Genomic DNA, 46401 nt, shown 5'->3' with positions numbered 1-46401 from the left:
CGCTGGTGCGCATGTCGGCGCAGATGATCGAGAACCACATGTTCGCCGACATCTTTCCCAAGGCGATCCGCATCCACTTCCACACCCGTTCGGAGTTTCTGGGCACGCTGGTCGAGGGCATCGCGGTGTTCTCGCCCGAGGGCCGCTTTCTCTCGGCCAACCGCAGCGCGCAGTTCCAGATCGGCCTGCCGTTCAGTGCGCTCAAGGCCCACACCTTCTCCTCGCTGTTCGGCCTGCCGGTCTCGGCCCTGTTCGAGCTCTTCGGCGGCGCCACGCCCAACCCCAAACAGCTGTGCATGCACAACGGCGTGTCGGTGTGGTGCCGGGTCAAGCTCAAAGCCTCCAACATGTGGGCCGCCAAACCCGGCACCCACACGGGCGAGGCACCTGCCCAGCCCCAGGCACCGCAGGCACCGGCCTCACCCGCCGCGGCCCAACCCGGGCCCGAACCCCTCAGACAGACGGGCAAAAAGATGCAGTTCTCCTCGCTGCACTACCTGGACACCGGCGACGCGCAGGTGACCTCGGTGATCCACAAGCTGCGCATGGTCAGCGGGCGCGACATCCCCATCATGATCCTGGGCGAAACCGGCACCGGCAAGGACCTGCTCGCGCAAGCCATCCACGGTGATTCGACCCGCGCGGCCCAACCCTTCGTGTCGGTCAACTGCGCCTCCATCCCGGACACGCTGATCGAGTCCGAGCTCTTCGGCTATGAAGAAGGCGCCTTCACCGGCGCGCGCAAGAAGGGCTCCATCGGCAAGATCCTGCAGGCCCACGGCGGCACGCTCTTCCTCGACGAGATCGGCGACATGCCCAAGCACCTGCAGGCGCGGTTGCTGCGGGTGTTGCAGGAGCGCAAGGTCAGCCCGCTGGGCGCTGGCAAGGAGGTCGAGGTCGATGTGGCGGTGGTGAGCGCCACGCACAAGAACCTCAAGGACATGATCGCGCGGGGTGACTTCCGCGAAGACCTGTACTACCGCCTCAACGGCCTGGTGGTGCGCCTGCCCGCGCTGCGCGAACGCAGTGACTTCGAGCTCGTGGTGCAGAAGATCCTGCTGGCGCTGAGCGAGGGCAGCCAGCCGGTGGGCGTGTCGGCGCCGGTGATGGACCTGTTCAAGCGCTACGCCTGGCCTGGCAACTTCCGCCAGCTGCACAACCTGCTGCGCACGGCGGTGGTGATGGTCGGTCAGGGGGGCGTGATCGACATGAGCCACCTGCCCGACGACTTTCTGGAAGAGCTGGACCACGAAGCGGTGATGGCTCCCTCGGTGGCACCAGCGGCGCCGATCGTGGTGCCGGTGGACGCTGCACCGGCCGGCCACACGCCGGAACCGGTGGCGGAGGTCGGCACCGAAGGGCAGAGGCTGCAGGACGTGGCGCTCGGCGCCATGGCGCAGATGCTGCGCCTGCACAAGGGCAATGTGTCGGCAGCGGCCAAGGCGCTGGGCGTCTCGCGCAACACCATCTACCGCAAGAAAGACCAGCTACCGCCGGACCTGCTCAACTGAGCCTCACCGCGTGGTGGGGCTGCGCTCCATCCACACCGGCTCCATCTCCCGCCATGCACGCTGCAGGTTGAAGCCCTGCCGCTGCGCGTAGCCGGCCCAGTCTTGGTAGGCCGACATGTCGATCGCGCCGGTCTCGCCCGCGTAGCGGCCTTCGTCCATGGCGTTGAGCACCGCTGCGCGCAAATCGGCCAGGTAGGCGCGGGTGGCCACCATGGCCGGCGGCAACGAGTGCGGGTCCTGTGCGCTGGACACGGCATTGCCGATCACATGGCGCGGCTGGAGCGCGGCCAGGCGGTCCAGCGCCGCCAACCACACGTCCACCCCGCCCTGCGCGAGCTCGGGCAGGCGCCGCTCGTACACCAGCCCGCCGGCCCAGACCACGCGGCTGGTCTCGTCCCACAGCACCAGATCGCTTTCGGTGTGCCCCGGAGCGGGAGGCAAGACGCGCAGCCGGTGTGCGCCGATGCGCAAGACTTCACCAGCCTGCAGCACGCGGCTGGGCCACACGATGCGCGTGCCCACCATGGCGTCCCCGCCCGCGCGTTCGCTCAGGCTGGCCAGGCAGGCCGGGCAGCGCTGCTGCATGGCGCTGCGCGTGCCATCGCTGGACAGGATCTCGAGCTGCCCCGCCGAAAGCGCATCGGCAAACGCCGAGTTCGCCAGCACATTCTCGGCGTGGGCGTGGGTGTTGACCACGGCGCGCACCTGCGCACCGAAGCGGCAGGCCAGCGAATCGCGCACGCGCAAGCCGTGACGGTGGCTCGGGCCGGGGTCGATCACCAGGGCCTGATTGCCCGAGACCACCACCGAGGTGGGCACCACATGGCCCGCATTGGCGGTCGAAATCTCGCCCGTGGACTCGGGCAGCCACACCCACACGCCGGGTGAGACCACCCGCCAAGGCACCGCGTTCGCCATGCTGCAGTCGGGCTGCCGGGCGCTCGAAGCGCAGCCCGCCAGCAGTGCGACCACCAGCGCAACCCACACGCCGCGAAGGCCCGTCATGCCAGCGTCCTGCGCACGCTGCGGCGCAAGGCCGGCAACATGTCGGGCTCGTGACCCAGGTGGCCGCTGTGGGGCTCCACGTGCGACACCGCACCACCCGCGGCGCGGCCGAGCGCGGCCCAGCGCCGGCTGTTGGCCGGAGGACAGATGGCGTCGAAGCGGCCATGCACCCAGTCCATCGGAAGGCCTTGACGGGCGGCCTGCAACACACCCCGATCGAGCTGGCCCGCGCGCACGAAACCCCGGTGGCGCAGGTAGTGCGCCTGGACGCGGAATTTGGCGAAGGCTTGGCGGTCACCGCGGGTTTTCCCGGGCTTCTTCAACCGGGCGACGGCGCGCTTTTCGGCCTTGCGCAGCGACGCCCATTCGCGCCGGATGGAGGCCGCCAGACCCGGCGTGTCGAGGGCTGCGTGGCGCAGGCTGCGCCGCTGGCTGCGGGCAGCCGACGCGGTTTCCAGCAGACCCCAGCCGCGCGCAGCGCGCAGCGATGCAACACCGGGTGTTCCACTTTGAATCAGTTGTGTCAGCCGCTGCAACGCCACGGGCAAAACAGCGCCCCGTGAAACAGGCCACAAAGCGCCCCAGCCGAGCGACTGTCGCACGCGCGACGAGGGCAACAGCAGGCCGCCCACCTCGCGCCGGCTCAGTGCAAACGCACCGCGCAACACCAGGCGCTGCACGCGCTGCGGATGCGCCAGCGTGTAAGCCAAAGCCACCACCGTGCCCCAGGAGCCGGCCAGCACCGACCAGCGCTCCAGCCCCAGGTGTTCGCGCAGCGCTTCCATGTCGGCCACCAGCGCCGCCGTGTGGTTGCCGGCGGTGCGCCCCCGGGGACATGAGGCGCCGCAACCGCGCTGATCGGGCGCCACCACCCATTGTCTTGACAGGTCGAAGGGCCTCAGCATGCCGGGCTGGCAACTGCTGCCGGGCCCCCCGTGCAGCAGCAGCCAGGGCTCGCCCTGCGGTGTGCCCACGGTGCGCCAGGCCATGCGATGCAGGCTCGGCCAGGGCCGAACCGGCAGGTGTTGCGGGCGTGGCCACGCGGTGCTGGTCACCATCGGGGGTGACACAGTTTTTGTGGCATCGATATTGCTTTTCATCGGGGCGGCTTGTGGCAATGGTGCTGGCGAGCTTGCAGACATGTTTCGTGCCAACCCATTATTGGAGACCTTCTATGCAATGGACGACCCCCGCCTTCACCGACCTGCGTTTTGGTTTTGAAATCACGATGTACATCGCCAACCGCTGATCTTCAGCGTTCGGTTCGAGGCGCACGGGTGAACAACGCGTGCGCCTTTTTCTTGGTCTTTCAGGTGTCCTGACATGCGCATCCGGGTTCTGGGTTCTTCGGCCGGTGGTGGTTTCCCGCAGTGGAACTGCAACTGCGCCAACTGCGACGGCCTGCGCCATGGCCGCATCAACGCCAGGGCACGCACGCAGTCGTCGATCGCCGTCACCGCCAACGGACTGGACTGGTTGCTGGTCAACGCCTCTCCCGACATCCTCACGCAGATCCGCGACACCCCCGACCTGCAACCCGCGCGCGCCGTGCGCGACAGCGGCATTGCGGCGGTGCTGCTCATGGACGCGCAGATCGACCACGTGACCGGTCTCATCATGCTGCGCGAGCGCGGCTCGAAACTGCCTTTGCTGGCCACGCCCGAAGTGCTGTCCGACATCTCCGGCGGCTTCCCCATCACCGGCATCCTGTCCCACTACTGCGGCGTGGCCACCACCGAGCTCCCGTCCGATGGCCGCACCATCACCGTCGAAGGCCTGCCCGGCATCGAGGTGCAGACCGTGGCCATCGCCTCCAAGCCGCCGCCTTACTCGCCGTTTCGCGGCAACCCGCGCGCCGGTGACAACCTCGGCCTGGTGATCCAGAACCCGCTGAACGGTGCGCGCGTGTTCTACGCGCCGGGCCTGGGCGCGGTGACACCCGAGCTGCTGGCGCTCATGGCCAGTTGCGCCGTGCTGCTGGTGGACGGCACCTTCTGGACCGAAGACGAAATGATCACGCAAGGCCTGTCAAAGAAGAAGGCCGCCGAGATGGGTCACCTGCCGCAAAGCGGCCCGGGCGGCATGATCGAACAGCTGGGCAAGTTGCCCCGCTCCATCCGCAAGATCCTCATCCACATCAACAACACGAATCCGATGCTGATCGAGGATTCTGCCGAACGCGCCGAGCTCACCCGCCACGGCATCGAGGTGGCGCACGACGGCATGGACATCGTGTTCTGACCCCCACAGCCCATTTCCTCACCATGGACATCGCCACCACCCCGCGCCCCCTCGAAGGCCTCCCCGCCTGGACACGCGACGAGTTTGAAGCCCAGCTGCGCGACAAGGGCCGCTCGTACCACATCCACCACCCGTTCAATGTGCGCATGAACGCCGGTGGCTGCACGCCCGACGAGCTCCGCTGCTGGGTGGCGAACCGCTTTTATTACCAGGTCTGCATTCCGCGCAAGGACGCCGCGATTCTGGCCAACATGCCCGACCGGGCGCACCGCCGGCTGTGGGTCGAACGCATCCTCGACCACGATGGTTACGGCGACTTTGAGGGTTCGGCCAGCGGCGGCCTGGAGGCCTGGATCCGCCTGGGCGAAGCGGTGGGCATCGCGCGCGACGACCTGCTCTCGCTACAGGGTGTGGCCCCCGCCGTGCGCTTCGCCTGCGACGCCTACGTGAACTTCGCGGCCAAGGCACCGTGGCAGGAAGCCGTGTGCTCCTCGCTCACCGAGATGTTTGCGCCCCAGATCCACAAGGACCGCCTGGCCAGCTGGCCCACGCACTACCCCTGGATCAACGCCGACGGTCTGGGCTATTTCCGCAAGCGCATTCCGCTGGCCGGACGCGATGTGGAACACGGCCTGCGCGTCACGCTCGACCACTTCACCACGCGCGCCGAACAGCACCGCGCGCTCGACATCCTGCAGTTCAAGCTCGATGTGCTCTGGACCATGCTGGACGCGATAGAAAAGGCTTGCCAGTGATCCCCACCCACCCCAAGCTCTCGCGCCGTTTCCGCCTGCAATACGAAGAAGCGCAGACGCGCTGGGTGCTGCTGTACCCCGAGGGCATGGTGCAGCTCAACGACAGCGCCGCCGAGATCCTCAAGCGCTGCGATGGAGAGCGCACCGTGGCCGAGATCGTGACCGAACTCGAGACTGCGTTTTCGGTGCAGGGGCTGACCACCCAGGTCGAGTCCCTCATCGAAGAAGGAGGCCGCCGTGGCTGGATCGACTGAGTTCGCACCGGTCTCCGAAGCGCTGTCGATGCTGGCCGCCAAAACGCACCCGGCCGGCCCGCCGCTGTGGCTGCTGGCCGAGCTCACCTACCAGTGCCCGCTGCACTGCGTGTTTTGCTACAACCCCACGCAGCACGCGCGCATCAAGGACGAACTCACCACCGCGCAGTGGGTGGACGTGATGCGCCAGGCGCGCAAGCTCGGCGCCGCGCAGCTGGGCTTCTCGGGCGGTGAACCCCTGGTGCGCGACGACCTGGAGGAGCTGGTGCAGGAAGCGCACGCGCTGGGCTACTACACCAACCTCATCACCTCCGGCGTGGGCCTGAACGAGGCACGCGCGCAGCGCCTCAAAGACGCGGGCCTGGACCACATCCAGCTCTCGTTCCAGGACAGCACGCGCGAGCTCAACGATTTTCTGAGCCACACCAAGACCTTCGAGCTCAAGCAGAAGGTGGCGCGTCTGATCAAGGCGCACGACTGGCCCATGGTGATGAACTGCGTGCTGCACCGGCACAACCTGCCGCACGTGGACCAGATCATCGAGATGGCGCTCGCGCTCGATGCCGAGTACCTGGAGCTGGCCAACACGCAGTACTACGGCTGGGCGTGGGTCAACCGCGACCACCTGATGCCCACCCACGAGCAACTGATCGAGGCCGAGGCGGTGGTCAACCGCTACCGCGACAAGATCGGCAAACGCTGCAAGCTGCTGTTCGTGGTGCCCGACTATTTTGAAGAGCGGCCCAAGGCCTGCATGAACGGCTGGGGATCGGTGTTTCTCTCGGTCGCGCCCGACGGCGTGGCCATGCCCTGCCACAACGCGCGCGACCTGCCGGGCTTGAAGCTGCCCAACGTGCGCGACATGGCACTGGCCGACATCTGGCAGAAGAGCCAGGCCTTCAACGCCTTCCGTGGCGAGGACTGGATGCAGCCGCCCTGCCGCACTTGCGACGAGCGCCACAAGGACTTTGGCGGCTGCCACTGCCAGGCCTTCCTGATCACCGGCGACGCCACCCAGGCCGACCCGGTGTGCAGCAAATCGCCGCACCACGACAAGGTGGTGCAGCTGGTGAAACGGGCGCCTGCGCAGCGGCACATTCCCATCGTGTTCCGCAGCGACGCGGAATCGCGCGTGTTGCACCCCGAAGCCTGAGCATGGCCAACACCGCACCCGCCACGCCGAACCACGCGCGCATGCTCGGCGCTGCGCTGGTGAGCCACCTGCCCGGCGCGCGGCGCAGCCCGCTGGCACTGGAGCAGGCGCCCAACGGCCTCTTTTTGCTGTGGCTGGCCTACATGGGGCTGTTGGGCTTTGGTGCTCTGCTGCTCTGGCAGGCCGGCGCGTGGCACCGGCTGGTGGCGGCCGACCCCACGGGCCTCACCGTGATCATCGTGCTGCTGTTCATCGGCTGTTCGCTGTGGGCCGGACGGCGCGCCTGGGCACTGGGTCTGCAGCGCCAGCGGCTGGACGCCCTGCTGGCGCGCGCAGGTTCCACCCCCCACAGCGAAGCAGACTGGAGCGCCGAGTACCTGCGCGGCTGCGCCCAGCCCGGCGCCGACCAGAACACCTGGATGCAGATCCTGGGCGAGCGCGCCCACGGCCCGCACGAAATGGCCTGGTGGCTCAACGGCATCCAGCTCAAACTCGGCCTGCTCGGCAAGGTGATCGGTTTTTCCATCCTCGCACTGCAGCTCGGGCAGATGGACAGCTTCGATGCCAGCCAGTCGGCGCAGCTGCTCAAGAACCTCACCGGCGGCCTGGGCATCGCGCTGCTGACCACCGTGACCGGTCTGACCGGCAACATCCTGCTCGGCCTGCAGCTCATGCGGCTGGACCGCTTTGCCGACGCACTGGTGGCCGACACGCTGGCCGCCACACCACCGGCCACCCAAGCCCTTGCAGGAGCGCCGCATGGCGATCGGCCGATCGGTCCGTGACACGGAGACCGATCCGTTCTACGACATGTTGTTCAACATGTTGATCGCCTTCGTCTTCTGTTTCGTCATCGCCCTGCTCTCGTTCAACCCCAAGTCGCGCAAGGCCGGCGACATCCCGGCCAAGGCCGAGTTCATCGTCACCATCTCCTGGCCCGACAACAACCCCAACGACATCGACGCCTGGGTCAACGAACCGGGCGGCAAGACCTTGTGGTTTCGTTCGCGCGACGCGGGCATGCTGCACCTGGACCGCGACGACCGCGGTGCCAAGAACAACACCGTGATCGTCAACGGTCGCGAGATCACCAGCCCGGTGCGCCAGGAAATCGTCACGCTGCGCGGGCTGGTGCCGGGTGAATACGTGGTGAACGCCCACTACTACGACACGCGCGACCAGCAGCCGGTGGACGTGTCGGTGGCGGTGGTCAAGGTCAACCCGCAGGCCGAGATCGTGTTCACCGGCACGCAGCAGATCCCGCGCAAGGGCGACGAACGCACGCTGGTGCGCTTCAGCATCAACGACACCGGCGCCGTGACCGACATCAACACCCGACCCCTGACCATCGTTCAAAGAACCGGTCTCTGACGCCACCACCATGATCCCCACCGTTTCTTCGCAGTTGTTGTTGCTGGTGCTCGTGTACGCCCTGCTGGCGTTTCTGCTCTTGTGCCTGCTGCTGGCCACGCGCTGGCACTGGGGCGTGAAAGCGGCTGCCGTGCTGCTGGTCACCGGCTTTTATGCGCTGAGCCACAACACGCTGCAAGGCATCGCCGGCTGGCCCAGCGACGACGCCCTGCCCCAGCGCTTCGTGCTGCTGTCGGCCGTGTTCGACGAACCCAGCCCCGGGCGCAACCACCCCGGCGCCATCTTCATCTGGGTCAACCCCATGAAAGACAACAAGCCGCTGGAGATGCCGCGTGTGCACCGCCTGCCGTACGAGAAAGACCTGGCGCGCATCCTGGGCGACGGCATCAAGAAGGCCCGCGACGGCAACACCCAGATGGGCAGCACCGAACCGGTCCGGGGACAAGGCGGCTTTGCCTGGTTGCGCCCCACCAGCAACGACAAGCTGCAACTCAAGCTGAGCGACCTGCCCCGCGCGCAGCTGCCCGAAAAATGAAGCACGTCATCACCCTGGGCCTGACCACGTTGCTCGCCGCCTGCCAGGGCACGCAGGGCGACAGCTGGTTCCCGCTCGTGGAAGGCAGCGCTCAGGTGTACGAGGTGAGGGTCACCAGCGAAGAAGCGCCGCCGGTGGACGAGTGGACGCTGCGCGTCGAAGGCCCGCGCAGCCTCAACGACCAACCCGTGATGGTGCGCCACCACTCGGCCGGCGTGGGCTACTTCCTCCAGACCGACGACACCGGTGTGAAGCGGGTGGCCACCCAGATGGACATCGACAGCGAGCCCACACCCGACAAGGAGCCGATGTGGGTGCTGAAGGCGCCTTACGTGGTGGGCACCGAATGGACCACCCCCACCGTGCCCTACCTGATCCTGCGGCGCAACGAACACCCGCGCGAGCTGCGCTACAGCCACAAGGCCCTGATGTACTGGCGCATCGAAGCGGTGGACGACAGCGTCACCACACCCACCGGCACGCACCAGCCCTGCCTGCGCGTGGTCGGCCGCGCCAACCTCAACCTCTTCACCGACCCGGTCAACGGCTTCACCGACGTGCCGCTGACCAGCCGCGAGTGGTACTGCCAGGGCAAGGGGCTGGTGAAGTTCGAGCGGGACGAGCCGGTGCCCAACGGGTTTCTGGTGGGCGGCAGCCTCAAGGCCGAATGGGTGCGGTGAGCCTTGTCGGCCGCGCGCGCCACGGCGCCCGCGGAAGCGCTTACTGCTTCGGGCCTTCACCCAGGCGGCGACCCATCGACACCGCATAGGGTGCTGCCCGCGCAGCGAGCATCGGATCGGTGGACGGCTCCACGCCCTTGGGCAAGACCATCGGATTGAAGTTGATGGTCACACAGGGGCCGGTGGAATCCGCGGCCACCGACTTGATGGTGAGGCGCCCCAGCGTGACCTTCTTGCGCTCCGCGGGCAGCGGGGTCACGGCGCTGTCGAGCTTGTCGCCCGGCTGTGCCAGTTGCAGATTGAAGTCAAAGGCCACGCCACCCGCGGCCACTCGCTGGCGCAGGTCGGCGTGCAGGAAATCGGGACCCTTGGCCTGGGCTTCCTCGTCGGTCAGGCTCTGGGTGCCGCCCACCGGCTCGAAGATCCATTTGCCGTACTGCTTCTTGCCGCTGGCGTCGACAAACGCGAACGCATGCACGCCCCAGTAGTTCACCTTGCCAAAGCTCGCCGGCACCGGCTGGCTGGCGAAATACTTGCCCTGCAGCAAGGTGTCGGGGTTGGCGTCGTTGAAGGCCTTGACCTTCTCGGGGTTGGGCTTCTTGGTCTCAGGGTCGGGCGCGACCGCCTCCAGGCGGGCCAGCATCTGTTCGGGCGAGGACGCGCCGAACACCGGCGCCGAGATGTTGCCCATCAGCCAGGTCTCGTTGCCGGGCAAGTCGAACTGCAAGGCCATGTTGCGCTGGCTGCGGCCGTTGTCCGGCGCCTTGGGGTTGCCCCCGCCGATCGAGAAGCGCGCCACCACCGGCACGGGCTGGCCACTGAAGGCCGACGACACCGACAGCTCGCGGCCCTGGGCACTGCCGACGAACTCGGCGGTGGCGCAAACGCCCTTGGCACCCGAGCGGCGAAAGCCCTCGAACTTGCCGCCGGCGCGCTCGAAGGCATCGACCATGCGGGTGGGATCGACCTGGGCGAACGCGGGCGTGCACAGCGCGGCGGCGGCACACCCCACGATCGTCAACAAGGAAGGCAGGGAGACAGCAGTGTTCATGGGGGGCTCTCGGGATGGTTGGGGTGGGGTCTGGAAAACGGACGTTCACGAAAAAACCGTCATGGATTCTGTGTGAAGTCGGACCCGACGGACCCCGGGGGTATCAAAGCCCCACGCCCGCACTCTGGCTCGACGCCAGTGCCGCCACCGCGGGCGGATAGCTCTGCCCGGCGGCCTGGCGCAACCACACCAGGCTCTGCGCCACGTCGCGTTCGCGGCCCTTGCCGGTGCGGTACATCACCGCCAGTGCGTACTGCGCCTCGGCTTCGCCCGCCACCGCCGCGCTCTCGAAGCGCCGCGCCGCCTCGGGCAGGTTCCGCTCCACCCCCCGACCGGCTTCAAACATCCAGGCCAGGCGCGTCTGCGCGCGGCGGTCGCCGCCCTCGGCGAGCTCCCGATACAACGCTGCCGCCTGAGTGTGCTCACCGGTGGCGCTCATGAACTCGGCGCGCTGGTACGGCGTGAGGCTGGCCGCTGGCTGGCCGAGCGTGGCCAGGGTGGCGGTGGCGTCCTTGTCGCCACCCTGTGCGGCCAGCGTGAGGAAGATGCGCGCCTTCTCCACATCGCGCGGCAGCAGCTGGCCCGCGCTGTAGAGCATGCCCAGTCGGTACTGGGCCTTGAAGTTGCCGGCCTGCGCGGCGCTGGTGTAGAGCGTCTCGGCCTTCTTCATGTTTTTGGGCTCACCCAGACCGTCTTCGGACAGGATGCCCAGGTTGAACAGGGCGTCGCCATTGCCCACCTCGGCCAGCGTTTCCCACACCTCGCGCGCCTCGGCGTAGTGGGCCATCTTGAACTCGGCATAGGCCTTGTAGTTGCCCATGGCGGGGTTGCGCAGCCAGTCGCCGCGGTGGCTGTCCTGGGCCTGTGAGACGCTGGCGAGCGCCACCAGCGCAGCGCCGAACCAGGTGCGCAGATGGATCATGTCGTGGTCTCCATGGAGGGTCAGGGGGATTCGATGCGCAGCTCGCTGAGCCACCGTGCGCCGGGTGTGAAGGGATCGCGGTCCGTCGGACCGTATGGGGGCACGCCCAGGTCATCGGGGGGCACGCCGATGCGGTTGAGGTCCACCGCCAGCGGCACGCCCACCAGCGCAGTGGGTGTGGCGGTGAACTGGAAGACGATGCCGTTCCACAGCTTGGCGCCGAAGTCCTTGGGCTGCTTGTAGAAAAAGAGCAGGCTGTGCTCCAGCCACGCGAGCTGGGTGCCCGATGCGATGCCCGGCTGCGCATACGGGTACGGCACAAAGCACGAAATCTCCTGCTCGGCCGGCAGGCACTTGAACTCGCGCATGGAGAGAAAGTGGTCGCGCATCACGGCGTGGTCCATCTGCACCTGGAAGGCGCTGGCGCCACCGGCAGCGGGGGTGAACACGACGCGGCCGATCTTCGTGCGGACACCGTCCTTGGTGACGGCGACCAGCGCCTTCTCGCCGTTGAAATCGAACGCGTGCGCGCCGCTGCAGCTCAGCAACAGGGCCAGGGCAGCCGCGCGCCAGGACGTCATGGCTTGACGGTCAGCACCCAGGTCGAGAGGGTCTTGAGCTCGGCCGTGCTCAGGCTCGGGTGGGCTGGCATGGGAATGCGGCCCCACTTGCCCTTGGAGCCGTTTTGAATCGATTGCGCGAGCGACGCTGCAGCGTCTTTCTCGGTCGCGTATTTTTCGGCGATGGCGGCAAACGCCGGGCCCACCACTTTTTCGCCATTGGCATGGCACGAGTAACAGCCGCTGGCTTTGGCCAGATCGGGCGCACCGGCCAGATCGGCTTGCGCAAAGGCGCTGGCGCTGGTGATCAGGGTTGCGATGAAGAGGGTCGAGCGCATGGCAGGTCCGCTTGAAAACTGAATGGGTCAAAGAAAAAGGTGCCGGCCCGGTGCGTGCAACACACCCGGCCGGCACCTCGGGTCATCACTTCATCAACTTGAAGGTCCAGACGGAGCCGCCCTGCTCAAGGAAGTTGACCTTCTTGGCCACTTCACCACCCCACAGCGGCACCGCACCGCCCCAACCGGAGACGACGCTCACGTACTGCTCGCCGTTCTCGGTCCAGGTGATGGGAGGCGCCACCACGCCGGAGCCGGTCTGGAACTGCCACACGACCTTGCCGGTCTTGGCATCGGCGGCCTTGAGGTAACCCTCAGGCGTGCCCCAGAACACCAGGTCGCCTGCGGTCAGCACACCACCCCACAACGGCGCGTTGTTCTTGACTTCCCAGGCCACTTTGCCGGTCTTGGGATCGATCGCGCGCAGCGAACCGATGTGGTCGTCGAACAGCGGCTTGATGGTGAAGCCCGCACCCAGGAAGGCAGCGCCTTTCTTGTAGGTGATCGGCTCGTTCCAGATCTCCATGCCCCATTCGTTGGTGGGCACGTAGAACAGGCCGGTGCGTGGGCTGTAGGCCATGGGCATCTGGTTCTTGCCACCCAGGAAGCCCGGTGCCGAGAACACCGACTTGCCCTTGGCGCCGTCGCCGCCGGCGGCGGTCGGGTCGCCAGGACGGTTGGTGTCGTCAAAGTTCGGACGACCGGTCTTCAGGTCGATGCCGGTGGCCCAGGTCACTTTCTTCACGAACGGGAAGGCGTTGACCAGCTTGCCGGTGGTGGCGTCGTTCACGTAGAAGAAGCCGTTGCGGTCCGCCTTGGCGCCCATGCGCTTGCCGTCCATGTCGAAGGTGATGAACTCGTTCACACCGTCGTAGTCCCAGCCGTCGTTCGGGGTGTTCTGGTAGTGCCACACGATCTTGCCGGTCTTGGGGTCGATCGCCACGGTGGAAGCCGAGTAGAGGTTGTCGCCCTTGCGCACGTGGCTGTTCCATGGGCCGGGGTTGCCGGTGCCAAAGTACGCCAGGCCGGTCTGGGGATCGTAGGTGCCGCCCAGCCAGGGGGTGGCACCGCCGGTTTTCCAGGTCTCGCCGGGCCACGATGCGTTGGTGGTGCCGGAGATGCCGTTTTCCTTGCCGTCCTTGTAGCCCATGTGGCCTTCAACGACCGGACGCGACCAGACCATCTTGCCGGTCTTGGGGTCGCGCGCTTCCACGCGACCGACCACGCCGAACTCGCCGCCGGAGACACCGGTCATGAGCAGGCCTTGTGCGATCAGCGGCGCAGCGGTGTAGCTGTAGCCGGCGGAGTAGTCGTCGATCTTCTCGCGCCACACCACCTTGCCGGTGTCCTGGTCCAGGGCCACCAGCTGGGCGTCCAGCGTGCCGAAGATCACCAGGTTGTCGTAGAGCGCGGCGCCGCGGTTGATCACGTCGCAGCAGGGCATGATGCCTTCGGGCAGGCGGTGCTCGTACTTCCAGAGCTTCTCGCCGGTCTTGGTGTCCACCGCGTAGATGCGCGAGTAGGACGCCGTGACGAACATCTTGCCCTTGTTGACCAGCGGTTGCGACTGCTGGCCGCGCTGCTTTTCACCACCGAACGACATGGACCACACGGGCACCAGCTTGCTGATGTTCTTGGCGGTGATGCCATTGAGATCCGAGTGGCGCTGACCCTGGGTACCGAGACCCCAGCTCAACACGTTCTCGGGCGACTTGGCGTCGTTGGCGATCATGGCGTCGGTGACGCCCTGGGCGCCAACGTGGGCCGTGGCGGCCATGATCATGAGGCTCAGTAGGGTGCGTTTCACAGTGTGTCTCCTGCTCGTCTGTGGGTTGGTTGGCTGCGTCCAGGCAACATGCCCGGCTGCTTGTGATGCCCGACGCGACAGGTCAGTCAACGGGGCTGCACGCGTCATGAATGGCAACATCTGTGCCAGGGTCCGGCGGGTCGCGCACGGCGGTTTTTCCGAGGGTTTTCGAGCACACCGGTGGCGACAGGCGGTTGCAACTGCGCCATGTCGCACGCGACGTTTGTCACGCCGGGGTGACAGTGTTCAAAAATGAATCACCGACCCGCAGACTTGCAACAGTTCGCGCTCAGCGCCGGGCGGCGGCACCGCCCAGCACCTGCTGCTCGTAACGGGGGTACCACTGGGTGATGCTGCGGTGCAACTCGGCGGGCTGGGCGGCCCAGCCCTGGAAACGCTCGGGCACCGGCAGGCGCAACACCTCGCTCAGGTCCAGGCCACGCTCGGCACTCGCGCGCATGTGGTCGTCGAGCCAGCGCAGCCAGTCGCGGGTCTGGTCCAGTCCACCCTGGCCGCTGTGCAGCGGACCGTGGCTGGGCACCACCTGCCGTAGGCGGTGCTCGGCCATCCACTGCGAGAGCTTCACGAGGCTGGCCTGCCAGGCATCGAAGTCGGCGTGTGGTGTGGTGGGCACCCGGTTGGCAAACACCAGCCCGCCTGCGTACAGCACGCCGGTGGTGTGGTCGATCAGCACCAGGTCGTCGCTGGTGTGGCCATGGAGGCGGCGCAGCTCCAGCCGGTGGCCGCCGATCTGCATCACACCCGGCTCGACGGATTCACGCGAGGGCGTGGACTCGGTGCCCTTCATCCAGTCACCGCACAGGCGGTACAGGTTGTCGGCGTAAGCGCGGCCTTCGGCCTGCATGCCGTTGACGCTGCCCTGCAGCGCCTGCGTGGGCCGGTCGGCCCAGGCCTGGTTGCCGAAGAAGTAGTCCGGGTGCAGGTTGAGGCTGAGCACGCGCACCACCGGCTCGCGTGTGGTGCGCTCGATCGCCCGGCGCTGCTGCTCGCCGTAGAGGCGCGAAGGACCGGTGTTGACGACCACCACGCCCGCACCGGTGGCGATGAAGGCGGTGTTGATGATGTTGCAGCCGTTGGCGCGCGAGAAATCTTCCACCGCACCCTCCAGGACCCAGGTGCGCTCGGCGATCTGGCGCGGGCGCAGGTCGTAGTCGAGGCGGGCCATGTCGGGCCTGGACTGCGCCATGGCGGCGCTGGCCAGCGCGGCGGCCAGGCAAAGCAGCAGGTGTCTCAAGCGCTCACCTCGGCGTCGATCCGGTTGCCGTTGTTGTCGCGACCCAGCAGGCGGAAGCCGCCCCCGTTTTGCGGCGGCAGCTCCAGGGTGATGAGCGGGTTCTCCGACACCGGCTCGTGCAACGCCAGGCGCCACCAGGGGGCACCCGCGCCGTCCACCAGCTGGAGTTGCTCGATGTAGAAGGCGGGCACACCCGCCACCAGCCCGGTGTCCATGGGGTGCATCACGCGCACGCGCAGGCGCCGGCTGCCTTCCAGCACGTTGTTGAAAAACCGCGCCTGCACCTGGTTGAGCGTGCGGCTCCAGGACCCGTCGGCGCGCGTGGCGCCGGGCACCGTGCAACCACCCCCGGCGGCCTGCACCCAGGTGCTGCCGACGTGCCAGGCGCCATCGCGCGTCTGCACCAGGGCACGCACCGGCGAGGCCTGCTCCATGCGGATGCGGAACGCCAGCATGGGCAAAGCCTTGAGCGGCTCGAACTCCAGCACCTCGCGCACCGGGTTGCGGTCCACCACGACCTGGATGCGCGCCACGCCACCGCCGGTGCCGCTGAGTGCACGCGCGTCCACCAGCAGCGGAACGTTCATCGCGTCATCGGCAAAGGCGGGGCCACTCACCAGCACGTCTTTGGTGAAACGCATGGGCGCATCGCCCAGGTACTGCTTGCGCAGCCCGGGCCACTGCATGGAGCCCAGCGGATCACCGCCGGTGTGGTCCACCGCGGCCCACAACGGTGAACTGGCTGCGCCCAGCGCAGCGCCCAGGAGCAGACGGCGGGAGTTGTCGTGTGTCATGAAGACCTTTCAGGAACCCTTCTGGCGGATCCAGCCGCGTTGCGGGTCGTAGCCCCACAGCGCCAGCACAAAGAACGCGATGCTGCAAACCACCACCACCGTCCAGGACGTGGCGTTGAACTGCCCGTACATCGCAAAGCGCATGGCCTCCACCGCGTGGGTGAAGGGGTTGAACTCGGCCAGCTTGAGCAGCCAGACCGCGCCCGACTCTTCGAGCTTCCACAACGGGTAGAGCGCCGGGCTGATGAAGAACATCGGGAAGATCACGAAATTCATGGTGCCGGCAAAGTTCTCCAGCTGCTTCACATACACCGAGAGCATGAGGCCGAGGGCAGCGAGCAGCGTGGCGCCACACGCCATGGCCACCAGCAGGCCCGGCACATGCCGAAGCGCAATCTCGACGCCGAAGGCCCAGGAAATGCCAAGGAACACCACCATCTGCAACACCGACAGGCAGGTGCCCGCGAGCAACTTGAAGGCGAGCAGCCAGCCGCGCGCCAGCGGCGCGGTGAGCAGCAGGCGCATCACGCCCATCTCGCGGTCGTACACCATGGAGAGCGAACTCTGCATGCCGTTGAACAGCGCCACCATGCCCAGCAGGCCGGGCACCATGTAGACCTTGTATTCGATGTAGGTCTCGTACGGCGGGATGATGGCCACGCCGAACACGTTGTGAAAGCCCGCGGCAAACACCACGAACCACAGCAGCGGGCGCACCAGCGCCGAACCCAGGCGCGAGGGCTGGCGCAGGAAGCGCCCGATCTCTCGGCCCACCACGGCACGCAGCGCGCGCGCCAGGTGCACGGGCAATGAAGGCCGACCCGCCGGCGGGATCAGGGTCGCTGTTTGCATGTGCTCTCCTGTTCGTCCACGCCGAGTGTGTCCAGCACTTCCTTGGGATGCAACACCCCCTCCAGCGGCGCCAGGCCCACCACGCCGTCCACATGGCTCACGAACATGGGCTGGCGCAGCTGGCCGTCCCACGCGCGGAAGGTCAGGCGCGGGCCTTTGAAGCCGTCGATCACCACGGTGCCGGCGCGCAACTTCTTGAGCTGCTGCGGCACCGGGGCCTTGGCGTCGTCCACCAGCACCGCCGCCACCGCCTTGCCGGCCGCCCAGGCGGCCCAGTCGTGGCTCTGCATGGGGCGCTGCGCCAACTTCTGAAAACGCCGCGTGAGCTGCGGCCCACCATTGCGCTCCCACTGCGGGTGCCAGGCCTGCGCCACCAGCCCGCTGGCGCCCACCACCGGGCGCGGCCACTGGGTGGCGTAAGGCAGCGTGCGGGCGAACTCGCCATCGGCGTCCATCACCGCCACCACCTCGTGCTCGCGCTCGCCGGTCAGCAGGCGGGTGTTGGCGAGGTCGCGCTCGCGCGGGTCGCCGCTGAGCTTGAAGGGCTTGGTCTGCGTGATCTTCAGACCGTAGCGTTTGGCCGCGCGGTTGAACGCAGCGCCCATCAACACGTCGCCCGGCTCCGGGCCTTGCAGCAGCAGCACCTTGCGCCAGTTGCGCGCGGCCAGGTACTGCGCCAGCGTGTCGGCGCGCATGCTGGCGCTGGGCAGCGTGTGCAGCAGGTGGGCGGCGCAGTTCTGGGCGCGCAGGCTGTCGTCGTCCAGACCGGTGTTGAACACCACCGCACCGCCGAGTGCGGCGGGTGCGGTCTGCACCAGCTGTCGCAGCTCGGCCAGCGGCAGGTCGGCCACCAGGTGCTGCACCTTGGCCGCTTTCAGTTCGGCCAAGGCCTTGGGCAGGGCGGCCATGTCGGGCAGCACCACGTCGCGCACGGTGAGCGCAATGCCTGCGGTGTCGAGCTCGAACGCCGCCTCGTCGAGCGCGAGCTGCACACCTTGCAGTGCACGGCCTTGCGGGTGGCCGGGGTAGCCGCGCTCCATGCGGCGGTTGGCGTAGCGCGCGTCACCCGCCAGCGAGATCACCGCCAGGGTCATCTGCGTGCTGGCGGCCTGCGCCGCCGGCCAGGCCATCGAGGCGAGCAGCGCGGCCGTGGCCAACGCCCGTTGAAAGGCCGGCAGCCGCATCAGGGCTGCACCAGCACGCTGTGCGGCACGCGGCCCACGGCCACGGTTTTGATGGCCTTGGCGCTCGCGGTGTCGATCAAGGTCATGTCGTCCGAGAGGCCGTTGGTCACGTACAGCGTCTTGCCATCGGGGTGCATGGTGAGGCCCCAGGCGCGCTTGCCCACCAGCACCTGGCGGCCGGCCTTCTTGGTGGCCACATCCACTTCGACCACGTGGTTGGCCTTGCCCAGCCCCACCCACATGGTTTTGCCGTCTGTGCTCGGGGTCATGCCCACGGGCGTGATGTCGGCCTCGCGCATGCCCTGCACCGCGAACTTGATCGTGGCTTTCACGCTGTGGTCCTTGGTGTTGACCACGCTCACCGTGGCATCGAGTTCGTTGGTGACCCACAGCTCGGCGCCGCCTTCGGCCAGCACGAAGCGGCGCGGGCGCTTGCCCACCTTGATGTTCTTCAGCACCTTCTTCTGGCCGAGGTCGATGTAGTGCACGACGTTGGCCACTTCGGAGGTGACGTAGGCGAACTTGCCGTCGGCCGTGACCAGCACACCCTCGGGCTCGCCGCCGGTCTTCACCTCGAACAGCGGCTTCTTCGTGGCCAGGTCGTAGGCGGCCATCACGTTTTCGTCTTCGATCGAGACATAGACCGTCTTGCCATCGGGGCTGAGGTCAAAAATCTCCGGACTGTCCCCCAATGGAACAGTCCCGGTCATCTTGCCGGTGGCCGTGTCCACCAGACCGAGCTGGTTGCTGTCGCCACAGCACACGTAGATCTGGCTGCGGTTGGCGTTGAACATCATGTGGCGCGGACGCTCGCAGGTGTCGATGGCCGAGAGGCGCTCGCCCTTGGCATCGAACACGTAAATCTTGTTGTCCTTCTCGCTGGACACGTACACCTTGCCCTGGGCCAGAGCGGCCAGCGGGGTCGCCAGCGCGCAACCCAGCACGGCGGCCCAGACGATCTGGCGAAGACCCTGCGGGGCGGGTGCTGAACGAGCGGAACGAAGCATCGGTATGTCTCCTTGATTTGTGGTTTGTGCGAAGCACGGCAGCAAAATCAGTGCCAGCGCAACGGGCGTGAATATTGCCTGCAAAAAGGCCAAACGATGATGGTGCAGGCCCGCCCGGCCCTGCTGCTACGGACAAACCCTGAGACAAAACGGCACAACCGATGACACAACGATTCCCCCGACCCTGCCCTGCGCAGCCACTTGCTTTGCGCAGACAGTTCCTGGGGTGGGGTGCCGGCTGCGCGCTCGGGTTGTCGGGCCTCGCAACCAGCGCGCTCGCGCAAGCCGCCGGTCCGTTTCCACAACGCCCGATCCAGCTCATCGTGCCCTGGCCCGCCGGCGGCGCGACCGACCTCACGCTGCGCATCCTGTGCGAAGAGGCCGCGCCGCTGCTGGGCCAGCCCATCGTGGTGATCAACAAACCCGGCGCCGCCGGCACGCAGGTGGCGCCGCTGCTCAAAGCCGCCGAACCCGATGGCCACACCATCGGCCAGGTGCCGATCACCGTGTACCGGCACGCGCTCATGAACAAGGTGCCGTGGGACCCGGTGGCCGACCTCAGCCCCATCGTGCAGGTGTCGGGCACCACCTTCGGTGTGCTCGTGCCGGCCAACAGCCCCTGGAAAAGTTTCAACGACCTGCTGGCCTGGGCCAAGGCGCGCCCGGGTGAACTGATCCTCGGCTCCACCGGCATCGGCACCACCGCCCACATCGCCACCGAAGAGATCCTGCTGCAGAACAACATCCGCTACGTGCACGTGCCCTACCGCGGCACCGCCGACCAGATGATCGGCGTGGCCGGCGGCCAGGTGATGGCGGGCGTGAACTCCACCGGCTTCGCGCCCTGGGTCGACCAGGGCAAGATCCGCGTGCTGGCCATCTTCAGCGCGCAGCGCAGCCCGCGCTGGCCCGACGCACCCACGCTGCGCGAACTGGGCTACGAACAATCGGTCTACACCTCGCCCTGGGGCCTTGCCGCGCCCCACGGCACACCCGAGGCCGTGGTGCAGCGCCTGCACGACGCGTTTGCCAAAGCCATGCAGAGCGAGCGCCACCTGCAGGAACTGGCCCGCTACGATCAGACGCTGGACTACCTCAACACACGCGACTACCGCCAGGCGGTGCTGGAAACGGTGGAGCGCGAGAAGCGCCTGCTGCAACGCATGAACCTCCTGGCCAAACCCCCCGGCGCCTGACCACCCGATGACCGACTCTCCGACCGCCTCGCTGGCCACCACCGTCGCCACCCTGCTGCAGGCGACGCAACTGCACAAGTCCTACGGCGCCAAGCCCGCGCTCAAGGGCGTGGACGTGACCCTGCGTGCCGGTGAAATGGTGGCCCTGCTCGGCCCCAACGGCGCGGGCAAGTCCACCTTGCTGCAGTTGCTCACCGGGCTCTTCACGCCCGACCAGGGCAGCATCGAAGTGCTGGGCCACGACATGCGCCAGCACCCCAGCCGCGCGCTCGCCGGCCTGGGCGTGGTGTTCCAGCAAAGCGCGCTCGACATGGACCTGAGCGTGATGGCCAACCTGCATTTCCACACCGACCTGCACGGCATGCCGCGCAAGCTGGCCAACGCACGCATTGCCACGCTGCTGGAGACCATGGGTCTGGCCGACCAGGCCAAGGCCGTGGTGCGCAGCCTCTCGGGCGGCACGCGCCGCAAGATCGAACTCATCCGCGCGCTCCTGCACGAGCCCCGCGTGCTGCTCATGGACGAAGCCACCGTGGGCCTGGACCCGGCCTCGCGCCAGCAACTGCTGGACACCGTGCGCAGCCTCTGCGAGAGCCGCGGCATGGCCGTGCTCTGGGCCACCCACCTGATCGAAGAAACCCGCCACGCCGACCGGCTGATGCTGCTGCACCAGGGCGCGGTGCGGTTTGAAGGCTCGGTCGCCGAATTCATGGCGCACAGCGAAGGCGGCGACTTTCAGACCGAGGTGTTGAAGCAGCTGGGGCGCGGGACGGTTTGAAGAGCGCGATCAGTGGACTTGCGAGCCACTTGCAGGGAATGCGGGGTGAACCGCCCCGGGCTTCGTGGAGGCCGGTTGGTTTCAGTCAGCCAGCAGTTCCAGCGCTGTCTCGGCGCGCTCGAATTCGATGACTTCGCCATCCAGACCGCTTCGCTTCCGTGCCATGCGTGTCAACAGCAGATCGTGCGGGTTGATGACGAGCAATTGGACCTTGAGAAGCACGGGTGCGCCCACCACATCGCGTTGCGGGAGTTGAAGCATCCGGGTTTTCCACGCCTCCACGTTGGCCGTGGCAGACACCGCCCAACTGGCGAACTGAATCAACCAGGATGTTGCCCCTGCAGGCCTGCTGAACCCGGTCCGCGCCTCGGCTCTTTCAGGAATGCCTGCACGCGAGTGAGCAAAGCGGGCAAGTCGATCGGCTTCTGAAGCAGCCCGTCCACATCCACACCCGCGACCTGCTTGAGCACGGCTTCGCTGTGGTGCGATGTCATCATGAGAATGTAAACACTGTCCATCTCCCGATTGGACCGGATGCGTCGGGCAATTTCGACACCTGTGACCAAAGGCAGATCGATGTCGATCAGCATCAAACGGGGCCGGGCGCTGGCAGCCGTGTGATGAACGGCGTTGAAGTCGTTGGAAAATGCCACCTTGCCCAATGGCCGCAAGGCGCGCGCCAGAGAATGCACAAGGATCTGGTCATCATCGACCACCATGAACGTGAGCGCGTCAGACACGGTTGTTTCCTCATCAAGTGTCATGGTCACCCCTTGTCACGCACGCCTGCCCGTTGTTCTTGCGGATCAGTGAAGACCACCGGCAAGTCGATGATGGCAGTCGTCCCGGCGCCCGAGCTCGAATCCAAGTCAACCGTACCGCCATGCCGCTCAATGATTTTCTTGACGGTGGTCAACCCCAGCCCTTCCCCGCTGAAATGTCCCGCCGACTGCAGACGCACAAACGGTTGGAAGAGTTGACCTTTCTGCTGCGGATCGATGCCGACGCCGTTGTCCCGAATCGTGAAACGGTAGCCCTGTCCAGAGCGCCTTCCTTCAATGTGAATCTGTGGTTCGTTCTGTTGCGAGCTGTACTTGAACGCGTTGTGAATCACGTTGGTCAAAGCGACTCCCAGCAAGACTGGATCGCCCGGCACGGTGCCTTCAATCTCAGTTGATACATGGAAAGCACGGTCGCCAAACTCCATGCGGCAAGAGTCGACAATGGTCTCCACCGTCGCTCTCGGTGAGAACTCCTCAAGATTGAGTTCAAGCACCTCGGACTTGGACAGCGCGAGCAGGCTGTCGATGATGGCCGTACCGGAGCCTATCGACCTGATGGTGGAGCTGAGGTATTGACCCGCAGTTCCAACATCGCCAGCCTCCAGCGCTTCTGCCGCGAATTGCGCCCACAGACGGGTGGACCGCACGGGTGCACGCAGGTCGTGCGCCACACGTCCTGCGAAGATTTGCAACTCTTCGTTCGATTGCTGCAGTTGCAGGTTCTGCTCTTGCAAGGTCAAACGCAGCTGGTCGCGGCGCTTGCTGATGGCCCTGCGCTCGATCGCGCGGCGCACAGAGGCCCGAAGTTCATCCCCTTGAAACGGCTTGGCTAAAAAGTCGGCTGCCCCCTCCCTGAAGGAAGCCACGGCTGCCGCCATGTCCGCGTATTGCGTCACCACAACCGCGCATGCACATTCGTCCGTTTCACGAATCTGGCGAATCAGATCCAGGCCCGAGCCAATGGGCAGGCGCAGGTCCGTGACGACGACGTCGAACGCTTGGCCTTCGTACCTTGCCACCGCGTGTTCCACGGTCGAGCATTCATCCACAACCAGTCCATCGTCGCGAAGCCATTGCGCCATGCCTTCACGCTGCACATCGTCGTCCTCCACCAGCAGCACGCGCCCCCAAGCGCCGTTCAATCTGGACATCTCAACGTTGTCATGCATGGTCAACATCTGGACTCCCGGGACTGGTTTGACCCACCTGTGCAGCCAATTCGGGTGGCTGCAGCCCGCTGACAAGAAGTGCGTGAGCTGCGGTGAAGTCGAGGTTGTCGATTCTCTGTAGAAGTCCCTCGGCGTCTTCCTGTCCCAGCAGGCTGACCAATTCCACCCGCAACTCCCAGCCAAGATCGATGGCATCAAAGTCACACTGGGCCAACAGCTCGGCGAGCGTGGCGAGCTTGTTTTTGCCCGCTTGGGTCAATGGGCCAGCATTCGACACCACGATCTCATTCGGCATCCACACGGAGATTTGATCTTCGACGTGAGCCAGCAGATCGTCAAGAACCTGGGCCACCCGCTGTACAGCGTCCGTGGGCAAGACGGTCCCATCAAGAATGGCCCCCTCTGCGTGCTTGGCCACGGTCGCCAGTTCGACAGCGCCCAACATCCCCGCACTGCCCCGCAACTTGTGCAGGCTGGCGCACAAATCGGCGTTGATCCCTGGACTTTTCTGTTTCGCCAGTTCAAGCCAGGTCACACCCCACGCAGAGTAGTTCTTTTGCATCAACATGAGCAGTTTGTGGAAGAGGGCAAGACTGTTGCCCGCATACGCCATGGCCAATGCCGTGTCGATGCCCGCAATCTCAGGCCAGGCCTGCGACGCGGGTGGGTCCCAAGAGGCGCCTGTGTCGTCCGACGGGGTCAACACCACCTGTGGTGCCTTGCCTCGGTACCAGCCGATCCTGCTGCGCAACAGCCTCACCACATCCAGAGGCTCCAGCGGTTTGGTGAGGAAGCCATCCATCCCCGCCGATTGGGCTCTGAGGCGTTCACTGTCGAGTGCGCCAGCGGTCAGCGCAATCACCGGCAGCGTTTTGAATGCGGCATGCGATTTGATCCGTCGGGTCGCTTCCAGGCCGTCCAGCACCGGCATCTGCACGTCCATGAGCACGGCATCCACCTCGTCGGGATGAGCCAGCAGCCAGTCAACCGCTTCTTGCCCGTTGACGCAGGTGTGGCAAGTGGCACCTTGCTGCCGAAGCAGTGCCACGGCAATCTCCAGGTTGATTTCGCTGTCATCGACCACCAGGATGCGCGAGCCCTGCAGCCAATGGATTCCGCCTTCGATGGCGCGGGTGGTTCCAATCAGGCGGTCCTGAGAATCCTCATCCAGCGCCAGAACCTCGACCACCGAACTGAAGATCCTGGCCATGTCGGCTGGTTTTTGAATCACCCGGTGCAGCGGCAATGCCAGGCTCAGCATCGTCTCCAGCTCCTGCGAATCTCCGACCAAAATGGCGGGCAAATCATGGCCCTGGGCGTTTGAAGCATCCACCAGTTCACGAAGCCTTGCAGCTCCCTCGCTGCCCAATGCCGCATCCATCAGAAGGACGTCCGGCTCGCCAGTCTCTGCGGCCATGGGTCTGAAAGATGACCATCCCAGTGCAGCGAGGCGTTGTCTCATGTCCAGGCAAATGGCCTCGTCGGCGCACATCAAAGCGACTTCGATGGGTCGGCTCGCCCGACTGGCCTGCGCCAGCACATCCTCGTCCGCCTCGACCAGCGGCAGCGTGATCCAAAATTCACTGCCCACACCAAGTGTGCTGCTCACCCGAGCCTCACCGCCCATCATTCGCGCCAGGTTGCGGACGATGGAAAGCCCCAGCCCGGTGCCGCCAAACTGCCGTGTGGTGCTCTCGTCGGCCTGTACAAAAGGCGTGAACAGGCGACCAATCGCGTCTTGGGAAATGCCCACACCGCTGTCCCGAACCACCAGCTCAACCCACCGCCGGGTGTCATCTCGCCGCACCCGCGTCGACAGGGTCACCGCACCCGTCTTCGTGAACTTGATGGCATTGCTCAACAGGTTGCTGAGCACCTGTCGCAGGCGTAAACGGTCCCCAACCATCCACGAGGGCAACTCTGCGGCGGTGTCCAATGTCAGTTTCAAACCCTTGGCCTGTGCCACGACACCATGGACGTCCACCAGCTCCTTCAAGAGCTGCCGGGGCTGGAACGGCTGCGCATGTATGGACAGTTCTCCGGCCTCGATCTTGGCCAGGTCCAGCACGTCGTTGATGATGTCCATCAACGACTGGCCAGCCTGGTTGGCCTTGCCCAGCAGGTCGCTCTGGCCGGGCTTGAGATCGGTGTTCAGCAACATCCTGTGCATGCCCAGCACCGCATTCAACGGCGTGCGGATTTCGTGGCTCATGTTGGCCAGGAACGCGCTCTTGGCGGCATTCGCTGCTTCGGCAGCAACCGAGGCCGCACGCAGCTTGTCCGCGGCCTCGCGGCGCTCCGTGATGTCCTGAAACGCCCCGACGAGATACGCTGCGCGACCCTCTTCGAACTCCACTTCTCCCAGTGCGCGCACCCAGATGCTGCGGCCGGTGTAGGTGATGAAGCGCAACTCCAGGTCCCACGCGGTGCCGGCCTCGATCCCTTGCTGAACCGCCTGGCTGATCAGTTCACGGTGTTCTGGTGCGAAGAAGTCAATGGCTGTGGCCAGGCTGGGCACGTAGTCGGGTGGCACTTCGTGGATCAGCCGCGTCTGCTCGTTCCAATAGACCGTTCCGGTTTTGATATCGACGCGCCAACCGCCGATGGCAGCCAGACGGCCCACCCGGTGGAGCAGTTGCTGGTTTTCCAGCAGCGCTGCTGATGTCACGACCTGATCGGTCACGTCCATGTTCACGCCGATCATGCGCAGGGGCTTGCCGGAGGCGTCGTGCGTGACGTGCGCAGCAGCTTTGAGAAACCGAAGACTGCCGTCTGCCCGATGGATGCGGAACTGCGTGTTCAAGACCTGCTTGCCCTTGACCGCGTCGATCACCGCTTGCTCCGCAGCTGCAAGGTCGTCGGGATGAAGAGCGTCTCGCCACAGTGCGTAATGTTCTGCACCGCCCGAGCGCTCGCGTCCGTAAAGCGCGTACACCTGGTCGTCCCAGATCAGGGCGCCGGTCTGCAGGTCGTATTCCCACACACCCATGGCCGCACTTTCCACGGCCAGTGCGATTCGCTCTTTGGAATGCGCCAGGGTATCGGTCATGGCATTGAAGCTGGCCGCTGCCTGGCCCAGTTCGTCGCGACTGTCGTAGTTGCAGCGGGCCTTCAGGTCGCCGGCCTGCACCGACCGCGCCGCGGCGTGCAGCAGCCCCACCGGGCGCAGCACGCGCACCAGCAGCAGCCAGGCCAGGAAAAGCGATGATGCGAGCCACAGCCAGTTCAGCAGCCCGTCAAGCTCGCGCATGCTGGCGGTTTCTGCCCGCACTTGCTGGTACAGGGTGCCATCGCGCCGGTAGGCCAGGTCGCTGACCAGTCGGGTTTCGGACAGGATCTGGTCCACCAGCATCGCGCGTCGCTCGCCAGCCAGCCCCGGCGCCAGATCGGGAATGTCTCGGCGCAGGCTCTCGAAGATCGCCGTGAGGTTGGCCGTGGTGTCTCGCAGCTCGTCGAAGTCTTCGTCGCTGGACCCATCCGGGATTGCCTGGACAACGGCCTGGGTCATCGCGCGGTGCGCGGCCTGCCACTGGCCGGCCGCTCGCTCGGTGCCGCGCAGCATGTATTCGTGGGTGAGCACCAGCAGCGCATTGGCGTCGTGCGTGGCCTTTCGCGTGGCCTGCTGCTGGCCTTCCAGCAGCGCCACACGCTTCTCGCTGTCCGCCCTCAGCACCAACTTCAGGCCACCCACGCCCATGGTGAAGGCCAGGTAGGAAATGATCAGCCAGCGCAGCATGGGCGGCCTTCAATCCACCAGGGTGACGGCTGTCGGGTCCAGTGCGCGCAGTGGACCCGGGCGCATGCGTGCCAGGAAATCGGGCGAAAGATCGCCCTTCACCTGACCGGTTCGGCGCATCCAGCGCGACTGCGCCTCCATCGTGGTCAGCAACGACTGCCCCAGCGACAGGCGAAAACTCAGCAGCTCCCAGGTCTCGTTGACCACTTTGCTGTCCAGCTTGAGCTGGCTGGCCACCAGCGCCTGCGCGCGGGGTGGGTCGGTGCGTATGAAGGCGGTGGCGCGCTGCAACGCACGCAGCAGTTTGACGGCATCGGGATCGCTCAGACCGGGTTTGGCCACGAGATTCATGGTTGCCGTGTACAGCCGCGGCGCTGGGAACACCAGGCCTTTGTCCCCCAGCAGCCGCATGGCCTCCGGACCATGTGGCTGGTACAGGCCGGCGGCGTCGACCTCACCTGCGGCCAGTTGCTGCGGCGCCCGGGCCGCATCCAGTTCGACCAGGGTGACCTGATTCAGGCCAATTCCATGGAAGGTGAGGAAGGTGTCGGTGAAATAGTGGCCAGTGGTACCCCGCACGTAGCCGATGCGCTTGCCGCGCAAGTCGGCAGGCGATGCGATGCCCCGGTCGGCACGCGCGACAAAGCTGTTGTCGCGAGAGGTGGTTATCGTCGCCAGGATCTGGAAAGGCAGGCCTTCATGCACGGCGGCAACGATGGGGGTGTCTGCCACGGTCGCAACATCCACCTCTTTGTCGGTCAGGTGTTTCAGGCAACGGCGTCCGTTGACACAAGGCACGATTTGCACCGCCAGACCTTCGGCGGCAAAAAACCCTTGCCACCCGGCAATGAGGGCGGGCGAAAAATAGGGCAATTGGGCCACCGCGATGCGCAGCGGCTGGGCGACCGTTGGCGCGGCCCAGCACGCGAGCAGGAGTTGCGCCGTCAGCAGCAACCCCTTGTGAGCCCAACGACGACATGCCATATCAATCTCCACCGGATTTTTGACGATTTTGCTTGAAGGTCAGGCATCTCGATCTGCGATTGTGGGGCCACAAAACCCGTCAATTGCTCGGGTCAGACCCTATCTGCGCGGACGAACACGCGGCTCCGAGCAGCTCGCGCTTCAGTGATCGCGAACACAGGATGGCGGTCAGGCACTCGGCCGTGAGCGCCTTGGGCGGCAGGTTGTTCATGCACCTTTCTTGACAGCGCGATCAAGTGCGGCGCAAGCCGCATTCATCCATCGTTGCACACCGTGATCGGACGTCCCAGTGCCACTCCAAGCGGTGGAACGACGGGTTTCTAAGGGCCTGCCGCCGTTCGAACCCGGCTTACCGCAGTGGCCGAAGGTATGCCGCATCGCCGCCGAGTCATCAACGGCGTGGACATGATCAAGTCTTGAATCGCCTGCTTGATTCAAAACTTGGGAATGCGCAGGGTCTTGCTGATCATGGCCGTGCCCGACAGCGCGAACAGCAGGCTGATGGGATGCAACTGCCAGGGCCCGAGTTGCCACACGCCGCCCCACAGTTGCGCACCCAGCGCACCCTGCCAAGCGGCCCATGACAGCACCGCAGTGAGGATCACGCTGGTGGGGATCGGCGTGCCTTCAAAGTAGGCCACTTTGCCCGAATCGGTGGTCAGTTGTTCGGCCGTGACGTTGAAGCGCGCCAGCCGGCTGACGCCGCAGCAGACGAAGTAGCACAGGATGACGATGTCCCAACCGCTCTGCAGCCCCGCGGCAAAGCCCAGCGCTGCCGGGCCAACGCCGAAGGAGATGATGTCGGCCAGCGAATCGAGCTCGCGGCCCAGCGGCGAATGCTGGTGGCGCCAGCGCGCCACCTTGCCGTCAAAGACGTCGAAGACGAAGGCCAGCGGTGTCATGGCGGCCGACAGCAGGAAGTGCGTGAGCGACCCGCTGGCCATGTACATCATCGCCAGGAACACCGACAACACGCCGCAGGCGGCATTGCCCAGTGTGATGAAGTCGGCCAGATGAAAGCTGCGGATCATCGCGAAGCGGCGTGGCGGGGGGTTAGAGGGCGTCATGTCAAAGTCTCCGTCGTTGGCTGTGATTAAACAGGGAACACGGCGTCGAGCAGCGTTGTGGCGACAACAACGCTCATGGTGCAACGGCCGCCTGGCGCGCAAAGGGTGCGCTGCTCTTTCGTGCCGTGGCGTGGTAAGGATCAAGAAGCATCGGAGGGTCGAATTGATGCTGTGAGTGTCGCTCCGGAGCCGTCTTGCGTCGGTTGCGGAGCGTGGTTGAAGGTCTTGCAACAGCCGGGGATGACCAACGTCAGCTTCGTAGCGACATCAGCGCCCAGACCGCCCCCATGGCCAGATGTGAGCAAGCGTGGCTGAGCATGGCCGCTTCCAGGTGATAGCGCCAGAAAATCCATGCATACACCAGGGAAGCGAATCCGTTCAGGCACAGGGTGCGCAAGGCGATGCCAAAGCTGAGGTCCATCTGCGCCTGCAGCACGGGGAGGTGGGCTGCTCCGAACACCAGCGCTGTGACCAAAGCGGCCACGACAAAACAGCCTCCTATGCGCTGCCTGCGGCTCACAATCCAGAGACTCCACGTCAATACGCTCATCAAACCCCAGCGCATCACGATTTCCTCGGTGATGCCGCCGTAAAGCACGCCCAGCAGCAAAGCTTTCGCGTTTGGGCGCGACGCCTGTGAGAGAAAGTGCTGCCATGGTTCGCCCAAGCACGGTGCCACCGCCAGATCCATGCAGGCGAGCAGTGCACCCGTGGCAAGACCGACGCCTGCGGCCAGCCACCAGCCGTTGGCGCGTTCTTTGGGTTGTGCTGTGCCCGCCAGCACGCTTCGCAAACCGACTCGGTGTGCTACCAGCACACCAAGCAGCGCCGCAACGATCAGCAACACCATGGGATTGAGCAGCGTCAGGCCTTTCAGCATCCATGTCGGCATCTCGGCCAGCTCAGGGCGCTGCGCCAGAAGAGCTTCGGGCACCGGCTGCAGCAGCAGTGCCAGCACTCCCAACAAGCCCACGGCGACCAGCGCGACCGCTCGCCTCAACACCGTACGCTTGGGCGGCGTAAAACTGTTCATGTCAGCCTACCTCCTCATGGCCCACTTGGAGCCGGTCAGCTCCCTGGCGGACCTCGTGATCAGTTTGCCTGCTGAGAGCCATCGCTCGCCGCTCTGGCCCCAAGTCAGACCTGCCGGAATGTAAGTGGGCTCTGGGCGGGAGGTGCGTGGACCGCACGGACCCGATCGCAGGAGCGATCGTCAGCACGTCGCAAGGTTCTATTGCGATCGGGCAGTGTTCAACGCCGTACGGCACAACAATGAATTCGCCTGGCTCGATGATTTCCTCGCGATCCCTGAACTTCATGAGGAGCCGACCTTTGTGCACCCAGTACAACTCGTCGCTGTGTTGCCGAAACACCCAACTCGATGCACCTCCAAATCTGGCAAGCCCAAGTTGCATGTCGTTGATTCGACCTGCGATCCTGGGCGCACACGGATCAGACAGCCTTCCGAACGCATGCGAGAGACTTTCCTTGTGGATGGGCGAGATGTGCTGGTTGAAAGCCGCCAGGTCCCGGATGATGGCCGCGAGCTGGGTTGCAAGGTCTTTGGCGGGGGCGGGATAGTTGCCGTCGAGCGCGGCGGTACCCACTGTGAAGCCGGCTGCGCCGGCATCTTTCACCACGCCAATCCGACCGGGGGTGTCGATGGAACCGGCGACCAACACGGGCTTGCACACTGACGCGCAGACGGCCTTCATCAACGCGGGCACATCTTCCTTTGAACGGTAGGCCAGCAAGTCCAGCCCGTGAACTCCATCGCGGGCGGTGATGGCCTTGGCGCTCTGAACGATCTCCGCAATCGTGCCCTCAAGAACGCTGGGGTGCCCGGATATCCGCCCAGGGAAGGGAAAGTACTGGATGCCTGTGCCTTGAAGGACCGGCAACACCTCGTCAACACGCGTGCCTCCAAGGAGGACGTCGACCCCGATGTCGACCGCCGCCCTGGCCGACGCGATCTCGCTGTCACGATCAAGTGACACGACTTCGAGGTACGACATCACGCCATGAGCTTTGATGACTCTGTTCAGGGACTTCAGCTGGTCGATCGGTAGCCCGATATCCTTGAATCCGATGTGGCGAACGCCCAGGTCAAGAGCGGTCTGCAAGTGCTGTGATGCATCGGCGACGGTCCGGTCGTTGCGCGTGAGCATGAAGATGAATCGAAGTCCCATCAAAAAACCCTTTCATGAATGCTGGACTCTTGGACCGCCACCAGCCGTTTGGCATAAGCGAGCGCTGTTTGCAGGCTGGCGGGGTCGGCAATACCCTGGCCAGCGATGTCGAACGCCGTGCCGTGATCCGGGCTGGTTCGCACAAAAGGCAATCCGAGCGTGATGTTCACGCCCCTCTCAAGGCCGAGGTATTTCACTGGAATCAAGCCTTGATCGTGGTACTGGGCCACGACGACGTCGAAGCGTCCCGCTCGGGCCTGCATGAAGACTGTGTCGCCTGGATAGGGGCCGCTCGCGTCGATGCCCTCAGCGCGCGCTGCATGAATGGCAGGCGAGATGATCTTGATCTCTTCCTCCCCGAAGAGGCCGCCCTCTCCCGCATGCGGGTTGATCCCTGAAACTGCAACCCTTGGCGCCGCGATGCCCACAGCCTTGCAGCCCAAGTGCGCAAGTCGGATGGCACTCATCTGGGCCTGAAAGTCCGCTTGCTCGATGGCCTTGCGCAGCGAGATGTGAGTGGTGACGAGCACCGTCCGTATGTCGTCGTTGGCCAGCATCATCGCAACGCGCTGGGCACCACCATGGTCCGCCAGTATCTCGGTGTGGCCAGGGTAGCGAACACCGGCGCAGGCCATGGCTTCCTTGTTGATCGGCGCGGTCACAATTCCGGCGACTTTGTTGGACCGGGCTGATGCAATCGCCGCCACGACAGCGTCGTAGGACGCCTGTCCAGAAGCGGCACAAACCCGGCCAATGGGTGGTAACTCGACGAGTCGTGTGACCTCGATGACTTCGATCACACCGGGTTGAGGCTGTATGACTTCAGGGCAGCTTATACGCCTGACGGTGGCATCGATCCCCAGTCGGCTCACGATGTCTGCCATCACCAAGGGGCTGCCAAACACGACTGCTTGTTCCTTGCCGCTGGCCAGCGTCTTGGCCACGATCTCGGGGCCGATACCAGAAGCGTCGCCCATCGTGATGGCCATGGGAAGGCGTGCCGTCATGCCGATACCCCTGCTGACAAAGGAGCAACCCTTTGAAGCTTGGCGACGGCGCAGCGCAAGGCATCGTCATCACCGAAGCCCCCCGCCTTCATGGCCAGCCACAGTGGCCGGCCGCTGTCCAAGATCGCGCGACACAGTGGAAAGCCCGGAGCCAGTTCATGGTGGACCTCGAACTCTCGAACACCCAGTCGATCAAGGATGGCGTCCATCGTGTCTCCGCCACTGACGATCAGGGCGTCAAAGCGCTTCCGCAGAAGCAACTCTTCTGCCTCGAGAGCAATGCGTCGCAGGACAGCGTCAGGATCGTCCTCGCGCGCGACAGGTCCGCACACCAGCGTGACGCCAGTGCTGTGTGCAATGGCCTTGGCCTGCCGGTGGCTGTGCGGATTGGCGCTGCCGACCACAACGAGAACGTTCTCAGCGTCATGGCGAACCGAAGCCCTGTGCGTTTCTGAAGGTGTCAAACGACGGGCCAGCGCCAAGGCCATCCCGGGCGATCCCGCCCAAAGGATCGACTCCGGCTCGGGCAGCGCAGCAATCTTGGCATCCAGTTCTTCTTCCGTGGCGGCGTCGAGCAGGAAGACGTTCTGGATGCAATTCGGGACGAGTTCCGCGAGGGATGAGTGGCGGGCGGGATGGACAGGGTCCCGGCCATACACACTTTCAGCAACAGGGATGCCGTCGACGAGCTGAATGCCTTCGACGGTCGTGCGCCCTGCTGCGGGAAAGGCTGGCGCCAAAACGAGCAGGCTGCGCCCGCTGGCTTTGAAGCACGCTTCCAGTTCGGCAGTGACGTGACCGCGCAGCGTGGAATCCACCGTCTTGTAGAGCACTTCGCGGCCCGCCAGGCTGGCCGTCAGAGCGGCGACGCGCGCAGCAGCTTCTGCGCGCGCAGCCGATCGAGAACCGCAGTCAACGGAGACGACGGTACCTGCCAGACGCGGTGGCCGGCCTCTGCCAACGATCGCTGTCAGACCCCGCACAACGAACGGGCCTGCTGCGTCTGCCGCGCTGGTCAGGTCGTCTGCAACGATAGCCACACGGTGGTTGGTATCTATGTTCATGCGTCAATTGTCCAAAGGAGACGTGCGAATGAAAAGCGATTGTTTCTGTACAAAAGCGGTGAGAAAATCTCACCAATGAATCGCGCTGACATTCCCTCTCTGGATGACCTGCGGGCGTTTGAAGCGACCGCGCGACTGGGCTCCGTTCGCTTGGCTGCAGAACACCTTGCGCTGACCCATGGTGCGGTGAGCCGCCGCATCACCAAGCTCTCGGAGGACTTGGGCTTTCGGCTGTTCGAGAAGAGCGGTCGGGGCCTGCGCCTGACCTCGGCCGGTCAGACGCTCAACCTCACGCTCGGCAGGTTCTTCGGCGAGTTGGCGGCGACCGTGGAGACTCTTCGCGCCGCAAGTGGCCAGCAGAGAACCCTCGTGCTCTCCTGCGAACCCTCAGTTGCGATGCGCTGGTTGATCCCGCGGCTGGGAGCGTTTCAAGGAGCTCATCCGCACATTGCCCTTCATCTTTCAGTCGGTGGCGGAGACGTCGAGTTCCATCGCGATCGCATCGATTTGGCGATACGCCGTCTCGACTTCGCGATGCCCCCTTCATGGCGCGTTCAGCACCTCTTCACGGAAAGGGTTGGCCCTGTCATGAGTCCCAAACTGACGCCCTCGTTCAAGCGCGGCGAATACATCGCGTTGGGTTCGAAGACACGAGCAAAGGCGTGGACACAGTGGCTGGAAGCCCACCCGGCAGTTCCCCGCCCCACAGAGATTCGGTACTTCGACCACCACTTCCTGATCGTCGAGGCTGCGTGCGCTGGTCTCGGTGTGGCAATGAGTCCCCTGGTCTTGGCTAGCGACGATCTGGAGAAGAAGCGCCTCGTCGGCCCGCTGGGCTTTGATACCGACGGAAGCCACTACGGGTTGATCTGGCAGGGGCGGACTGAGCTTGTCGGAGCCGAGATTGAATTGGCTGACTGGCTAAAAACCGAGTGCTCACGGTCATTGGCCTAGTTACCGTCCGATCGTCTGAGCTGATCCCATGTGAAGCAAGTTCGTGGCATCCCGCTCCGGGTACGTGCTGAGACTTTGTGCTCAGACAGCAATCCTGGCGGCCTGACCCGTTCATCTGCATGGAAACATCAAATCATGAACAAGCTCGCGCTCAAGACTCTGCTGGACACCGACTGGTCTGCAACTGACTGGTAACAAAATCCACCGCCCCCTGGCGGAGAAGCGTTCGCGCATGCCAAGCGACAAGGCTTGATGGTCGACCCGCTCCGGCGCTCGCACGAATAAATCATCGTCCAGATGCGACAGGAGGTGCAGCGTTTGAGCCAGCGACAGGTCGCAGACGGGTTACTGGCGAGTCTGTCCACTCGCCGGCTTGACTGGCGCTCCGCGCTTGGGAGTTTCTCGGTCGCGCAGCGGCTCACTGACCATCGGGTCTCAACGGACGAAGAACAGTGCCATGTCTGTGGGCTGTATCGTGCGCGCCAGACACAGGACCTCAATGTGCTCAATTTCGAGCGTTTGAAGTGGGGCGGCGTGAGACACTCAGATCTGGTCTACGCGCTGCTGGAACTCGAACTGTTTCTCGCCCATCCACCCACAATCCCCACCGAGGACGACCTACAGATCTTTCAGGACCTGATGACGTCAATCGCGACGGTTTCACCCTCGCTCACAGCCTCGGCTTTGCACCACCACTTTCCTGCAAGCTTGAAAGTGAACAAGGCGGAACGGGATCATCATCGTTTTGTCGACATGGCCTACCCGGCATGCTGGTGGAATGGTTCGGTGGGCATCCATCTGCTCCGCATGTCGGCATTGTTCGGGCACGTGTTGCAGCTGACAAGACCTTCCGTAGGCAATCCGGACCCTGCGGATTCGTCTCGCCGAGATGAACCCCGGGAAAAGATCGTAACCAAACAGCTTCCTTCGGATGCAAAGAGCCCCAGTCTTGGTAGGGTTTGACCCTTGGATTCAGTGGTCCAGAATGCACCGTCTCCCACCAACCAACGGCGCACCCACATTGCAACCCAGTCGATTTCGCCATCTCATCGAACCCACCGCCCTGCTGCTCGTCTTGTTGCTGTCGCTGGCTGCGGGCGCGTTTGTCTGGACAGTCGACGAGATGCGGGAAGGCGAGACCATGCTGCGCGATCGGCAGTGGCTTCTTGCCTTGCGCGTCCCCAGTCAGTCGGAACATTTGTTGGGCGGCGCCCCGGCCCTCCAACTGGCCCGCGAAGTGACCGCGTTGGGTAGCCCTTGGCTTTTGTGTCTTCTGGTCGGTGGCGTTGCCGCGGTTCTCATGGCGATGCGCCAGCGGCGTCTGGCGCTCTTCATCCTTGTTTCCACCTCGGCCGGCGCTTCGTTCAACGCGGCCCTGAAGTTGGGTTTCGAACGCACACGCCCCGACCTGGTTCCTCACGAGGTCATCGTGACGAACGCCAGTTTCCCCAGCGGTCATGCATTTGGGGCGGCGATGGTGTATTTGACGCTTGCTGCGTTGCTGACTCTCAGGCTTGAGCTGCGTGCACCTCGCGCAGTTCTGCTGGGGTTGGCCATCGGTGTGACGCTGGCGGTGGGCGTGAGCCGCATCGCACTGGGTGTGCATTGGCCCAGCGACGTGCTGGCTGGTTGGGCTGTCGGCTCAGCCTGGGCGTTGGCGACCTGGCTGGTCGCCAACGCCACGGGTTGGTTTGATCGCAAGGATCGGCCTGATTTTTCTGATTGAGTCGGCGGATCCTGGCACTGGCGGGGCCTGAACGCTTCGATCCTCAGAACGCGCTTTCGAAGAGCCAGTTTGCGAGAGCTCAGCGGCGAACCCAGCGTTGGTGATTCGAGCGCAGCGGTCCGTCCACGGCATGGACAGCGATACCGCCCCAAAGCTGCTTCGGCGTGAGTTCGACCGTCGTTTCCTCCCCGGCTTATCGGCAGCGACCCTCGTAGATCACGATCGTCGCCGGCGAGTGGATCGTGACTCCGTGAGCCGACCTCTTCTCGATGAGGTACCCGTCGGGACACCTGCGCGCTTGGGCCAGCTGTGCGCCCAGGTTGCGCAGCCGCGCTTCCTCCGCTTCAGGATTCGAAAGATCGCAAGCACCCGGGCAATCCGACCGGTAGGAAAAGCCGCCGGGCGTGGCCACCAGCGGCGCCCTCAACTGGAACGAGTGCGAGCAGGAAACCAGCCAGAAACTGGTGAGAAGCACAAGCAGTGGCTGGGGCCATCTGGAAGACATGTCTTGCACAACGCCTTTCTGTTGAGATTCAAGAGATGCGCAGTGGGACCGTAGGGTACAGCGCAGTCGAGATGATGTCAGCACGCGCTGCCTGTTGTTCACGCTCCGAGAACACTGCACTCCCACCCAGCGCCTATGCGGCTGAGGGAGGGTTGTCCACCATCACGGGCTTGTTCAACCACCCAGGAGATTTCCTTGATTTCCCGTCTTTCCCCGCTTGTTCTGGCCACCTTGATGGCGACCAGCCCCACCCATGCCAACGAGCCGGAACGCGCAGGCACCAGTCCGTTCGGTCCCCAGGACGAGATCGGCATGCTCAACAAGGTGACACCCGATTCGGTGTTCAAGGTGCTGCGGCGCATCAGCAGTGGCAAGACCTACGACTTGAGCGTTGAGTTTTATGTGGGCATGCCCAGCTACTACTTCCTGGGCCAGCCCCGCTTCCAGATCTGGAACGTGCACACACCCCAAGGCACGATCGTCGACGACCCCAACGGCCTGGGCAAAGAGAAGAACAGCCATGTGACCTACTCGGGCTCTGCCTTTTCGATGTACGCCCACACGGGCACCCACATCGACGCGCTCTCGCACTTCGGGCTGCAGGGTCAGATCTACAACGGCTTCAAGACCGAAGACCACCTCGGCGACCGTGGCTGGCGCAAGGCCGGGATCGAGAAGTTTCCGCCCATCATTGCCCGTGGCGTGCTGGTTGATGTGGCGCGCTACAAAGGCGTGGAGGTGTTGCCCGAGTCCTACGGCATCACGGTCGAGGACATCCAGGGCACGCTGCGCGCGCAAAATGTGGTGCTGGAAGACGGCGACGTGGTCATGGTTCGCACCGGTCGCATGCGCTGGTTCAAGGACAACGACAAGTACATGCACAACACCCCTGGTCTCACCCGTGAATCGGCCAACTTTCTGGCCGATCGCGGCGCCATCGTCATCGGTGTGGACAACATCAGCACCGACGTCTGGCCTGCTCAGGAGAGCCAGAACTGGATTCCCGTGCACAGCGCCATGCTGTCACAGCGTGGCGTGCCGATCATGCAGAACGTGAACCTCGAAGGCCTGGCCGCCGACCGGGTGTACCAGTTCGCCTGGTTGGGTGCGCCCCTGAAACTGCGTGGCTCGGACGGTGCGCCGATGCGTCCCGTGGCCATCCCCATCCGCTGAACCCAGCCCCCACCCGGAGAGTCCCATGGACAGACACCTCGCCATGCAATGTTTCTGCCGGGTAGTGGAGACGGGCAGCTTTGCCGCGGCTTCGCGCGATCTCGATCTTTCTCGCTCGGTCATCACCAAGTACGTTCAGTTTCTTGAAGAGTGGACCGACACCCGCCTGCTGGAGCGCACCACGCGCACCATGCAGCTCACCGGCGCGGGGGCCCGGTTCTACGCCCATTGCCGGCGTGTGATCGACGACACCGAGGCGACCCTGGGCGAACTGCGGGACGAGACGGCGGGTGTTCGCGGGCGCATCGTCGTCTCAAGTCCGGTGTCGCTCGGGCTTTCTTTCCTCGCCGAGCACTTTCATGTCTTCCAGCAGCAGCATCCGCATGTGGAGCTGGAACTGCGGCTGGACGACCACACGGTCGATCTGGTGCGCGAGGGCGTCGATGTTGCGTTGCGCGGAAAGGCCCGACTGGACGACTCCAGCCTGGTGGCCGTGCCGCTGATGGAGATCGAGCGCGTGGTGTGCGCATCGCCCTCGTTCTGGCGCGAACACGGGCTGCCGGCGCATCCGCGTGAGCTCCCTGGTTCGCATTGCCTGCCCTACCTGCTGGGACAGGATGCCTTGCAGTGGACATTCGATGGGGAAGATGGTCGCCACACGGTCGACGTGCAGGGGCGCTTCCGGGCCAACAACAGCCTGCTGCTGATCGACGCCATGCAGCGCGGGCTGGGTGTTGGGTTGGTGCCGCGGGTCATGGTGCGCCACGCCTTGCGCGACGGTTCGCTGGTACCGGCCCTGGTGAACCACCGGACCGAGCCCAGGCGTCTGTTTGCGGTGTACCCCAGCCGCGAACACCTGCCTGCGCGCGTGCGCGCGCTGGTCGAGTTCCTCAAGGACCGGTTGCCGAACGCGGACGCTTGAGCGCCCGACCCCGCCACCTGCCGACCCGTCACAGCGCGGGCGCAGGCAGGTCGACACACAAGAGCATGGCGTGTGAGGACGCCTTCAGGAGCAACGGGTCTGCGTGGTGGTGGAACGCCAGGGCATCGCCCTCGCTCAGGGTGGTGCATTCACCCGAAACCCCCGACACCTGCACCGAGCCCTCCACCACCTGCAGCAGCCGGGCGCCGGCAGACTTGAGCGTGAGCACCCTGCCCGGCCTGGCACAGCCCATCCCAATCCGGACATCGGCGTCGGGCTGGAACAGACCGGCTTCCTCTCCACACAGCGCCACCCAGTGCCCTGGCTGGGGCAGCCCGATGTTGTGCACCTGAACTGCCGGTGCGAGGCCGCGCCGCGTGGGTTCCACCCACAGTTGCAGATGGCGATCGGTTTGCTCGGTCGACGCGTTCATCTGGCTGTGGGCCATCCCGCTGCCAGCGCGCATCCACTGGATTTGCCCGGGGCGAACCCATTGATGGCGGCCTTCGGAGTCCCGGTGCTCGATGGGTGCCGTCAGCGGCACCATGAGGATCTCGAGGTTCTGGTGTTCGTGCATGCCGAAGCCCGAGAGCGGCAACACGCGGTCGTCGTTGAGCACCCGCAGCGGACCGAATCGCTCGCGCCCCGCCAGACGCCAAGGACCGAAGTTCAAGGTCAGGCGCGCGTCCAGCCAGCTGGTGGAGAAGCGACCGCGCCGTTCGCCGGGCCAGAGCACGGGTCGTTGTTCGAGCGAGGTCATGGGGCGACCTCCGCAGGGAACCGGTTGATCATCCAAAGCGCGCTGCCGATCAACAGGATGGCAGGCCACAAGGTCCAGGCCACGGTTTCGCCGAAGAAACGGGTGCCGATGCCCACGCTCACCAGCATCATCACGTAGCCGATGAGGCTGAAGGCCACGGGTTCGGCGCGCCGTTGCAGGGCGAAGTAGCAGAGATAGCCGGCCACCAGCGCGACGGTCTGCAAGAGCAGCCAGACCGCGCCGTCCCGGTCTGTCAGGCGGATCGTCCCCTCCTGAACCATCGGCGCGAGCACCGCCAGCAGCAGGGCGGAGCCCACCAACGTGGCGGCCGACAACCAGGCGTCCGGCAGGTCGCGCGGCATGTGCAGGCCACGGTAGACATTGGTGGCAGCGATCGAAGTGGGCATCAGCAGGGCCACGGCGATGAAGGTGGCGTCCAGCTGCAGCGACCAGACCTGCCCTCCCACGAGCAACAGCCCGCCCGCCATGCCCAGCCCCACGGCGGCCAGGCGCACGGGGCGCAGCTTCTCGCGCCCGAGCAAGGCCATGATCGCCAAGGTCAGCACAGGCGTCAGGGTGAACGACAGCGAAGCAAAGCCGGCACCTGCATGGGCCGCCAGCCCATGGGCGGCGAGCATGGGGAGGGCGTGACCGAATGCGCCCGCCACCAGACCGAAGCGTGCCAGCCGTTGACCAACGCCGTCCGCACCGTGGCGCGCCAGACCGATGCTTGCCAGGATCAACCCGGCCACGGCGGTCGGCCACAGGGTGAAGGCAACCACGTGAAGGCCGTCGGCGCTGGCCATCCGCGCCAGCGGGTTGCCCAGTCCGAGCAGAACACCGGTGCCCATCACCAGCGTCCATGTGAGTGTTTGCAAGATGCGCTCCTTGTGTGATCGAGGCATCGAGCGTAGGCAGCGCAGCGCTTTGGAAATAGCAGCAACGCATGACGTGACTGTTCACAGAACACCGCCAATTCACCGCGTGGGTGGCTCCCCAGACGGACCGTGTCTCTGTTCAACCTTCGAGAAGAAAATGATGACCCGAATCCTGGTTCTGCAGCGCTCCAGCTGAGGCCACGTGGAGGCGATGGCCCATGCCTTGGCCGATCTGCAATGATTCGCTGAATGGTTCGATGCGGCAGATTGCAGGAGACACGAATGCCAGCCTTCTTCAACCCTCCGCTGATGCTCAGCGTCTTGTCTGTCGGCCTGCTGGGCGCTTGCGCGTCCGCACCTCCTGCGAACAGTCTCGCCACGGTGGCGGTTCAGGCAACCGTCACGCCCACCGATCTTCAAGCCACCCATTCCCATGCGATTCGTGTGCGGGCCGCGCTGCAGCGCGCCGGAATCGATCGGGAGGTGGTCTTGGCCGGGCGGGTGGTGCGGGTGGCTTGCGCGACGATGAGCGACGGCACCTGGGGTGGTCTGGGCGTGTTGCCCGAGGGCACTCGCGCAGCAAACGACAGCGTCTGGCGCATCCGGGTGCTGGACGTGGGTGACAACGAGCGTGAAGCGGTGAACCCGATCGCCGATCCCCTGCCGGCGCTGACCTGGTCTGGCAAATCGGCCTACACCTTCGTGCCCAACTGGCGCGAGTTGGGACGTTTCTCCAACCTCGATCCGGTGCCTCTGCCTGGCGATCAGGTGGGTCGGTACCACGTTGTTTTCAGCCGGTACCTCGTGCGCTGCTCTGGATGAACGCATGCCCGGTCAGCGACTGGGAAGTTTTCAACCTGGCCAACGGCTGGGGGCTCCCAGCAGGCGTGCAGCAGATGGGCATGTGGCCCTTCGAATGCCACACACGACGGAACGCTCGGGAACAACAACACACTTTGCAGTGTGTGTCCGGATGCTCCTCAGCGGGAGTCGGCCACGCGCAACCAGATCTCGTTGCGCCGCATGAACCAGGGAATGAACGGCGCGTTGTAGCGGGACACCACGGGCTCGCCTGTCCAAGCGATGTCGGCGGCCTTCAGCGTCGACTGCAGCTTCGAAAGATGCTCGTCGTCGTTACTGGTCGACCAAAATCCTGAATAGCGGATGACGGCCACCACCGCCGGCGGCACCTCCCGAAGCCGAACGCGGGTGTCCAGCGGCTCGGGTGCAGTGGCCAGTGTCACGCCCCTTGGCAGAACGAACTGCACCAGGAAACCGCCCGGCGTTGCTGTCTGGGTCACGGGGGCGGTCATGTCCAGTTTCACGGGGACGGCGGTCTGCGTGACGGGCGCCGTCATCTCCAGTTTTCGCTCGCCCTTGTTCTTGCCGAAGATGTACCCGGCGAGGATCGGGAACGCCTGCCCGCCAGCGTCGGCGGCGGGACCGGGAACCACCACTTCGGCCACGGTGTAGGCGGCGTACTGGCGCAGCTCAACGCCCTCGATTTGCCGCAACACTTGGTGATCAGGTTCTTCGATGGCTTGGGCTGTCATGTGCGTGGTGGCCAAGATGGCAGGCATGAGCGCAATGGCCGCGCGCGCGGCCATCGAACGGGCGGGTGTGAAAAGGCTCAAAAATCGCATCGTCGAGGTCTCATGTGAAAGGGTGTCGGGCTGCCGCCTCATGGATTGTGTGCTTTGCGATGCACAGGGCGCGGCGTGGGGATTCCCTGAAAACCCCCAGAGGCACAGTTCCGGATGGAAGATGCGATAAACCGGTTCCAGTTTCCATTCCCCACTCCCATGGATTTGACCGTCGGCGTTTTGTTGGGCACCTTCATCCTCTCGGTGTTGGCGCTGTTTGTATTCATTGCGTCGATGGCCAAAGGGCTGTTTGGCAGCGGTGGCGCTGCGTCGGTGCAGATTTTCGATGCCGATGAAGTCGGCAAGGTTGAAGATCCGGCTGCCACGCTGAGCCAACGCGGCAGCCTTCAGCAAGCCATGGATCCATCGCAAATGGACACACAGCGCGACGCACAAGAGGTCGAGACCCGGCTGCGCGCCGACCAAAGCAGCTCGCTGGTGGTGGGCGTGTGCCTCACGATGGCGGTGATGTGGCTGGTGCTGGCCTCTGTGGCGGGCTTGGTGGCATCGATCAAGATGCATTCTCCCGACTGGCTGGTCGATCAGGCTTGGCTCACCTTCGGTCGCATCCGGCCGATCCATTTGAACCTGGTGGCCTACGGCTGGTGCTCGATGGCGGGCATCGGTGTGGCGCTGTGGCTGATCCCGCGGCTGCTGAAGACGGAGCTGGTGGGCTCCAAATACGCCCTCATCGGTGGCGCCCTGTGGACCATCGGCGTGATCGCAGGCACCGTGGCCATCGCGCTGGGTTACTCCGATGGCCTGGAGTGGCTCGAGTACCCATGGAAGATCGACATCCTGCTGGTGATCGGTGGAGCGCTGGTGGGTTTCCCCATGTGGCTGACGCTGCTGCGGCGCAAGGTTGACCACCTGTATGTGTCGGTCTGGTACATCGCGGCAGGTCTGCTCTGGTTCCCGGTGCTCTTCCTGATTGGCAACTGGCCCGATTTGCACTTCGGCGTGCAACAGGCCACCATGAACTGGTGGTACGGCCACAACGCACTGGGCCTGTGGTTCACACCGCTCGGACTTGCGGCTGCCTACTACTTCATTCCCAAGGTGCTGGGCAAACCGATTCACAGTTACAACCTGTCGCTGCTGGGATTTTGGTCGCTGGCCTTCTTCTACAGCCAGGTGGGCGGACACCACCTCATCGGTGGGCCGGTGCCGTCGTGGCTCATCACCATCAGCATCGTGCAAAGCATGATGATGATCGTGCCGGTGCTGGCCGTGGCGATCAACCAGCACCTGACCGTGCTCGGCAACTTCCGCGCTCTGCTGTACTCGCCCACACTGCGCTTCATCGTGCTGGGCGCCATGCTCTACACCGCCGCGTCGGTGCAGGGTTCGTTGCAGGCGCTGCGCTCGGTCAACACCGTGACGCACTTCACCCACTACACCGTGGCCCATGCGCACCTGGGTCTGTACGGGTTCTTCTCCATGGTCATGTTCGGCGCGATCTACTTCATCATGCCGCGCGTGATGAAGTGGGAATGGCCCTATCCCTGGATGATTTCAGTCCACTTCTGGCTGGTGGTCGGCGGGTTCGCGGTGTACTTCATCGGCCTGTCGTTTGGCGGCTGGTACCAGGGCTTGGCGATGCTCGACAAGGACATCCCATTCATGGACAGCGTGACGCTCACCATCCCCTACCTGCAAGCCCGCTCGGTGGGCGGCGCATTGATGACGCTGGGTCATCTGGTCTTCGCGCTGCACTTCTTCATGATGGGCTGGAAATTTGGGCCTCGACGTCTGGGGGCCGCGCTGCTGGCGTCTCCCGGTCCGGCGTCCACGATGGCACAGCCGGCGACGGCTCGGGGAGCGACAGCATGAGCATGGGTGTGGGCAAATATGAAATGGACGAGCTGCGGCTCGTCGTGGGGACCATGGTCATCCTGTCGGTGGCCACTGCGTTGTTGGTGGTGATGCCGTACCTGTTGTTGAAGGACACCAAGCCACCGGCCAAGCTCGCCCCCTACACCGACACGCAGCTGATCGGCCGGCAAAGCTACATCGCCAACGGCTGCGTGTACTGCCATTCGCAACAGCCTCGGGACATCGCGCAGGCACCCGACGCCCTGCGTGGTTGGGGCCGTGCATCGGTGGCGGCGGATTACGCGTACGACACCCCGCATCTGCTGGGCACCATGCGCACCGGCCCCGACCTGCTCAACATCGGTGCCCGCCAACCCAGCCGCGACTGGCACCTGGGCCACCTGTACGCACCGCGCGCCTACACACCGGGCTCGATCATGCCGCCCTACCCTTACCTGTTCGAGGTGCGCGAAGGGGAGGCCAGAGCGGGCGAGGTGGTGGTCAACCTGCCGCCGTCGCACGCCAAGCCGGGCCAGGTGGTGGTGGCCAAGCCCGAAGTGCTGGCGCTGGTGGACTACCTGATCGCACTGGACCGTACCTACCCGGCCCTGACCGCCGAAGACGACCTGGCCGTCGACCGAAAGGCGCCACGCTGATGGCCGCCGACAAACCCCGATCCGGGTCCGACCACGACCGCGCTGGCGAAAACATCCACGGCAGCGAGCACGCGGCCATGCGGCGCGAGAACGCCGATCCCGACGAAAAGGTCCGGCCCCTGCCCTGGTTCTTCACGATGTTCTTGGGGGCGATGGGCATGTGGGGTGCCTTCTACATCGTCAGCACCCCCTCGGGCGAAGCGTCGGCCTATGGCGACCAGCGCACGGTCAGCACGCTGAGGCCAGCCGTGGTCCGCGCGGGCGCTGCAGCGGTGGACGGCAAGCAGATCTACGGCGCCAAGTGCGTCGCCTGCCATCAGGCGTCCGGCATGGGCGTGGCGGGCGTGTTTCCACCACTGGCCGGTGCCGAGTGGGTGTTGGGCGACGAAAAGGTGCTCACCAGCATCTTGCTGCACGGCGTCAACGGCGAACTGGTGGTCAAGGGCACCACCTACAACGGGGCCATGCCCGCGTTCGGCACCCTGCCCGATGAAGAGATCGCGGCGGTGCTGACCCACATCCGCAGCGAGTGGGGCAACCAAGCGCCCCCCATCACGGCCGCGACGGTCGCGGCGCAGCGCGAGGCCACCAAGGCTCAATCGGGCCCCTATGCTGGTGGCGCTGCTCTCACGGCCTTGGCGCCTTGACGGTGGCGGCGGCGGGTACTCCCTTGCCGGCAAACCTGTCCGCTGACGGGCTGCTTCACACCTTTGCAGCCAGCCTGCTGGTGCTGGCGGCCGGGCTGTGGGCCCTGTTTGATGCCACCGGGGGCGGAACGGCCTACACCACCGAAACACAACGGCGCAGCGAGGTGGCGCGCGCGGCCGTGCCGGTGCCGGATTTCGCGGTGGTCGACGCTCTGGGGCGCACGGGTTCGCTCCGCGAATGGCTGGCCCAGGGCGATCGGGTCTGGATCGTCGACTTCGTCTACACGCGCTGTGCAACGGTTTGCCTGTCGCTGGGCACGGTGTTCCAGCAGTTGCAGGCGCAGTTGGCAGCGCAAGGCCTGCAGAACCAAGTGGGGCTGCTGTCGATCAGCTTCGACCCCGAGCAGGACCGTCCGCCCGCGCTGGCGGACTATGAAAAACGCATGCGCATGCAGCCCGGCGTTTGGCAGGCCGTGAGTCTGGTCAACCCGGAAGACCGGCGCCGGCTGCTCGACACCTTCGGGATCATGGTGGTACCCGCGCCGTTGGGTGAGTTCGAGCACAACGCAGCGCTTCACATCGTCACCGCTGACGGCCAGCTCGTGCGCATTCTGGGTCTGGAAGACGGGCCACGGGCCATGGCGCTGGCCAGGGAACTGGCCAACGCATCTGCACCGTGAAGACCCTGGCGCTGGTGCTCACCATGGGGGCGACCGCCCTGTCGCTGCCGCCGCTGCGCGTGCTCATCGAGCAGAGCATGGTCTGGCACATGCTGGTGCAGATGCCGCTGTTGGTGGCCGCAGGCGCGGCGTGGTCGACGGTGGTGGGGGACCGCCTGACACGCTGGAACCGGTTTGGACTGACCGGGTTCATGCTGGCGCAATGCATCACGGCTTACTGGATGGTGCCCGCCATGATCGATCGGGCGGTGGTGCTGCCCGGAGCCGATGCGGCCAAGCTGGTCACGTTGTGGCTGGCGGGCGCAGCGCTGCGCCAGGGCTGGGTGCAGTCGAATCTGGCGGTGCAACTGTTCTTCGTCGGCTATGGCCTGCCGATGATGGCCTGGCTGGGTTTCTTCCTGGCCAGTACCGACCGGCGGCTTTGCAACGCGTATTCGCTCGAAAGCCAGTTGCAGGCAGGGCAAGGACTCGTCGCCCTGTCGATCGCGCTGGCTCTGTGGTGGGGGGTATCCCTGCGTCGACACCTCGCGACCTCGCAGGCCACGGTGCGCTGAGCGACCTCGGGAAAGCCACGGTCATCCGAAAGACTGGCTCGCATGCGCCTCCTTCTGGGCACCGGTTTTCCTCGAAAGCCGGTGCCACCGAATGCTGGCCGTTCTCAACAAAACGGGCGGTCTCCGCAGGGAGACCGCCCGCAGCTTTGTGAAGCCGCTTACTTCGGCAGCATCACCTTGTCGATGACGTGGATCACGCCGTTGGACTGGTACACATCGGCGATGGTCACGGTGGCCACAC

General features: G+C 65.1%; 50 protein-coding genes. 23 read left to right on the top strand and 27 right to left on the bottom strand.

Features of this window, described 5'->3' with window-relative positions:
* Positions 1 to 1511: sigma 54-interacting transcriptional regulator (locus tag Q1W68_RS09275; protein ID WP_300716318.1), on the top strand; the 1511-nt coding region annotated here is incomplete at its 5' end.
* Between the two features lie 3 nt (positions 1512 to 1514).
* On the opposite strand, the gene Q1W68_RS09270 is transcribed toward Q1W68_RS09275, so the two are convergent.
* Together Q1W68_RS09270 and Q1W68_RS09265 are read right to left on the bottom strand one after the other, a co-directional pair.
* A complete protein-coding gene (locus Q1W68_RS09270; RefSeq protein WP_300648209.1) occupies positions 1515 to 2516 on the bottom strand; it encodes an MBL fold metallo-hydrolase in 1002 nt (333 codons plus the stop codon).
* On the bottom strand, positions 2513 to 3505 hold the full coding sequence (locus Q1W68_RS09265) for an alpha/beta fold hydrolase (protein WP_300648207.1): 993 nt from the start codon (positions 3503 to 3505) through the stop codon (positions 2513 to 2515). Before Q1W68_RS09265 ends, Q1W68_RS09270 begins: the two co-directional genes overlap by 4 nt.
* Before the next feature lie 185 nt (positions 3506 to 3690).
* Here Q1W68_RS09265 and pqqA point away from each other — a divergent pair, with 185 nt between their 5' ends.
* From pqqA to Q1W68_RS09220, 9 genes are all read left to right on the top strand, one after another.
* The gene (gene pqqA / locus Q1W68_RS09260) at positions 3691 to 3765 is read left to right on the top strand and encodes a pyrroloquinoline quinone precursor peptide PqqA (RefSeq protein ID WP_068167214.1); all 75 of its coding nucleotides are present in this window, start codon (positions 3691 to 3693) and stop codon (positions 3763 to 3765) included.
* Positions 3766 to 3839: 74 nt separating this feature from the next.
* The gene (gene pqqB, locus Q1W68_RS09255; RefSeq protein WP_300716315.1) at positions 3840 to 4757 is read left to right on the top strand and encodes a pyrroloquinoline quinone biosynthesis protein PqqB; all 918 of its coding nucleotides are present in this window, start codon (positions 3840 to 3842) and stop codon (positions 4755 to 4757) included.
* 23 nt (positions 4758 to 4780) lie between these two features.
* A complete protein-coding gene (gene pqqC, locus Q1W68_RS09250) occupies positions 4781 to 5512 on the top strand; it encodes a pyrroloquinoline-quinone synthase PqqC (RefSeq protein WP_300716313.1) in 732 nt (243 codons plus the stop codon).
* Positions 5503 to 5766, top strand: a complete 264-nt coding sequence (gene pqqD / locus Q1W68_RS09245) for a pyrroloquinoline quinone biosynthesis peptide chaperone PqqD (RefSeq protein WP_300648202.1) — start codon at positions 5503 to 5505, stop codon at positions 5764 to 5766. The genes pqqC and pqqD overlap by 10 nt, the downstream gene beginning before the upstream one ends.
* 28 nt (positions 5767 to 5794) lie before the next feature.
* Positions 5795 to 6919, top strand: coding sequence for a pyrroloquinoline quinone biosynthesis protein PqqE (pqqE, locus tag Q1W68_RS09240; RefSeq protein ID WP_300716325.1), 1125 nt, complete (start codon positions 5795 to 5797; stop codon positions 6917 to 6919).
* 2 nt (positions 6920 to 6921) lie between these two features.
* Positions 6922 to 7704 carry a hypothetical protein gene (locus Q1W68_RS09235; RefSeq protein WP_300716311.1) on the top strand — a complete coding sequence of 261 codons (783 nt, stop codon included), beginning with the start codon at positions 6922 to 6924 and terminating at the stop codon, positions 7702 to 7704.
* Positions 7679 to 8290 (top strand): hypothetical protein, encoded by a 612-nt coding sequence (locus Q1W68_RS09230; RefSeq protein WP_300648198.1) that lies wholly within the window; start codon positions 7679 to 7681, stop codon positions 8288 to 8290. The genes Q1W68_RS09235 and Q1W68_RS09230 overlap by 26 nt, the downstream gene beginning before the upstream one ends.
* Positions 8291 to 8300: 10 nt before the next feature.
* Positions 8301 to 8825, top strand: a complete 525-nt coding sequence (locus tag Q1W68_RS09225; protein ID WP_300648196.1) for a hypothetical protein — start codon at positions 8301 to 8303, stop codon at positions 8823 to 8825.
* The gene (locus tag Q1W68_RS09220) at positions 8822 to 9505 is read left to right on the top strand and encodes a hypothetical protein (RefSeq protein WP_300648195.1); all 684 of its coding nucleotides are present in this window, start codon (positions 8822 to 8824) and stop codon (positions 9503 to 9505) included. The genes Q1W68_RS09225 and Q1W68_RS09220 overlap by 4 nt, the downstream gene beginning before the upstream one ends.
* 40 nt (positions 9506 to 9545) lie before the next feature.
* On the opposite strand, the gene Q1W68_RS09215 is transcribed toward Q1W68_RS09220, so the two are convergent.
* From Q1W68_RS09215 to Q1W68_RS09170, 10 genes are all read right to left on the bottom strand, one after another.
* Positions 9546 to 10556: a catalase family peroxidase gene (locus Q1W68_RS09215; protein ID WP_300648194.1), complete on the bottom strand. Its 1011-nt coding sequence runs from the start codon at positions 10554 to 10556 to the stop codon at positions 9546 to 9548.
* Between the two features lie 103 nt (positions 10557 to 10659).
* Positions 10660 to 11478, bottom strand: a complete 819-nt coding sequence (locus Q1W68_RS09210) for a tetratricopeptide repeat protein (RefSeq protein WP_300648192.1) — start codon at positions 11476 to 11478, stop codon at positions 10660 to 10662.
* Positions 11479 to 11498: 20 nt separating this feature from the next.
* Positions 11499 to 12059, bottom strand: coding sequence for a hypothetical protein (locus Q1W68_RS09205; RefSeq protein ID WP_300648190.1), 561 nt, complete (start codon positions 12057 to 12059; stop codon positions 11499 to 11501).
* A complete protein-coding gene (locus tag Q1W68_RS09200; RefSeq protein ID WP_300648188.1) occupies positions 12056 to 12376 on the bottom strand; it encodes a c-type cytochrome in 321 nt (106 codons plus the stop codon). Before Q1W68_RS09200 ends, Q1W68_RS09205 begins: the two co-directional genes overlap by 4 nt.
* Positions 12377 to 12461: 85 nt before the next feature.
* Complete coding sequence (locus tag Q1W68_RS09195) at positions 12462 to 14159, bottom strand: PQQ-dependent methanol/ethanol family dehydrogenase (protein WP_300648306.1); 1698 nt, start codon at positions 14157 to 14159, stop codon at positions 12462 to 12464.
* Positions 14160 to 14472: 313 nt separating this feature from the next.
* Positions 14473 to 15438, bottom strand: coding sequence for a quinoprotein relay system zinc metallohydrolase 1 (locus tag Q1W68_RS09190; protein WP_366146696.1), 966 nt, complete (start codon positions 15436 to 15438; stop codon positions 14473 to 14475).
* Positions 15435 to 16232 carry a quinoprotein dehydrogenase-associated SoxYZ-like carrier gene (locus tag Q1W68_RS09185; protein WP_300648186.1) on the bottom strand — a complete coding sequence of 266 codons (798 nt, stop codon included), beginning with the start codon at positions 16230 to 16232 and terminating at the stop codon, positions 15435 to 15437. Before Q1W68_RS09185 ends, Q1W68_RS09190 begins: the two co-directional genes overlap by 4 nt.
* Before the next feature lie 9 nt (positions 16233 to 16241).
* Complete coding sequence (locus Q1W68_RS09180) at positions 16242 to 17084, bottom strand: ABC transporter permease (protein ID WP_300716306.1); 843 nt, start codon at positions 17082 to 17084, stop codon at positions 16242 to 16244.
* Positions 17066 to 18268 carry a branched-chain amino acid ABC transporter substrate-binding protein gene (locus Q1W68_RS09175; RefSeq protein WP_300648182.1) on the bottom strand — a complete coding sequence of 401 codons (1203 nt, stop codon included), beginning with the start codon at positions 18266 to 18268 and terminating at the stop codon, positions 17066 to 17068. Before Q1W68_RS09175 ends, Q1W68_RS09180 begins: the two co-directional genes overlap by 19 nt.
* Complete coding sequence (locus Q1W68_RS09170) at positions 18268 to 19275, bottom strand: PQQ-dependent catabolism-associated beta-propeller protein (protein ID WP_300648180.1); 1008 nt, start codon at positions 19273 to 19275, stop codon at positions 18268 to 18270. Before Q1W68_RS09170 ends, Q1W68_RS09175 begins: the two co-directional genes overlap by 1 nt.
* Before the next feature lie 206 nt (positions 19276 to 19481).
* On the opposite strand from Q1W68_RS09170, the gene Q1W68_RS09165 reads away from it, so the two are divergent.
* Positions 19482 to 20471 (top strand): tripartite tricarboxylate transporter substrate binding protein, encoded by a 990-nt coding sequence (locus tag Q1W68_RS09165; RefSeq protein WP_300648178.1) that lies wholly within the window; start codon positions 19482 to 19484, stop codon positions 20469 to 20471.
* 7 nt (positions 20472 to 20478) lie between these two features.
* Positions 20479 to 21249 carry an ABC transporter ATP-binding protein gene (locus Q1W68_RS09160; RefSeq protein ID WP_300716302.1) on the top strand — a complete coding sequence of 257 codons (771 nt, stop codon included), beginning with the start codon at positions 20479 to 20481 and terminating at the stop codon, positions 21247 to 21249.
* An 81-nt stretch (positions 21250 to 21330) separates the two neighbouring features.
* Here Q1W68_RS09160 and Q1W68_RS09155 read toward each other — a convergent pair whose 3' ends face one another.
* The 11 genes from Q1W68_RS09155 to Q1W68_RS09105 form a co-directional block, all read right to left on the bottom strand.
* Positions 21331 to 21573, bottom strand: a complete 243-nt coding sequence (locus Q1W68_RS09155; RefSeq protein WP_300716300.1) for a hypothetical protein — start codon at positions 21571 to 21573, stop codon at positions 21331 to 21333.
* Entirely contained in the window at positions 21570 to 22013 is a 444-nt protein-coding gene (locus Q1W68_RS09150; protein ID WP_300648172.1) for a response regulator, read from the bottom strand. The genes Q1W68_RS09155 and Q1W68_RS09150 overlap by 4 nt, the downstream gene beginning before the upstream one ends.
* Positions 22014 to 22015: 2 nt before the next feature.
* Positions 22016 to 23200, bottom strand: a complete 1185-nt coding sequence (locus Q1W68_RS09145; protein WP_300648170.1) for a hybrid sensor histidine kinase/response regulator — start codon at positions 23198 to 23200, stop codon at positions 22016 to 22018.
* Positions 23193 to 26936, bottom strand: a complete 3744-nt coding sequence (locus Q1W68_RS09140; RefSeq protein ID WP_300716297.1) for an ATP-binding protein — start codon at positions 26934 to 26936, stop codon at positions 23193 to 23195. The genes Q1W68_RS09145 and Q1W68_RS09140 overlap by 8 nt, the downstream gene beginning before the upstream one ends.
* Positions 26937 to 26945: 9 nt before the next feature.
* Positions 26946 to 27920, bottom strand: a complete 975-nt coding sequence (locus tag Q1W68_RS09135) for an NrtA/SsuA/CpmA family ABC transporter substrate-binding protein (protein WP_300648166.1) — start codon at positions 27918 to 27920, stop codon at positions 26946 to 26948.
* Between the two features lie 79 nt (positions 27921 to 27999).
* Positions 28000 to 28131 (bottom strand): hypothetical protein, encoded by a 132-nt coding sequence (locus Q1W68_RS09130; protein ID WP_300648164.1) that lies wholly within the window; start codon positions 28129 to 28131, stop codon positions 28000 to 28002.
* Between the two features lie 223 nt (positions 28132 to 28354).
* Positions 28355 to 28987, bottom strand: a complete 633-nt coding sequence (locus tag Q1W68_RS09125) for a CDP-alcohol phosphatidyltransferase family protein (protein ID WP_300716295.1) — start codon at positions 28985 to 28987, stop codon at positions 28355 to 28357.
* A gap of 250 nt (positions 28988 to 29237) precedes the next feature.
* Positions 29238 to 30020 (bottom strand): CPBP family intramembrane glutamic endopeptidase, encoded by a 783-nt coding sequence (locus Q1W68_RS09120; protein WP_300648160.1) that lies wholly within the window; start codon positions 30018 to 30020, stop codon positions 29238 to 29240.
* Position 30021: 1 nt separating this feature from the next.
* Entirely contained in the window at positions 30022 to 31155 is a 1134-nt protein-coding gene (locus tag Q1W68_RS09115; protein ID WP_300662327.1) for a cupin domain-containing protein, read from the bottom strand.
* Positions 31156 to 31175: 20 nt separating this feature from the next.
* Positions 31176 to 32183, bottom strand: a complete 1008-nt coding sequence (gene pdxA, locus Q1W68_RS09110) for a 4-hydroxythreonine-4-phosphate dehydrogenase PdxA (RefSeq protein ID WP_300648156.1) — start codon at positions 32181 to 32183, stop codon at positions 31176 to 31178.
* Positions 32180 to 33247: a four-carbon acid sugar kinase family protein gene (locus Q1W68_RS09105; RefSeq protein WP_300648154.1), complete on the bottom strand. Its 1068-nt coding sequence runs from the start codon at positions 33245 to 33247 to the stop codon at positions 32180 to 32182. Before Q1W68_RS09105 ends, pdxA begins: the two co-directional genes overlap by 4 nt.
* 39 nt (positions 33248 to 33286) lie before the next feature.
* Here Q1W68_RS09105 and Q1W68_RS09100 point away from each other — a divergent pair, with 39 nt between their 5' ends.
* The 5 genes from Q1W68_RS09100 to Q1W68_RS09080 all read left to right on the top strand — a co-directional run bounded on the left by Q1W68_RS09100 (position 33287) and on the right by Q1W68_RS09080 (position 38527).
* Positions 33287 to 34201, top strand: a complete 915-nt coding sequence (locus tag Q1W68_RS09100) for a LysR substrate-binding domain-containing protein (protein WP_300648152.1) — start codon at positions 33287 to 33289, stop codon at positions 34199 to 34201.
* Between the two features lie 297 nt (positions 34202 to 34498).
* Positions 34499 to 35164: a hypothetical protein gene (locus Q1W68_RS09095; RefSeq protein WP_300648151.1), complete on the top strand. Its 666-nt coding sequence runs from the start codon at positions 34499 to 34501 to the stop codon at positions 35162 to 35164.
* Positions 35165 to 35186: 22 nt separating this feature from the next.
* Positions 35187 to 35927: a phosphatase PAP2 family protein gene (locus Q1W68_RS09090; protein ID WP_300716290.1), complete on the top strand. Its 741-nt coding sequence runs from the start codon at positions 35187 to 35189 to the stop codon at positions 35925 to 35927.
* Between the two features lie 700 nt (positions 35928 to 36627).
* Entirely contained in the window at positions 36628 to 37605 is a 978-nt protein-coding gene (locus tag Q1W68_RS09085; protein WP_300648147.1) for a cyclase family protein, read from the top strand.
* Between the two features lie 25 nt (positions 37606 to 37630).
* Positions 37631 to 38527, top strand: coding sequence for a LysR family transcriptional regulator (locus Q1W68_RS09080; RefSeq protein WP_300648145.1), 897 nt, complete (start codon positions 37631 to 37633; stop codon positions 38525 to 38527).
* A 28-nt stretch (positions 38528 to 38555) separates the two neighbouring features.
* Here the strand turns inward: Q1W68_RS09080 and Q1W68_RS09075 are convergent, their stop codons facing one another.
* Together Q1W68_RS09075 and Q1W68_RS09070 are read right to left on the bottom strand one after the other, a co-directional pair.
* Positions 38556 to 39287: a pirin family protein gene (locus tag Q1W68_RS09075; RefSeq protein ID WP_300648143.1), complete on the bottom strand. Its 732-nt coding sequence runs from the start codon at positions 39285 to 39287 to the stop codon at positions 38556 to 38558.
* On the bottom strand, positions 39284 to 40165 hold the full coding sequence (locus tag Q1W68_RS09070) for a DMT family transporter (RefSeq protein WP_300648141.1): 882 nt from the start codon (positions 40163 to 40165) through the stop codon (positions 39284 to 39286). Before Q1W68_RS09070 ends, Q1W68_RS09075 begins: the two co-directional genes overlap by 4 nt.
* A 282-nt stretch (positions 40166 to 40447) precedes the next feature.
* Here Q1W68_RS09070 and Q1W68_RS09065 point away from each other — a divergent pair, with 282 nt between their 5' ends.
* A complete protein-coding gene (locus tag Q1W68_RS09065) occupies positions 40448 to 40987 on the top strand; it encodes a hypothetical protein (RefSeq protein WP_300648139.1) in 540 nt (179 codons plus the stop codon).
* Between the two features lie 158 nt (positions 40988 to 41145).
* Here Q1W68_RS09065 and Q1W68_RS09060 read toward each other — a convergent pair whose 3' ends face one another.
* The gene (locus Q1W68_RS09060; protein WP_300662321.1) at positions 41146 to 42162 is read right to left on the bottom strand and encodes a heme-binding protein; all 1017 of its coding nucleotides are present in this window, start codon (positions 42160 to 42162) and stop codon (positions 41146 to 41148) included.
* Between the two features lie 3 nt (positions 42163 to 42165).
* Here Q1W68_RS09060 and Q1W68_RS09055 point away from each other — a divergent pair, with 3 nt between their 5' ends.
* From Q1W68_RS09055 to Q1W68_RS09035, 5 genes are read left to right on the top strand one after another with little or no spacing between them, the layout of a single operon-like run.
* The gene (locus Q1W68_RS09055) at positions 42166 to 43641 is read left to right on the top strand and encodes a cbb3-type cytochrome c oxidase subunit I (protein WP_300648135.1); all 1476 of its coding nucleotides are present in this window, start codon (positions 42166 to 42168) and stop codon (positions 43639 to 43641) included.
* The gene (locus tag Q1W68_RS09050; protein WP_300648133.1) at positions 43638 to 44279 is read left to right on the top strand and encodes a cbb3-type cytochrome c oxidase subunit II; all 642 of its coding nucleotides are present in this window, start codon (positions 43638 to 43640) and stop codon (positions 44277 to 44279) included. The genes Q1W68_RS09055 and Q1W68_RS09050 overlap by 4 nt, the downstream gene beginning before the upstream one ends.
* A complete protein-coding gene (locus Q1W68_RS09045) occupies positions 44279 to 44926 on the top strand; it encodes a cytochrome c (protein WP_300648131.1) in 648 nt (215 codons plus the stop codon). Before Q1W68_RS09050 ends, Q1W68_RS09045 begins: the two co-directional genes overlap by 1 nt.
* A 2-nt stretch (positions 44927 to 44928) precedes the next feature.
* The gene (locus Q1W68_RS09040) at positions 44929 to 45606 is read left to right on the top strand and encodes an SCO family protein (protein WP_300716323.1); all 678 of its coding nucleotides are present in this window, start codon (positions 44929 to 44931) and stop codon (positions 45604 to 45606) included.
* A complete protein-coding gene (locus Q1W68_RS09035; RefSeq protein WP_300648127.1) occupies positions 45603 to 46160 on the top strand; it encodes a hypothetical protein in 558 nt (185 codons plus the stop codon). Before Q1W68_RS09040 ends, Q1W68_RS09035 begins: the two co-directional genes overlap by 4 nt.
* A gap of 158 nt (positions 46161 to 46318) precedes the next feature.
* Here Q1W68_RS09035 and Q1W68_RS09030 read toward each other — a convergent pair.
* Positions 46319 to 46401, bottom strand: an 83-nt coding sequence (locus Q1W68_RS09030; RefSeq protein WP_300716321.1) for a fasciclin domain-containing protein, incomplete at its 5' end; no start/stop codon positions are given.

The sequence above is a fragment of the Hydrogenophaga sp. genome, from assembly GCF_030158645.1.
In the GTDB taxonomy this organism is placed as follows: Bacteria; Pseudomonadota; Gammaproteobacteria; order Burkholderiales; family Burkholderiaceae_C; genus Hydrogenophaga.
Note: the sequence above shows the minus strand (reverse complement) of the source record. Positions and strands in the feature narration are given on the sequence as shown.

What these genes read in the sequence shown, in the direction of transcription:
- Q1W68_RS09235 (WP_300716311.1), top strand. Translation starts at nt 6,922, where the DNA reads ATGGCCAACACCGCACCCGCCACGCCGAACCACGCGCGCATGCTCGGC.
- Q1W68_RS09170 (WP_300648180.1), bottom strand. Translation starts at nt 19,275, where the DNA reads ATGCTTCGTTCCGCTCGTTCAGCACCCGCCCCGCAGGGTCTTCGCCAG.
- Q1W68_RS09080 (WP_300648145.1), top strand. Translation starts at nt 37,631, where the DNA reads ATGGACAGACACCTCGCCATGCAATGTTTCTGCCGGGTAGTGGAGACG.
- Q1W68_RS09090 (WP_300716290.1), top strand. Translation starts at nt 35,187, where the DNA reads ATGCACCGTCTCCCACCAACCAACGGCGCACCCACATTGCAACCCAGT.
- Q1W68_RS09220 (WP_300648195.1), top strand. Translation starts at nt 8,822, where the DNA reads ATGAAGCACGTCATCACCCTGGGCCTGACCACGTTGCTCGCCGCCTGC.
- Q1W68_RS09105 (WP_300648154.1), bottom strand. Translation starts at nt 33,247, where the DNA reads ATGAACATAGATACCAACCACCGTGTGGCTATCGTTGCAGACGACCTG.
- Q1W68_RS09055 (WP_300648135.1), top strand. Translation starts at nt 42,166, where the DNA reads ATGGATCCATCGCAAATGGACACACAGCGCGACGCACAAGAGGTCGAG.
- pqqB (WP_300716315.1), top strand. Translation starts at nt 3,840, where the DNA reads ATGCGCATCCGGGTTCTGGGTTCTTCGGCCGGTGGTGGTTTCCCGCAG.
- Q1W68_RS09195 (WP_300648306.1), bottom strand. Translation starts at nt 14,159, where the DNA reads ATGATCATGGCCGCCACGGCCCACGTTGGCGCCCAGGGCGTCACCGAC.
- Q1W68_RS09125 (WP_300716295.1), bottom strand. Translation starts at nt 28,987, where the DNA reads ATGACGCCCTCTAACCCCCCGCCACGCCGCTTCGCGATGATCCGCAGC.
- Q1W68_RS09175 (WP_300648182.1), bottom strand. Translation starts at nt 18,268, where the DNA reads ATGCGGCTGCCGGCCTTTCAACGGGCGTTGGCCACGGCCGCGCTGCTC.
- Q1W68_RS09215 (WP_300648194.1), bottom strand. Translation starts at nt 10,556, where the DNA reads ATGAACACTGCTGTCTCCCTGCCTTCCTTGTTGACGATCGTGGGGTGT.
- Q1W68_RS09115 (WP_300662327.1), bottom strand. Translation starts at nt 31,155, where the DNA reads ATGCTCACGCGCAACGACCGGACCGTCGCCGATGCATCACAGCACTTG.
- Q1W68_RS09150 (WP_300648172.1), bottom strand. Translation starts at nt 22,013, where the DNA reads ATGACACTTGATGAGGAAACAACCGTGTCTGACGCGCTCACGTTCATG.
- Q1W68_RS09230 (WP_300648198.1), top strand. Translation starts at nt 7,679, where the DNA reads ATGGCGATCGGCCGATCGGTCCGTGACACGGAGACCGATCCGTTCTAC.
- Q1W68_RS09205 (WP_300648190.1), bottom strand. Translation starts at nt 12,059, where the DNA reads ATGACGTCCTGGCGCGCGGCTGCCCTGGCCCTGTTGCTGAGCTGCAGC.
- Q1W68_RS09160 (WP_300716302.1), top strand. Translation starts at nt 20,479, where the DNA reads ATGACCGACTCTCCGACCGCCTCGCTGGCCACCACCGTCGCCACCCTG.
- Q1W68_RS09265 (WP_300648207.1), bottom strand. Translation starts at nt 3,505, where the DNA reads ATGGCCTGGCGCACCGTGGGCACACCGCAGGGCGAGCCCTGGCTGCTG.
- Q1W68_RS09145 (WP_300648170.1), bottom strand. Translation starts at nt 23,200, where the DNA reads ATGCATGACAACGTTGAGATGTCCAGATTGAACGGCGCTTGGGGGCGC.
- Q1W68_RS09095 (WP_300648151.1), top strand. Translation starts at nt 34,499, where the DNA reads ATGCGACAGGAGGTGCAGCGTTTGAGCCAGCGACAGGTCGCAGACGGG.
- Q1W68_RS09065 (WP_300648139.1), top strand. Translation starts at nt 40,448, where the DNA reads ATGCCAGCCTTCTTCAACCCTCCGCTGATGCTCAGCGTCTTGTCTGTC.
- Q1W68_RS09050 (WP_300648133.1), top strand. Translation starts at nt 43,638, where the DNA reads ATGAGCATGGGTGTGGGCAAATATGAAATGGACGAGCTGCGGCTCGTC.
- Q1W68_RS09140 (WP_300716297.1), bottom strand. Translation starts at nt 26,936, where the DNA reads ATGCTGCGCTGGCTGATCATTTCCTACCTGGCCTTCACCATGGGCGTG.
- Q1W68_RS09130 (WP_300648164.1), bottom strand. Translation starts at nt 28,131, where the DNA reads ATGAACAACCTGCCGCCCAAGGCGCTCACGGCCGAGTGCCTGACCGCC.
- Q1W68_RS09225 (WP_300648196.1), top strand. Translation starts at nt 8,301, where the DNA reads ATGATCCCCACCGTTTCTTCGCAGTTGTTGTTGCTGGTGCTCGTGTAC.
- pdxA (WP_300648156.1), bottom strand. Translation starts at nt 32,183, where the DNA reads ATGACGGCACGCCTTCCCATGGCCATCACGATGGGCGACGCTTCTGGT.
- Q1W68_RS09270 (WP_300648209.1), bottom strand. Translation starts at nt 2,516, where the DNA reads ATGACGGGCCTTCGCGGCGTGTGGGTTGCGCTGGTGGTCGCACTGCTG.
- pqqE (WP_300716325.1), top strand. Translation starts at nt 5,795, where the DNA reads ATGCTGGCCGCCAAAACGCACCCGGCCGGCCCGCCGCTGTGGCTGCTG.
- Q1W68_RS09135 (WP_300648166.1), bottom strand. Translation starts at nt 27,920, where the DNA reads ATGGCATGTCGTCGTTGGGCTCACAAGGGGTTGCTGCTGACGGCGCAA.
- Q1W68_RS09185 (WP_300648186.1), bottom strand. Translation starts at nt 16,232, where the DNA reads ATGACACACGACAACTCCCGCCGTCTGCTCCTGGGCGCTGCGCTGGGC.
- Q1W68_RS09045 (WP_300648131.1), top strand. Translation starts at nt 44,279, where the DNA reads ATGGCCGCCGACAAACCCCGATCCGGGTCCGACCACGACCGCGCTGGC.
- pqqC (WP_300716313.1), top strand. Translation starts at nt 4,781, where the DNA reads ATGGACATCGCCACCACCCCGCGCCCCCTCGAAGGCCTCCCCGCCTGG.
- Q1W68_RS09210 (WP_300648192.1), bottom strand. Translation starts at nt 11,478, where the DNA reads ATGATCCATCTGCGCACCTGGTTCGGCGCTGCGCTGGTGGCGCTCGCC.
- Q1W68_RS09200 (WP_300648188.1), bottom strand. Translation starts at nt 12,376, where the DNA reads ATGCGCTCGACCCTCTTCATCGCAACCCTGATCACCAGCGCCAGCGCC.
- Q1W68_RS09180 (WP_300716306.1), bottom strand. Translation starts at nt 17,084, where the DNA reads ATGCAAACAGCGACCCTGATCCCGCCGGCGGGTCGGCCTTCATTGCCC.
- Q1W68_RS09120 (WP_300648160.1), bottom strand. Translation starts at nt 30,020, where the DNA reads ATGAACAGTTTTACGCCGCCCAAGCGTACGGTGTTGAGGCGAGCGGTC.
- Q1W68_RS09075 (WP_300648143.1), bottom strand. Translation starts at nt 39,287, where the DNA reads ATGACCTCGCTCGAACAACGACCCGTGCTCTGGCCCGGCGAACGGCGC.